Source organism: Streptomyces endophyticus, from assembly GCF_035798155.1.
Lineage (GTDB): Bacteria > Actinomycetota > Actinomycetes > Streptomycetales > Streptomycetaceae > Streptomyces > Streptomyces endophyticus.
Map to the genome: position 1 here is coordinate 1 of NZ_JAOZYC010000168.1, position 55,828 is coordinate 55,828.

46 protein-coding genes and 1 pseudogene are annotated in these 55,828 nt (G+C 70.5%); 15 read left to right on the forward strand and 32 right to left on the reverse strand.

Features of this window, described 5'->3' with window-relative positions:
• Positions 1-815: pseudogene (locus OKJ99_RS34385) on the reverse strand (hypothetical protein); the annotation flags it as partial.
• Positions 816-1,028: 213 nt separating this feature from the next.
• On the opposite strand from OKJ99_RS34385, the gene OKJ99_RS34390 reads away from it, so the two are divergent.
• From OKJ99_RS34390 to OKJ99_RS34400, 3 genes are all read left to right on the forward strand, one after another.
• Entirely contained in the window at positions 1,029-1,769 is a 741-nt protein-coding gene (locus OKJ99_RS34390) for a GOLPH3/VPS74 family protein (RefSeq protein WP_326022145.1), read from the forward strand.
• 299 nt (positions 1,770-2,068) lie between these two features.
• Positions 2,069-2,926 carry a helix-turn-helix domain-containing protein gene (locus tag OKJ99_RS34395; RefSeq protein ID WP_326022146.1) on the forward strand — a complete coding sequence of 286 codons (858 nt, stop codon included), beginning with the start codon at positions 2,069-2,071 and terminating at the stop codon, positions 2,924-2,926.
• Positions 2,927-3,185: 259 nt separating this feature from the next.
• Positions 3,186-3,386 (forward strand): DUF397 domain-containing protein, encoded by a 201-nt coding sequence (locus tag OKJ99_RS34400; RefSeq protein ID WP_326022147.1) that lies wholly within the window; start codon positions 3,186-3,188, stop codon positions 3,384-3,386.
• A 152-nt stretch (positions 3,387-3,538) separates the two neighbouring features.
• On the opposite strand, the gene OKJ99_RS34405 is transcribed toward OKJ99_RS34400, so the two are convergent.
• On the reverse strand, positions 3,539-4,387 hold the full coding sequence (locus OKJ99_RS34405) for a hypothetical protein (protein WP_326022149.1): 849 nt from the start codon (positions 4,385-4,387) through the stop codon (positions 3,539-3,541).
• A 102-nt stretch (positions 4,388-4,489) separates the two neighbouring features.
• On the opposite strand from OKJ99_RS34405, the gene OKJ99_RS34410 reads away from it, so the two are divergent.
• The gene (locus OKJ99_RS34410; protein WP_326022150.1) at positions 4,490-5,284 is read left to right on the forward strand and encodes an SDR family oxidoreductase; all 795 of its coding nucleotides are present in this window, start codon (positions 4,490-4,492) and stop codon (positions 5,282-5,284) included.
• Positions 5,285-5,495: 211 nt separating this feature from the next.
• Positions 5,496-7,049 (forward strand): sodium:solute symporter family protein, encoded by a 1,554-nt coding sequence (locus tag OKJ99_RS34415; RefSeq protein ID WP_326022151.1) that lies wholly within the window; start codon positions 5,496-5,498, stop codon positions 7,047-7,049.
• Positions 7,050-7,095: 46 nt separating this feature from the next.
• Here OKJ99_RS34415 and OKJ99_RS34420 read toward each other — a convergent pair whose 3' ends face one another.
• The 5 genes from OKJ99_RS34420 to OKJ99_RS34440 form a co-directional block, all read right to left on the reverse strand.
• The gene (locus OKJ99_RS34420) at positions 7,096-8,217 is read right to left on the reverse strand and encodes an ADP-ribosylglycohydrolase family protein (RefSeq protein ID WP_326022152.1); all 1,122 of its coding nucleotides are present in this window, start codon (positions 8,215-8,217) and stop codon (positions 7,096-7,098) included.
• 107 nt (positions 8,218-8,324) lie between these two features.
• Complete coding sequence (locus OKJ99_RS34425) at positions 8,325-8,546, reverse strand: hypothetical protein (RefSeq protein WP_326022153.1); 222 nt, start codon at positions 8,544-8,546, stop codon at positions 8,325-8,327.
• A gap of 262 nt (positions 8,547-8,808) precedes the next feature.
• A complete protein-coding gene (locus OKJ99_RS34430; RefSeq protein ID WP_326022154.1) occupies positions 8,809-9,156 on the reverse strand; it encodes a hypothetical protein in 348 nt (115 codons plus the stop codon).
• 91 nt (positions 9,157-9,247) lie between these two features.
• On the reverse strand, positions 9,248-10,039 hold the full coding sequence (locus OKJ99_RS34435; RefSeq protein WP_326022155.1) for a helix-turn-helix domain-containing protein: 792 nt from the start codon (positions 10,037-10,039) through the stop codon (positions 9,248-9,250).
• Positions 10,040-10,367: 328 nt separating this feature from the next.
• On the reverse strand, positions 10,368-10,784 hold the full coding sequence (locus OKJ99_RS34440) for an ATP-binding protein (protein WP_326022156.1): 417 nt from the start codon (positions 10,782-10,784) through the stop codon (positions 10,368-10,370).
• An 82-nt stretch (positions 10,785-10,866) separates the two neighbouring features.
• Between OKJ99_RS34440 and OKJ99_RS34445 the strand changes: the two genes are divergently transcribed.
• Both OKJ99_RS34445 and OKJ99_RS34450 read left to right on the forward strand, forming a co-directional pair.
• A complete protein-coding gene (locus OKJ99_RS34445; RefSeq protein ID WP_326022157.1) occupies positions 10,867-11,580 on the forward strand; it encodes a helix-turn-helix domain-containing protein in 714 nt (237 codons plus the stop codon).
• Positions 11,577-11,762: a DUF397 domain-containing protein gene (locus tag OKJ99_RS34450; protein ID WP_326022158.1), complete on the forward strand. Its 186-nt coding sequence runs from the start codon at positions 11,577-11,579 to the stop codon at positions 11,760-11,762. The genes OKJ99_RS34445 and OKJ99_RS34450 overlap by 4 nt, the downstream gene beginning before the upstream one ends.
• On the opposite strand, the gene OKJ99_RS34455 is transcribed toward OKJ99_RS34450, so the two are convergent.
• Positions 11,719-15,435 (reverse strand): tetratricopeptide repeat protein, encoded by a 3,717-nt coding sequence (locus tag OKJ99_RS34455; protein ID WP_326022160.1) that lies wholly within the window; start codon positions 15,433-15,435, stop codon positions 11,719-11,721. The genes OKJ99_RS34450 and OKJ99_RS34455 overlap by 44 nt on opposite strands.
• A 201-nt stretch (positions 15,436-15,636) precedes the next feature.
• Here OKJ99_RS34455 and OKJ99_RS34460 point away from each other — a divergent pair, with 201 nt between their 5' ends.
• Positions 15,637-16,647 (forward strand): AraC family transcriptional regulator, encoded by a 1,011-nt coding sequence (locus OKJ99_RS34460; RefSeq protein WP_326022161.1) that lies wholly within the window; start codon positions 15,637-15,639, stop codon positions 16,645-16,647.
• 257 nt (positions 16,648-16,904) lie between these two features.
• Here the strand turns inward: OKJ99_RS34460 and OKJ99_RS34465 are convergent, their stop codons facing one another.
• A complete protein-coding gene (locus OKJ99_RS34465; protein WP_326022163.1) occupies positions 16,905-19,508 on the reverse strand; it encodes a bifunctional FO biosynthesis protein CofGH in 2,604 nt (867 codons plus the stop codon).
• Positions 19,509-19,635: 127 nt separating this feature from the next.
• Here OKJ99_RS34465 and OKJ99_RS34470 point away from each other — a divergent pair, with 127 nt between their 5' ends.
• Both OKJ99_RS34470 and OKJ99_RS34475 read left to right on the forward strand, forming a co-directional pair.
• Entirely contained in the window at positions 19,636-21,168 is a 1,533-nt protein-coding gene (locus OKJ99_RS34470; protein ID WP_326022164.1) for a CehA/McbA family metallohydrolase, read from the forward strand.
• Positions 21,165-21,578 (forward strand): hypothetical protein, encoded by a 414-nt coding sequence (locus OKJ99_RS34475; protein WP_326022165.1) that lies wholly within the window; start codon positions 21,165-21,167, stop codon positions 21,576-21,578. Before OKJ99_RS34470 ends, OKJ99_RS34475 begins: the two co-directional genes overlap by 4 nt.
• On the opposite strand, the gene OKJ99_RS34480 is transcribed toward OKJ99_RS34475, so the two are convergent.
• From OKJ99_RS34480 to OKJ99_RS34515, 8 genes are all read right to left on the reverse strand, one after another.
• The gene (locus OKJ99_RS34480; protein WP_326022166.1) at positions 21,575-23,134 is read right to left on the reverse strand and encodes an APC family permease; all 1,560 of its coding nucleotides are present in this window, start codon (positions 23,132-23,134) and stop codon (positions 21,575-21,577) included. The two genes, OKJ99_RS34475 and OKJ99_RS34480, sit on opposite strands and share 4 nt — an antisense overlap.
• Positions 23,135-23,402: 268 nt before the next feature.
• On the reverse strand, positions 23,403-25,040 hold the full coding sequence (locus tag OKJ99_RS34485) for a serine/threonine-protein kinase (RefSeq protein ID WP_326022167.1): 1,638 nt from the start codon (positions 25,038-25,040) through the stop codon (positions 23,403-23,405).
• A 117-nt stretch (positions 25,041-25,157) separates the two neighbouring features.
• Positions 25,158-26,618: an aldehyde dehydrogenase family protein gene (locus OKJ99_RS34490; RefSeq protein WP_326022169.1), complete on the reverse strand. Its 1,461-nt coding sequence runs from the start codon at positions 26,616-26,618 to the stop codon at positions 25,158-25,160.
• Positions 26,615-28,354 (reverse strand): N-acyl-D-amino-acid deacylase family protein, encoded by a 1,740-nt coding sequence (locus tag OKJ99_RS34495; RefSeq protein WP_326022170.1) that lies wholly within the window; start codon positions 28,352-28,354, stop codon positions 26,615-26,617. Before OKJ99_RS34495 ends, OKJ99_RS34490 begins: the two co-directional genes overlap by 4 nt.
• Positions 28,355-28,529: 175 nt before the next feature.
• Positions 28,530-29,648 (reverse strand): LLM class flavin-dependent oxidoreductase, encoded by a 1,119-nt coding sequence (locus OKJ99_RS34500; protein ID WP_326022171.1) that lies wholly within the window; start codon positions 29,646-29,648, stop codon positions 28,530-28,532.
• Positions 29,649-29,775: 127 nt separating this feature from the next.
• The gene (locus tag OKJ99_RS34505) at positions 29,776-30,564 is read right to left on the reverse strand and encodes an SDR family NAD(P)-dependent oxidoreductase (RefSeq protein WP_326022172.1); all 789 of its coding nucleotides are present in this window, start codon (positions 30,562-30,564) and stop codon (positions 29,776-29,778) included.
• A 24-nt stretch (positions 30,565-30,588) separates the two neighbouring features.
• Positions 30,589-31,524: an LLM class F420-dependent oxidoreductase gene (locus OKJ99_RS34510; protein WP_326022174.1), complete on the reverse strand. Its 936-nt coding sequence runs from the start codon at positions 31,522-31,524 to the stop codon at positions 30,589-30,591.
• Between the two features lie 348 nt (positions 31,525-31,872).
• Entirely contained in the window at positions 31,873-33,141 is a 1,269-nt protein-coding gene (locus OKJ99_RS34515) for an amidohydrolase family protein (RefSeq protein ID WP_326022175.1), read from the reverse strand.
• 227 nt (positions 33,142-33,368) lie between these two features.
• On the opposite strand from OKJ99_RS34515, the gene OKJ99_RS34520 reads away from it, so the two are divergent.
• A complete protein-coding gene (locus OKJ99_RS34520; protein WP_326022177.1) occupies positions 33,369-36,356 on the forward strand; it encodes an AfsR/SARP family transcriptional regulator in 2,988 nt (995 codons plus the stop codon).
• A 271-nt stretch (positions 36,357-36,627) separates the two neighbouring features.
• Positions 36,628-36,804 (forward strand): hypothetical protein, encoded by a 177-nt coding sequence (locus OKJ99_RS34525; RefSeq protein WP_326022178.1) that lies wholly within the window; start codon positions 36,628-36,630, stop codon positions 36,802-36,804.
• Between the two features lie 87 nt (positions 36,805-36,891).
• On the opposite strand, the gene OKJ99_RS34530 is transcribed toward OKJ99_RS34525, so the two are convergent.
• The 7 genes from OKJ99_RS34530 to OKJ99_RS34560 form a co-directional block, all read right to left on the reverse strand.
• Complete coding sequence (locus OKJ99_RS34530; protein WP_326022179.1) at positions 36,892-38,064, reverse strand: winged helix DNA-binding domain-containing protein; 1,173 nt, start codon at positions 38,062-38,064, stop codon at positions 36,892-36,894.
• 55 nt (positions 38,065-38,119) lie between these two features.
• On the reverse strand, positions 38,120-39,112 hold the full coding sequence (hemB, locus tag OKJ99_RS34535; protein ID WP_326022180.1) for a porphobilinogen synthase: 993 nt from the start codon (positions 39,110-39,112) through the stop codon (positions 38,120-38,122).
• A gap of 99 nt (positions 39,113-39,211) precedes the next feature.
• Complete coding sequence (locus OKJ99_RS34540) at positions 39,212-40,891, reverse strand: bifunctional uroporphyrinogen-III C-methyltransferase/uroporphyrinogen-III synthase (RefSeq protein WP_326022181.1); 1,680 nt, start codon at positions 40,889-40,891, stop codon at positions 39,212-39,214.
• Complete coding sequence (gene hemC / locus OKJ99_RS34545; RefSeq protein WP_326022182.1) at positions 40,888-41,850, reverse strand: hydroxymethylbilane synthase; 963 nt, start codon at positions 41,848-41,850, stop codon at positions 40,888-40,890. The genes OKJ99_RS34540 and hemC overlap by 4 nt, the downstream gene beginning before the upstream one ends.
• Positions 41,847-43,484, reverse strand: a complete 1,638-nt coding sequence (locus OKJ99_RS34550; protein WP_326022183.1) for a glutamyl-tRNA reductase — start codon at positions 43,482-43,484, stop codon at positions 41,847-41,849. The genes hemC and OKJ99_RS34550 overlap by 4 nt, the downstream gene beginning before the upstream one ends.
• The gene (locus OKJ99_RS34555; protein ID WP_326022184.1) at positions 43,481-44,278 is read right to left on the reverse strand and encodes a redox-sensing transcriptional repressor Rex; all 798 of its coding nucleotides are present in this window, start codon (positions 44,276-44,278) and stop codon (positions 43,481-43,483) included. Before OKJ99_RS34555 ends, OKJ99_RS34550 begins: the two co-directional genes overlap by 4 nt.
• A 352-nt stretch (positions 44,279-44,630) precedes the next feature.
• Positions 44,631-44,918: a glutaredoxin family protein gene (locus tag OKJ99_RS34560; protein WP_403853926.1), complete on the reverse strand. Its 288-nt coding sequence runs from the start codon at positions 44,916-44,918 to the stop codon at positions 44,631-44,633.
• Between the two features lie 106 nt (positions 44,919-45,024).
• Here OKJ99_RS34560 and OKJ99_RS34565 point away from each other — a divergent pair, with 106 nt between their 5' ends.
• The 3 genes from OKJ99_RS34565 (at position 45,025) to OKJ99_RS34575 (ending at position 48,621) form a co-directional block, all read left to right on the forward strand.
• Positions 45,025-45,963 carry an HAD family hydrolase gene (locus tag OKJ99_RS34565; protein WP_326022186.1) on the forward strand — a complete coding sequence of 313 codons (939 nt, stop codon included), beginning with the start codon at positions 45,025-45,027 and terminating at the stop codon, positions 45,961-45,963.
• A 338-nt stretch (positions 45,964-46,301) separates the two neighbouring features.
• Positions 46,302-47,126 carry an ECF subfamily RNA polymerase sigma factor, BldN family gene (locus OKJ99_RS34570; protein ID WP_326022187.1) on the forward strand — a complete coding sequence of 275 codons (825 nt, stop codon included), beginning with the start codon at positions 46,302-46,304 and terminating at the stop codon, positions 47,124-47,126.
• Positions 47,127-47,388: 262 nt separating this feature from the next.
• The gene (locus OKJ99_RS34575; RefSeq protein WP_326022189.1) at positions 47,389-48,621 is read left to right on the forward strand and encodes a DUF5667 domain-containing protein; all 1,233 of its coding nucleotides are present in this window, start codon (positions 47,389-47,391) and stop codon (positions 48,619-48,621) included.
• 68 nt (positions 48,622-48,689) lie between these two features.
• Here OKJ99_RS34575 and OKJ99_RS34580 read toward each other — a convergent pair whose 3' ends face one another.
• The 8 genes from OKJ99_RS34580 to OKJ99_RS34615 form a co-directional block, all read right to left on the reverse strand.
• Positions 48,690-49,739, reverse strand: coding sequence for a lysophospholipid acyltransferase family protein (locus OKJ99_RS34580; protein ID WP_326022190.1), 1,050 nt, complete (start codon positions 49,737-49,739; stop codon positions 48,690-48,692).
• A 14-nt stretch (positions 49,740-49,753) separates the two neighbouring features.
• Positions 49,754-50,830 (reverse strand): NAD-dependent epimerase/dehydratase family protein, encoded by a 1,077-nt coding sequence (locus OKJ99_RS34585; RefSeq protein ID WP_326022191.1) that lies wholly within the window; start codon positions 50,828-50,830, stop codon positions 49,754-49,756.
• A 270-nt stretch (positions 50,831-51,100) separates the two neighbouring features.
• Entirely contained in the window at positions 51,101-51,199 is a 99-nt protein-coding gene (locus OKJ99_RS34590) for a 30S ribosomal protein bS22 (RefSeq protein WP_003948845.1), read from the reverse strand.
• Positions 51,200-51,349: 150 nt separating this feature from the next.
• A complete protein-coding gene (locus tag OKJ99_RS34595) occupies positions 51,350-51,559 on the reverse strand; it encodes a helix-turn-helix domain-containing protein (RefSeq protein WP_266711274.1) in 210 nt (69 codons plus the stop codon).
• A 129-nt stretch (positions 51,560-51,688) separates the two neighbouring features.
• Positions 51,689-52,504, reverse strand: a complete 816-nt coding sequence (locus OKJ99_RS34600) for a phosphatase (RefSeq protein WP_326022193.1) — start codon at positions 52,502-52,504, stop codon at positions 51,689-51,691.
• A 110-nt stretch (positions 52,505-52,614) separates the two neighbouring features.
• Positions 52,615-53,790, reverse strand: coding sequence for an acetoin utilization protein AcuC (locus OKJ99_RS34605; protein WP_326022195.1), 1,176 nt, complete (start codon positions 53,788-53,790; stop codon positions 52,615-52,617).
• The gene (locus OKJ99_RS34610) at positions 53,741-54,997 is read right to left on the reverse strand and encodes an MFS transporter (RefSeq protein ID WP_326022197.1); all 1,257 of its coding nucleotides are present in this window, start codon (positions 54,995-54,997) and stop codon (positions 53,741-53,743) included. Before OKJ99_RS34610 ends, OKJ99_RS34605 begins: the two co-directional genes overlap by 50 nt.
• Positions 54,998-55,088: 91 nt before the next feature.
• Positions 55,089-55,733, reverse strand: coding sequence for an HAD family hydrolase (locus OKJ99_RS34615; protein WP_326022198.1), 645 nt, complete (start codon positions 55,731-55,733; stop codon positions 55,089-55,091).
• Positions 55,734-55,828: the final 95 nt, after the last annotated feature.

Here is a 55,828-nt window from a genome sequence, read left to right on the forward strand (position 1 = left end):
TTGGCGGCCGGCTGCGCGCCGGACTTGGCGTCGCCCTTCGCGACCGGCTCGGCCTTCCCGGCCGACTTACCGTCACCGTTGGTGCCAGCCGTGCCGCCGGACTCGGCGTCCGACTGAGCGTCAGGGTTGGCGGCCGGCTGCGCGCCGGCCTTCCCGGCCGACTTACCGTCGCCCTTGGCGCCCGCCGTACCGTCGGACTCGGGGCCCGACTTAGCGCCAGGGTTGGCGGCCGGCTGCGCGCCGGACTTGGCGTCGGGCTTGGCGGCTGGCTGCGCGTTGCCATCGGCGTCGGACTCACCGTCGCCGTAGGCGTCGGCCTTGACGTCGGCCGTGGCGCTGGACTTGGTGCCCTTGGCGCCCGTCCGGACGTCGTCCTTGGCATCCGCCTTGCCGTCGCCCTCAGCGGCCGACGTGGCATCCGCCTCGGCATCGGACTCGCTGGCGGCCTGAGCGGCCGGCTCGGTCTCGGCCTTGGCGTTGTTGCTGCCGTCGCCCTGGGCGTCGCCCTCGGCGGCCACCTTCGCGGTCGGCTCGGCGTCGCTGGGGGGTGCGGCGGGCGGCGTGGTGTCCGCCGCTTCCTCGTCGGCCGGCTTCCGCTCAGCGGAGTCGCCGTTTGAATTTGCAACTGCAGACGCATCGGCGGAGCCGTCGTCGCCTGCCACCCAGGCCGCCACGGCCGCCCGCAGACGGTCGTCGCCGCCGTCCTGCGATCCCGTATCCGGGTCCGCGCCCCGCGACACCGCGAGACGCGGATCCTCCGGAGCCGGACCTCCCGACGCCTTGTGCTCTCCCGACCTGTCGGGGGTCCCCGCCACCGATGCCTCCTCGACCGAATGAACCACTCAACCACTTGCCGCCGGACAGAACAGCCCTGTCCGAACCATGTACCAGTGTCCTGTGTGGGGGCTTAACCCACGTGGTAGACGAGAACGACATACCTAGAGGTTCCCGTCCAAACCCCCCACGCACTCTCGACAGACCAATGTGAGAGGGGTCACCCTGTCATTCATCCACGCGGGGAGGCATGGATGGGCAGGAGCCGCAGAACACTTCCGGAGGAGCTTCTGCTGCTCGCTCTGGACCCGGCCACGGGTACCACAGCGCAGCCGCAGTCGCTCGACCTAGGTCTGGCCGGAGCACAGCTAGTAGAGCTGGCGCTGGCCGGACGGATAGCCCCAGACGGGGATCGTATCGCCGTGGTGGCACCACGGCCGACCGGAGATCCGACTCTGGACTGCGCGTTGGAGTTGCTGCGAAGGCGTGGCGCTCCCGTACGGGCGGTCCACTGGATAGGCGGGCCACGTCTTGGCCTGCGACAGACCTACCTCTCGCACCTGGAGCGGTGCGGCATGGTTCATGCCGTGGCCGGACAGATGTGCGGGGTACTGCCGACGACTCGCTACCAAGCGACGGAGTCGGCAGTCAGCCGGGAGATTAGGGCCCGGCTGGACAGCGCGATCCGCACCGGGGTCCCACCGGACCCACGGACCGCGGCGCTCGCCGCACTGGCCCATGCGGTCGGACTCGGCAAGCACCTGTATCCGGGCAACGAGGGCAGGTCCTCACGCTCCCGGCTGCGGGACCTGATCAGGCACGACCCGATGGGCGGCCTCGTGGCGCACGCCGTGATGGACGTCCAGAACGGTGTGGCGGTACAGCCACGCCGCTCACCGGCCCCTTCGGCCGGCGGTCGGGGTGCACCGGAGCCCGCTCGCGGCGTTCCGATGCAGCCACGCCGCGGTTCCATGGCTCGCGCCGTGGCCCACTAGGCAAACCGCACCACCAGCACCACCCGTAGCACCACAGCGCCGCACCGTAGTCCCCAAGAACCGGTCCGGGAGCCGCTGTACCGCGCGGGGTGATGCGCCGGGCGTGAGGACGACGCCCCGGCACGTCGCCCCGCGCGGTCGCGTTTTCGCTGCGTAGGAGGCACGTGCAACCCGCATGTGCGCCCCGCGCACATCCGCCGTTTCCCAGCGCAGGGCCGCCTCGGGGTGGCAATCTGCTGAGCAGTAGACACGCAACGTATGCAGATCAGAGAATTGCACGTAGCCGGAGGTGCACGTCCGTGGCGTCCAACGTCAATCCCACCGTCAGGCGACGCCGGTTGGGCCAGGAGCTGCGCCGGCTCCGCGAACTCAAGGGCATGACCGCCGAAGAGGTCGCCGAGCGCCTGCTGGTGTCCCAGTCGAAAATCAGCCGCTTGGAGAACGGGCGGCGCAGCATCAGTCAGCGCGACGTACGCGATCTGTGCGGGGTGTACGAGGTCGAGGATCACCGCGTCATCGACTCGCTGATGCAAATGGCCAAGGATTCGCGCCAGCAAGGCTGGTGGCACTCCTTCGGCGACATTCCGTACAGCGTCTACATCGGCCTGGAGACCGACGCGGCGTCGTTGCGCGTGTACGAGTCGCAGTGCATCCCCGGCCTGCTGCAGACCCGCGGCTACGCGGAGGCGCTGATCCAGGGCGCGATGCCCGAGGCTTCGCCCACGGACGTAGAGAAGCGTGTGCAGGTCCGCATCCGCCGCCAGGAGCGGATCAACGACGAGGCCAACCAGCTGCGCCTGTGGGTGGTCCTGGACGAGGCGGCGCTGCGCCGCGCCGTCGGCGGGTCCGTGGTGATGCGCGAGCAGCTGGAGCACCTCGCGGAGGTGTCCGGGCTCCCCCATGTCACCGTGCAGGTACTGCCCTTCGAGATGGGCGCGCACCCGGGGATCACGGGGCAGTACGCGATTCTCGAGTTCCCCGACGCGGCGGACTCCAGCGTCGTCTACATCGAGGGCGTCACCAGCGACCTCTACCTGGAGAAGACGCAGGACGTGCAGAAGTACAGCGTCATGTACGAGCACCTGCGCGCCCAGGCGCTGAACGTGGAGCAGTCCCGGCAGTTCATCCTGGAAGCCGCGAAACGGCACACGCGCTGAGGGCCAACTCGCGTAACGGACCGCAGAGTTCAGGCCTCTGATCCAGGCCCCGCCCGTGGGAAAGCGCCGCACAGTACACCTTTCCCACGGGCCCATGGAAGACCCACCTGGAATATGCCATCCGGTCGAGTGAATGGCCCCACCGCTGCCCTCGGTCGGCGAGTAGCGTCGATCACGCCAACAACAGACAAGGTGTTGGCGCAAAGCCGCGGCAAGTCCGCGGCCCAGCAAGGGATCACTGGCCAGACCGGAGCAGATCATGGCAATCACCAAGGGCTCACAGCCCACCTGGATCAAGTCCTCTTACTCGGCGGGGAACGGCGCGTGCGTGGAGATCAAGTCTCCCGCGGCCCACGCCGTGGACGTGCGCGACTCCAAGGACCCGCAGGGTCCGAACCTGGCGTTCGCGCCGGCTTCCTGGAGCGCCTTCGTCACGGAGATGAGCAGGGTCGACAGCTGACCCCCCAGCCAACTCCGTGAGACAACCGAACACGCAACACAGCACGATGCAACACAGCACTGCGCAAGACAGCACCATGCAAGATCGCACCACTGATAGAGCCCTCTCGACTGGTCCGCCGTCCTGGCCGAGGGGGCTCGGCGCTGTCCGGGTCAGCGCAGCTGGTCCACGTACTGGTTCGTACCCGGCACGGTCGGGACGAACGGGGCCACCAGTTCCACCCGGCCGAGGCCCGACGCCGCCACCGCATCCCCCAGGCCCACGAAGTGGTCCTGCCAGCATTCGCGCGGGTCGGACTGCAGGAACCAGAGCAGGGTGAGCCGGGTGTCGACGCCCTCGACCTGCTTCACGTACGTCATCTTGTCCCCCGGCAGCGGTGTCGGGCGGAAGACCGTGACCATCGCGGCGGGCGAGCCGGCGAGCCGCCGTGGCAGCTGCTCGGTGCGCAGCCAGTCCAGCAACTCGGCACGCTGCTCCGGGCCTTCGGAGTCGATCACCTCGACGACCAGCCCCTGGTACGGGTGGTCGAGCGCGTGGAAGTCACGCGGCCCCTCGTCCCCGTCGCGGTACACCGTCGCCTCGTGGTCCTGGAACGACGTGAAGACGTGCGTGCGGTCCTGGTGGACGCGGTCGTCCCGGTTGAGCCGCTTGTTGATGCCGACGGTCCACTTCATGTGGTCGTCGTAGCGGCCCTCGGTGATCCAGTACGTGGATATGTAGCAGCCCGCCGTGACCGGCTCGGCGACCGCCGACTTCTCCGGGTAGCGCAGGAGCTGGAGGTCGCGGGTGGCGACCCAGCGGCGCCCCGCGTACATCCACGGCATGGCCATGGCGCCCGCGTAGTAGTGGTCGTCCTCGTACCAGCGGTTGTAGGCGTGCTCATGGCCCGGATGCGGTTCGACCATGGTGATCAGGGCGTGCCCCGGACGCACCCCGTACGGCCCGACGGCCGCCAGTTCCGCGTACGTCTCGCTGTGCGTGTCCTCGTGCGTGTCCTCCATGCCGCTCCCCTTCCACCCTCTCGCGCAGGCCTTCCATCTCCCGTTCGACGCCCATACTCTGACGCCCCGTCAGACAGAACGCCAGAGCCGGGAGGCGAACCGATGGTGAATGCGGAACTGCTTGCGGGGAAGACCGTGATCATCTCCGGAGTGGGCGCGGGGCTCGGCCGCCAGGTGGCGGAGGCCGTGCTGCGCGACGGCGGAAACGCGGTGCTCGGGGCCCGCACCGAGGCCCATCTCGCGGCCTGCGCGAAGGAGTTGGACCCGGAGGGCGAGCGGACCGCGTTCCGCTCCACCGACATCGGCGACGAGGCGCAGTGCGAGGCGCTCGCGGACCTTGCGCGCGAGCGGTTCGGGGGCGTGGACGCGGTCGTCCATGTCGCGGCCTGGGACAGCTACTTCGGCGGCCTGGAGGACGCTGACTTCGAGACCTGGAGCAAGGTCGTCGACGTGAATCTGTTCGGCACGCTGCGGATGACCCGCGCCTGCCTGCCCGCCCTCAAGGAGCGCGGCGGCTCGGTCGTCTTCATCGGGACGCAGTCGGCGATCGCGGCGCCCTCACAGGTGCGGCAGGCGGCGTACGCGGCGTCGAAGGGCGCCCTGACGAGCGCGATGTACTCGCTGGCGCGGGAGGTCGGTCCGCACCGGGTCCGGGTGAACACCGTGCTGCCCGGCTGGATGTGGGGGCCGCCCGTGCAGGCCTACGTCCAGATCACCGCGCAGACCGAGGGCGTACCCGAGGACGAGGTGCTCGGGCGGCTCACCGAGCGGATGGCCCTGCCGGACCTCGCGACGGACGGGGACGTGGCGGACGCGGCGGTCTTCCTCGCCTCCGACCGGGCGCGTGCGATCACCGGCCAGCAGCTCCTGGTGAACGCCGGAGAACTCATGCGGTAGCCGCCCCGCTCGGGCCGCCTGTCGATTTCGCAGGTCAGTGAGGGGGAACCGGCCCCTCCCCGGGTTTCGCCACGTTCTGAATTCTGTCCGGGGTTCATATCCATGACTACAGAACCCTTGACCGGCCCCAAGCACGGAGGTTCAATCCCCCACGTCCCCAACACCCTTACCGGGGGCAACCGTTGTGCAGCGGAACCCCTGGAGGGGGCACATGAACAGTCTCGACTGGGTCGTCCTCATCGCCTACTTCGGCGTGATGGTCGCGATCGGCGTCTGGTCCCACAAGCGCGTCGACAACGTCTCCGACTTCTTCACCGCGGGCGGCAAGATGCCGTGGTGGCTGTCCGGCATCTCGCACCACATGTCCGGCTACAGCGCGGTGATGTTCACCGGGTACGCCGGTATCGCGTACACCTACGGCGTGACGTCCTTCGTCACCTGGTCCTTCCCGATCGCGCTCGGCATCGCCATCGGCGCCCGGCTGTTCGCGCCGCGCATCAACCGGCTGCGCTCCAAGCTCCATGTGGCCTCCCCGCTGGAGTACTTGAAGAACCGCTACAACCTGGGCACCCAGCAGGCGCTCGCCTGGTCCGGGATGCTGCTGAAGATCGTCGATGTGGCGGCCAAGTGGGCGGCCATCGCGACCCTGCTGTCCGTGTTCACGGGTGTGTCCCTGAACCAGGGCATCCTCATCACGGGCGTCATCACCGCGGTCTACTGCACCATCGGCGGGCTGTGGGCGGACGCGCTCACCGAACTCGGCCAGTTCATCATCCAGTTGCTGGCCGGGATCTCGATGTTCGTCGCGGTCGTGCTCGAGCTCGGCGACAAGCACATCGGCTTCTTCGACGCCTGGAGCAGGCCCGAGCTGCAGGGCCACGGCAAGCCGCTGGTCGGCGAGTACGGCGCGGTCTTCCTGCTCGCGTTCCTCTTCATCAAGCTCTTCGAGTACAACGGCGGCATGCTCAACCAGGCCCAGCGCTACATGGCGACGAGCAGCGGGCGCGAGGCCAAGCGGTCCGCCTATCTGTCCGCCGCGCTCTGGCTGGTCTGGCCGGTCGTCCTCTTCTTCCCGATGTGGATGTCGCCGCTGCTCGTGCAGGCGCAGAAGCCTGACGGCTCCGACTCCTACGGCCTGATGACCGAACAGCTGCTGCCGCACGGCCTGTTGGGCCTGGTCATCGTCGGCTTCTTCTCGCACACGATGGCCATGTGCTCCTCCGACGCCAACGCGATCGCGGCCGTCTTCACGCGGGACGTGGCGCCCGCGCTCTCCTCGAAGGCACGGCAGTGGGGGCCGCGCACGGGCCTGGTCGCGGCCCGCCTGACGACGGTGATCTTCCTGGCCCTGTCCATGGCGGTCGCCACGCAGGTCAACTCGCCCACGTTCAAGGACATCATCACGGTCGTCATCAAGTGGGTGGCCGGTCTGATGGGCCCGATCGCGATCCCGATGATGCTGGGTCTGCTGCGCCAGTTCCGCAGGTCGGGGCCGACCGCCGCGCTCACCAGTTGGGGCATGGGCCTGCTCGCGTTCTGGCTGGTGAACTACCCGATCAGCTGGAACGTCGAGGGCGGCGTGCCGCTCCAGTACCAGGTGTCGATCCCGCTCGCCGTCTCGCTGGTGCTCTACATCCTCATCGGCTACATCAAGCCCGAGGACACCCCGGAGCGCGACGCGATCATCGCGCGCATCAACTCCGACGACGACGGAGCGGCAGCCGCCGCGGTGCCGACACCCATTTCAAGCCCCGCCGGCGATTGAGGCGCGGGGGCCGGGGCAGAGCCCCGATCTTTTTCCCCGGGGGGGCCTACGCCCGCGGATACCGCGCCAGCCACCCCGCCGACGCGCCGGCAGGCCCATGCAGGGCGGCGCCCTGCGTCATCTCCATCGCGAAGTCGTCCGCGAGCTCCAGGATCGTGGGCCGCCCCTCCACCTCCGCCACCCACGCGGGCGGCAGCGCCGTCTCCCCGTGCAGCGCCCCGAGCAGGCTCCCGCACAACGCGCCGACCTGGGCGGAGGGCCCGTCGTGGTGCACGGCGAGGCCGAGGCCGTGCCGGATGTCGTCGCTGACGAGCGCGCAGTACACGGCGGCCGCGAGCACGCCGGGCGCGTCCCCGTCCCCGACGAGCTCGCCGACCCGCGCCGCGGTCGGCATGCCCTGCCGTACGGCGCCGAGCGCGTGCTTGAGCGCGTCCGCGACGGGCGGGTGCCCGGGGCGCGCGGCGAGCAGGGCCAGCGCGCGCTGCACGGCGGCGTCGAGGGAGTCGCCGCGCGCGAGTGCGTGCACGAGGACCGCGTACGCGCCCGCCGCCAGGTAGGCCTCCGCGGCGCCGTGCGTGTGCACGGCGCACTCGACGGAGAGCTGGAACACGAGCTGCGGCTCCCAGCCCACGAGGAGCCCGAACGGCGCGGAGCGGGTCGCGGCCTCCGCGCCGTCCGCGTCCAGGTTCTTGGGCCGGTCGAGCGTGCCCATGACGTCGTTGCCGAGCCCCAGCAGACACGCCTGGCCTGCTCCCCGCCGCGAGTACAGCCACTCCTCGCGGGCCAGCCAGCCGTCCTCCTTGCGGCGCAGGTCCGGTCCCCAGTCCCGCTGGGTCGCCGCCCACCGCAGGTAGGCCCGGTGCACATCGGTCGGCGGGTGCCAGGCGCCCGTGTCGCGGCGCACCTGGGCGCGGATGAGCCCGTCCACGGTGAACAGGGTCAGCTGGGTGGCGGCGGTGATCGCCCCGGTCCGCCCGTACACGGGCACCAGCTGCTTGAGCCCCTCGTCCCCGTGCTCGGCGTGGATCCCGTCGAGCGTGAGGCCGTCGAGCGGGGCGCCGAGGGTGTCACCGAGTGCGCCACCGAGCAGGGTCCCGCGCACTCTGCTGCGGAAGTCCTGCTGTTCGGTGCGGCCCCAGACGGCCGCCGCGTTGGGCGCTGCGCCCATGGGGGACTCCTCCTGTCACGACCCTCGACCCTTCGGCTTGGAGCACTGTAATCGACCGACGTCGACCAGGAATGTTCACGAAGTGATGGGACTGTGGACGCCTGTGCTCACGCCGAGTGCGGGCTGTTGCTCATGGGAGCGGCCTCGCCCAGATCGATGGTCTGCTCATCGGCGATGAAGGGCCCGTCCCAGACACGGCCGGCCATCGCGATGCGATGGATCCCCTCTCTGATCAGCACGTCCTCGGACACGCCCAGGCGTCCGGACGCTTCTTTGATCAGGGCGATGTCCGCCTCATCCGCGTGGACACGTACAAGTTTCAGCGCCATGACAGCTCAGCCGTACCAGGTCACATTGCAGACGTAGACACAGGCGTGCCGGGGAATCGCGAGGAAGCAGATGAACCCTCTCCCGCTCAAGATGTCGAACTCCCGCAGACCCCCCTCCTTGGCGATGGGGCGCCCTACGCGCACCGCAGATTCTCCGAGCGCTGCGAGCTCAGTGGCGAGTCGTTCGACTTCCGCCACCACTCCCGGCGGAAGCCCTTCCGTGACGTATTCAGCACTCGGGTTGTAGTCCAGGTCCAGTCGGTCACAAGCCGGCCTCTGCCTCAGCCGTCTCCCGGATGGTCCGGATCTCGGCCATGAGGGCACGCAGGTCTCCCTCTCCCGCATCGACCAGCCCCTCCAGCTCCCGCAGTCGGGCTGCTCGCGCGGGGTGCCGCTCGATCGCCACGAACACGGCCCAGGAGTGCACGAACGCACGCAGGGGCGCCAGGCTCTGCGTCTCCTGTGCGTTCGTCGTCGCCTCGAAGAGGTGTTGCGTGAGCGCGGGCACACGACTCGGCGCGATCCTGGTGACGGCTGCCCGCAGAGCGCTCGGCGTGAGTAGGGGCATGGGGATCAGCGGTCCGTACGGGCCGTCAGCCTGGACACTCACGATGACCTCCGGTGCGGATGGTTCGGTCCTCGTACGGTACCGGCGGGCGCGCACTGGGGCAGGGCTTGTCACTTGTTGTGCTGCCCTTCCCCTACGCGGCTACGGCCGTGGCCGCGCACCCCAGGCAGCTGCCCGGCCCCTCCGCCCGGAACGCCCGGTCGCAGCCTTCGCAGTTCTGGAGTGGCAGGCGGCGTGGGGCGGGTGGCCCCGACAGAGGCTCGGGCCTCGGTGGGAGTTCGGGCGGGAGGAACGCGGTCAGGCGGTGGGCCATGAGGGCTGCCGGGTGGCGGATGGGATCGGTCGGCAGACCGGCCGTCAGGGCCCGTTTCACGTCGCCGGGCGCCATGCCCCGCGCCAGCCATTCGGCAGCGGCCGGGGCAAGGCGACGGATGTCCCGCTCGGAGAGGAACAGGCGGGGGTCGTAGGTGCGCAGGCCGATGAGGAGGTCGACGGCTGCGGTGCGGGCCGGGCCTGGGTCGGGCTCCTGGGGATCAGGCTGCGGCGCCCGGAGCGGCCGGCGCTGCGGGCGCGGTGCCCGGGGCTTCGCCTCGATGCGGGGCACCTCCGGCGGCAGGTCCACGGCAGACGGCTCCGGCGGCGCCTGACCTCGCAGATGCGGCGGCTTGTCGTACGAGATCGTGCGCGTGACGATCCGACCGGACGGCAGCCGTTCCTTGATCCGCTCCAGGTAGCCGTGCGCCTCCAGCTCCCGCAGCGCGGCGGCGACCCTGACCTCCCCTTCGGGGAACTTCGCGGCGAGGTCCTTGATGCCGACCTTCGACCCGTCGGGCAGCGACTGGATGTGCGTGGCCAGGCCGATCGCGGTGAGGGAGAGGTTCTCGTGCTGCGCCAGGTGATGCCCGACGACGGTGAACTCGGACATGTGGCGCTCCCGGGAGCGGTGAAGACCGCGTGACGGTGTGGCCGAACGGCCGGAATGGGCGCGCGAAGGCGCGCTAGTCTGATGCCCAGACATCGGGAAGCCTCTTTCTTCCTTGGTGGTCAGGCCCTCGTCCGGGATGCCAGTCCCGGCGGGGGCCGCTTTGCATATGCGGCAGAGAGTGCACCACGAACTCGCGTGTTCGCCAGTCGAGTTGGCGATCGTCACTCTCGCGGGTGACGCCCCTCCGGCGGCTTACGTCCGGAGGTCGGGTGGGTGGGTTTGGTTTTCCCAACCCTTTCTTTGGGGGTTGGCGTACCGGATCACCGGATCACGCCAACTCGAGTTCCGGGGCGTCGAGTTCGGCCCATACGACCTTGTGCGGCACGCCCGCGTCACCGCTGGTCACACCCCACCGGTCGGCGTACGCCGCGACGATCATCAGCCCCCGGCCGCCCTCTCCGTCCGCGACGCGGACTCGCGGGACCCGGTCCGGCCGCGCGTCGGCCACCTCGATACGGAGCGTGTACGCGGGGTCGAGCGTGAGCGTCAGCCGGAAGTCACGGCCGGGGACTCTGCCGTGGCGGACGGCGTTGGCGGCGAGTTCGGCCACTACGTGTTCGGCTTCCGCCGACTCTCTTTTCCACTCCGCGAGTTGGCGTTCGGTGAGGAGTCTGGCGAGGCGGGCGCCGCGAGTGGTCGCGGAGAGGAGGAGCGTGAAGCGCTTCGGTTCCCTTGAGCCGTTCATGCTGCACAGCGTTCCGGACCGTCACATACTGTGACAGGGTTACGCACCGTCCGTGCAGGGCTGTGCACTTGGGGAGGCCGTTGTGCACTTCGGGGAACGTGGGTCCAAGGCATTCGGCGCGCTGCTGCGGTTCCACCGGGAGCGGGCCGGGCTGACGATGGAGGCCCTCGGCAAACACGTGGGGTATTCCAAGTCGCAGGTGGCGATGGTGGAGCGCGGCGAGCGACCACCGAAGGGCCGCCTGGTCGAGCTGGCGGAGGAGCGGAAGACGCACGCGCTGCACGTGTACCAGAACCACTTGGTGCCCGGTTCGCTCCAGACGGAGGCGTATGCGCGGGCTGTGTACCTGAGCGAATGCTGTCCGACGCTGGAGGACAGTGAGATCGACCAGCGGCTGGCCGAGCGACTGGCGCGACAGGAACTCTTCACACGCAAGCCACAGCCGACCGTCAGCTACGTGCTCGAAGAGTCGACGCTGACGAGGCCTTTGGGCGGTCGGGACGCCCTGCGGGAGCAACTGCACCACCTTCTCGCCGTGGGTCGCATGCGCAACATCGACATCCAGGTGATGCCGCACGACCGAGAGATCCATGCCGGGCTGAACGGACCCATGATCCTTCTGGAGACGGCCAAGCGCGCCCACCTCGCCTACGTCGAAGGACCGAGCGGCGGCTACTTCATCAGCGAACAGCCGGACCTGGGAGACCTGTTCGGGCGGTATGGCATTCTTCGGGCGCAGGCCCTCACCCCTGAGGAGTCCGCAACACTGATCGAGAAGGTGGCGCGGGAAGTATGAGCACGGACCTCGACTGGTTCAAGTCCAGCTACAGCGGCGGCCAGGGCGAATGCCTGGAAGTAGCCCCCGGCCCCACCACCATCCACATCCGCGACTCCAAGCAGCCCCACACCCCCGACCCCGGCCCCGCCGTCACCGTCACGGCCCCCGCCTGGGCCGCGTTTCTGTCGGCGCTGCGGTGAACCGCGCCTGAAGCGCGTCCCGTGCCTGCTCGACCTGGGCGATGCGCGGGGCGAAGCGGGCGCGGTCGGCGCCCGGGGCGGCGGCGACAAAACCCAGGTAGAGGGCGAACTCCGCGAGGTCGTCCCAGGCCGCGGTGGGGGTCAGGACCTCGGACAGATGGCCGTCCAGCCAGGCCCACTCCCCGAGCCCGGCCGCGACGAGCGCCAACTCCTCGGGTTCGCTGCCCCGCAGCCTCCTCCACAGTGGCCGCGCCGCGCTCACGCCCTCCTTGCACGCCACCGTCACCGCATACTCGAACTCCCCTTCCGCACCTTTGAGTTCGCGCAGTTGCCGGCACACGGCCGACGACTCGTCCAGCCGCCCCGCCATGCGCAGCACGGCTGCCCACAGCCGCAGCATCTCGCTGTCCGGCTCCCTGCCCGCGGCCCTGCTCGCCCGCAACACGTCGAATGCCGCCCCGGTCTGTCCCCGGTACACGTGGATCAGGGCCCGCTTCCACTCGGCCCAGCCCTGGTCGCCGCCCACCTCCTCGTATCGCGCCAGACCGGTCAGGGCGCGGTCCAGGCGGCCCATCGAGAGCGCGACGGTCACCTGCCTGCCGGCTGCCCAGGTGGAGGAGCTGTCGATCTCGGCCGCCTGGTCCGCGTCGGACACGGCCTGCTCGAACCGGCCGAGGTACCGGTGCACTTCCGCGCGGTACGCCCATGCCCAGGAGTACTCCCGATCGAGTTTCAGAGCCCGGTCGAAGGCGGCCACCGCCTCCTCGTCCCGGTCGAGGCGGTACAGCGCGGCGCCGCGGGATCCGTGCGTGGTGGGGTCCTTGTCGTCCAGCTCCAGCGCGTGGTCGAGGTCGTACAGCGCATCCTCGAAGTCGCCGGCCATGCGGTGGGCTTCTCCGCGCTGAGTCAGGGCCCAGGCGTCGGTCGGCGCGCATTCCACCGCACGGTCCAGTTCGGCCATGGCACGTTCGTGCTCGTCCATGCGGCGCAGGACCCAGGAACGCCTCACCCTTGCCCAGACGTTCGCATGCATCAGCTCGACCGCGCGCCCGAACGCCGCCAACGCCTCCTCGTCCCGCTCCAGTTCATAGAGGCAGAGGCCGCGCCTCCCATGGGCCTCGTGCTGCTCCTCGTCGGTGCCCAGTGCCTGCTCGTAGGCCGCGAGTGCCTCGTCGAAGCGTCGCTCCCGGCGCAGGATGTCGCCCTTGGAGACGGCGAACCAGAACGGGTCCTGCCGGCCCGCGATGGCGCTGTCGAGTTCCGCGAGCGCCCGTTCCAGCTCCCTCTGGTCGGCCCACAGCTCGGCACGGTCGATCAGCGCGGGCCCGTAGTCCGGCTGGAGTTCGAGGGCCCGGGTGAAGTCCCGCTCTGCCTCGTCGGGGCGGCCCAGATCGCGCTGCGCGGCGCCCCTGTTCCAGTACGCGTGCGGGGACGGCCCGCCGAGCCGGAGTGTCCGGTCGCACTCGATCACCGCCTCTTGGCAGCGGCCGTCGCGGCGCATCCGGAACGCTCGTCCCCGGGCGAGCAGCACGGTATTCGGCGCCAGGTTCACGCGCTCGTCACGGTCGGACCAGGTGTCCGTGTCACCGCCCAGCTGGCGGTGCACCTGCGCCTGGTTCTTCACGGCATGCGCCCGATCGCCGTCCCCTGCCCCCGACCGGCCGAGGGCGTCCAAGGCCTCCTCGTGCCGCCCCAGTTCGTACAGCAGCACCCCTTTGAGCGCGAGGGCCTCAAGGTCGGACGGCGCGACGTGCAGGGCGCGCTCGATCTCCTCCAGGGCCTCGGGGGTCTCGTCGAGGAACCAGTGCGCCTCGGCCCGCCGGATGAAGGTGTCGCCGTCGTCCGGGTCGTGTTCCAGGGCGCGGTCGAGGTCCGCCAGTGCCTCCCGCTCCCGCCCTTGGAAGAGCCTTGTGTACCCGCGCCCGTAATAGGCCCGCGCCAGCTCCGCGTCCAGCTCGATGGCCCGGTCGTACTCGGCCACCGCCTTCTCGTACTCACCGGCCCAGCGCAGCTCCCGTCCCTTGAGCATCTGCACCAGGCCGCGGGTGGGCGCGTCGAAGCCGGCCCGGTCGAGCAACAGGTCGAGCGCGGGGGCCACCCCGCCCTTGTCCAGGGCCGACAGCAGCTCGCGGCCCCACTCGCCGACGAGCGGCGCCTCCGTGTCCTCGCCCGCCTCCACCAGCATCCGCGCCCAGCCCCGGACGTCCGCCTCCGTCCCGTCGTCGATGGCGTCGACGGTCAGCCGCAGCACCTCTGCCAGAGCCGCCTTCGGCTCGGCGCACAACCGGTGGTACGACTCGGCCGTGCGCAGCTCGCGCCAGCGCTGGTCGAGCCAGCACTCCCACTGCTCCAACGAATCCCCGGCCTCGGCCCGCCACTGCGCGAACGCCTCCGCGAGCCGGACGTGCCGCCGCGACCAGTCGCGTGGTGAGCGCTGGCGTTGCAGGCACAGCATCTGTCGGCGGACCACCTCGTGGTACTGCGCCCGGCCCGACCGGTCGCTGACGAAGGCGAGTCCGCGCAGCCAGCCGTAGAGCCCGTCGGCCTCGTCGTCCGCGCAGTCCACTGCGGCCCGGAAGACATCCGCGTCCAGTCGGCGCGGCAGCGCGCAGGCGAGGGCCACGTCACGGCGGTCCTCCCGCTCCCACCTGAGGAACAGCGTGGCCGCCGCGGTGCTGGGGTCGCCGATGTCCTCCAGGCTGGTGGGTCGGCCGTTGGCCAGCATGGACACCAGGACGGGAAGCCCGCCCGTCACGTTCAGGATCTTCGCCACGAGCGGCTCGTCGGTGACGCCTTTGGCCGCGAGCAGCGCCCGCGCCTCGTCGTCGGTGAACGGGTCGAGCGGCATCGTCTCCAGCACCGCGGCGTCCGCGCCCCACCGCGCCAGGTCCAGGGGCCGCTGGCCCGCCGTGACGACCACGACGTTGCTGGGCAGCACGCCGTGGCGGCTCGTCGTCATCAGGTCGTGCAGCCACTCGTCGAGGAAGGAGCCCGTGCGCTCGTACGTGTCGAAGAAGAGCACGATCCACGGCACGTTCGCCGCGACGGCGGTCAGCTCGCGCAGCAGGATCGGTGTGAGCACCTTCTCCGGCGACATGACCAGCTGTACGTCGTCCTGGTTGCCGAGCCGTGCGCTGAGCGTCGCCCTCACCTTGTCGACACCCAGGGCGAGTTGGTTGGGTTCGGCGGCTCCGGCGAAGGGGCCGAGGCCGGGGACGAGACCGAGTCCGGCGAGCCCGGCCCTGACGGCCGTGGAGCTGCCCACCGAAGGTGTCGGAGGCCCCGCGGGGTCCTGCACCGCGACCGCGGCCTCCGCCTCGTACCGCCGCTCCCGGTGCGCGGCGAGCCGGCGTTCGAGGTCCTTGAGGCGGTGCCCGCTCGCGGCGAACTGGACGCACAGTTCGGACAGGGCCTCCGGCACGCTGCCGACCGCCTCGTCGACGACGGCCGTCACCACGCGGAACTCGCGTGCCACGTCGGCCAGTTCCTTGAGCAGAGACGTCTTGCCGACGCCCGCGAGGCCATGGACGTGGAACAGGAACCGGTGCCGTTCGTCGCCCGGCGGGACCTCGAAATTCGCTCGAAACGAGGCGAGTTCGGACCGCCTGGCGATGAAGCCGACCCTGCGGCGCCTGCGTATCAGCTCCTGCATCGACGGTTCCGGCTCAGCCATCACGTCCCCCATCGGCCGCCCGAGGCCTTCGAGCCAGTCTTCCAGCGTCCTGGGTCATGTGCACCTGTCCGGCACCGGCGAGAGGGCCGCACTCCGATCCGGTGGTCGTTCCCCGGAAAGGGTCCCGTCGTCTTGATCGGCGGAGCATCCTGAGGTGATACGTCTTCCGGCGCTGAGGGGCGCCTGAAAGGGCGGGACATCATGGACGCGGGCAAGGGACAGGGCCTTGCGGGCGCGGCCAACCGTTTCTCCACGCGTTCGGTGGACGAGGCGCGCGCCGTGCTGTCGCAGCAGTTCTACGACATGAAACTGGACACCCCCACAGCAGAGGACTTCGAGCTCGACGCCGATGTCGTGCTGCTGGGCGGCGTGACGCTCGGACGCATGTCGTTCGGCGCCTCCATCCGGGCTTTCATCCCTGAGCTGGAGGGCTACCACGTCGTGGCGCCGGCGACGGGCTCCTTCGACATCGGCCAGGGCCCGGCGGCCGACACCCAGGTGACGGCCTTCACGGGCGGCGTGCTGAATCCCACAGCCGGTTTCCGGGTCGGCGACTTCTCCCCGGACTGCGACACCCTCACGATCAAGATAGACAAAGCGGCGATGCACCGGCAGCTGGAGATCATGCTGGGCAGGCCCGTGCACCGGCACGCCGACTTCAGGCCCGCCTTCGACATCTCCCGGGGAGCGGGCCGCAGTTGGGCGGACCTGGCCCGCTGGGTCGCACTCGACGCGAGCAGCCCCGACGGACTGCTGCAGAGCCCCATGATCTGCGGCCGGCTCGAACAGACCCTGCTGGAGGGCCTGTTGCTGGCGACCGACCACCGCTACCGCGAGGCGCTGGACGCGCCCCCGCCCAGCATGCCCGCCATCGCCGTCAAACGCGTCATGGACGTGGTGCGCGACAACCCGGCCGAGCCCTGGGACGCGAACCGGCTCGCCGCCGTCGCCCACGTCAGCCTGCGCACGCTGCAAGAGGCCTTTCGCTCGCAGGTGCGCATGACGCCCATGGGGTACGTGCACGAGGTGCGGTTGCAGCGCGTACGGATGCTGCTGCGCACCGCCGAGCCCGGCGAGATCACCGTCAGCGAGGTCGCCTACCGGTGGGGCTTCGTCCACCTGGGCCGGTTCGCCCAGCGCTATCGGGTCCGGTTCGGCGAACCGCCCTCCCGTACGCTCGCCGCCGGGTGGCGCACCGCGCGAACCGGATAGCGGCTCCGCGCGAACCGGCGAGACCGGCGCACCACGCAGGCCGTACGTTCCTCGTACCGCCCCGTTCACGAGATGTCGCGGACGATGGACGACGTCGGCGTCGCCCACCCGCCGCTCCCCTCCATCCCCTGTCCGGTGGCGGACCTGGCGCAGGCAATGCGGGAGCGCCTGCACGCCCTCGGGCCCGGCTGCCCACCCTGTCAGCGGCGCCGGGCCCGGGACCTCGCCGCTTCGGCGACGCCCCGCTCCCGTCGGCCCTACGGCTCCAGCACCGGCAGCAACTCCGGCAGATGCCCGTCCGAAGCGCGGGCGGAGTGCACGCGCTCCTCGGGGACCTCTCCGTAGAGCGTCGTGCGCGGCTTGGCCGGGCGGCCCGCCGTGTCGGCGACGGCGATGAGGTCCTTGACCGACTTGTACGAGCCGTAGGAGGAGCCCGCCATCCGGGAGATGGTCTCCTCCATGAGCGTGCCGCCCAGGTCGTTGGCGCCCGAACGCAGCATCTCGGCCGCGCCTTCCGTGCCGAGCTTCACCCAGCTCGTCTGGATGTTGGGGATGTGCGGGTGGAGGAGGACGCGCGCCATGGCCGTCACCGCGCGGTTGTCGCGGGTCGTCGGTCCCGGCCGCGCGATGCCGGCGAGATAGACCGGCGCGTTGGTGTGGATGAACGGGAGCGTCACGAACTCCGTGAAGCCGCCGGTCTCCTGCTGGATCGAGGCCAGGGTCCTGAGGTGGCCGAGCCAGTGGCGGGGCTGGTCCACATGCCCGTACATCATCGTCGAGGAGGACCTGAGACCCAGCTCGTGGGCGGTCTTGACGACCTCGATCCAGGTCGCCGCCGGCAGCTTGCCCTTCGTGAGAATCCAGCGGACCTCGTCGTCGAGGATCTCGGCCGCCGTGCCGGGGATCGAGTCGAGACCCGCCTCCTTGGCCGCCGTGAGCCACTCGCGGATGGACATGCCGGTGCGCGAAGCGCCGTTGACGACCTCCATCGGGGAGAAGGCGTGGACGTGCATGCCGGGCACGCGCTCCTTGACCGCCTTCGCAATGTCGAAGTACGCCGTGCCGGGCAGGTCCGGGTGGATGCCGCCCTGCATGCAGACCTCGACCGCGCCGACGTCCCAGGCCTGCTGGGCCCGGTCGGCGACCTGGTCGAGCGAGAGCGTGTACGCGTCGGCGTCCGTGCGGCGCTGGGCGAAGGCGCAGAAGCGGCAGCCGGTGTAGCAGACGTTGGTGAAGTTGATGTTCCGCGTGACGATGTACGTGACGTCGTCGCCGACCACCGACTTGCGGATGTCGTCGGCGATGCCGCAGAGCGCGTCGAGGGCGGGTCCTTCCGCGTGCAGGAGGGTGAGGGCCTCGTCGTCCGTGAGCTTCGTCGGGTCGTCGGCCGCCTGCTTCAGGGCCGCGCGTACGTCGCCGTCGATGCGTGACGGCTCCATGCCGGGGACCGCCTGCTCGCGCAGCGCCTCCCAGTCGCCGTAGACCACGTCGAAGTCGTCGCGGCGATCGGACGTACGGCCCTCGGTGTCGATGGTGCGGTGCAGGTCGGTGCGGCCCGACGACGCGACGTACCCCTCGTCCGGCTCCTGCCAGGGGCGGCCCACGACGGGTGCGTCGGCCACGGCCAGGCCGTCGGCGTCGGCGAGGGCGTTGACGTGCGGGAGCAGCCGCGGGTCCAGCCACGGCTCGCCGCGCGTCACGAACTCCGGGTAGACGCACAGCCGTTCACGCAGCTCGAAGCCGACCTCCGCCGACTGCCGCGCCAGCTCCTCCAGCTTCGGCCACGGCTTCTCGGGGTTCACATGGTCGATGGTCACCGGGGAGACGCCGCCCCAGTCGTCGATGCCCGCGCCGATGAGGCGTGCGTACTCGCCGTCGACGAGGTTCGGCGGGGCCTGGATGTTCCCCGACGGGCCCATGATGTGCCGGGCGACGGCGACCGTCGCGACGAGGTCGTCGAGCTCGGCGTCCGGCATGCCGCGCATCGCCGTGTCCGGCTTGGCGCGGAAGTTCTGGATGATGAGTTCCTGGATGGCGTGGTACGAGCGGGCGGTGCGGCGCAGCGCGAACAGCGAGTCGGCGCGCTCCTCGTACGTCTCGCCGATCCCGATGAGGAGACCGGAGGTGAACGGCACGGACGAGCGGCCCGCGTCCTCCAACACCCGCAGCCGTACGGCCGGTTCCTTGTCGGGCGAGCCGTAGTGCGGCATCCCCGGCTCGGACCACAGCCGCTCGGCGGTCGTCTCCAGCATCATGCCCATGGAGGGCGCGACGGGCTTGAGCCGCTGGAAGTCGGTCCAGGACAGCACCCCCGGGTTGAGGTGCGGCAGCAGCCCCGTCTCCTCCAGGATCCGGATCGATATGGCGCGCACGTACGCGATGGTGTCGTCGTACCCGTGCGCGTCGAGCCACTCGCGGGCCTCGGGCCAGCGGTCCTCCGGCTTGTCGCCGAGGGTGATCAGGGCTTCCTTGCAGCCCAGTTCGGCCCCCTTGCGCGCGATGTCGAGGACCTCGTCGGGAGACATGAACATCCCGTGACCCTCGCGGCGCAGCTTGCCGGGGACGGTCACGAACGTGCAGTAGTGGCACTTGTCACGGCACAGCCGGGTGAGCGGGATGAACACGCTCTTGCTGTACGTGATGACACCCGGCCGGCCCGCCGCCTCCAGGCCCGCGTCGCGCACGCGGGCGGCGGACGTGGTGAGGTCGGCCAGGTCGTCGCCGCGCGCCTGCAGCAGCACGGCGGCCTCCGTGACATCGAGCGCGACACCGTCTCTGGCCCGTTTCAGTGCGCGGCGCATGGCGTTGGCGGTGGGACGGTCGGCCTCGGGGGGCTGCGGTACGGCGTCCTGATCACTCATGAACCGAGCATACGAGCGCCATCCGGACACTTCGAGGGCGCCCGTCGGTGCCCTTCCCTTGCGGCGGAGTTCACGGCTGAATACAAGGGTTGCGCACGTCACATCGGACACTCTGGGGAGCCGCGAAATGTGCACGGACGACATACACGAGGATGCGGGGCAGGACGGCGAACACGGCATCGGCAGACGCGCCTTGCTCGTGACCGGGGCCGCGGGCGCGCTTACGCTCACGACCATGAGCTTCGCCAGCGCCGCCGACGGCTCGCGGTCCACCAAGACACTGAAGGGCACGCTGCCGCCGGGCGCGCCGGACTACGTCTACCTCCCGGTCGATGTCCCCTCGGGCGTACGCGAGATCAAGGTCTCCTACACGTACGAGAAGGCCACCGGGCTTCCGGCCGGCACCCAGAACAACGCCCTGGACATCGGCGTCTTCGACGAGCGCGGCACGGCGCTCGGCGGCGAGGGCTTCCGCGGCTGGTCGGGCGGCGCCCGCACGGAGTTCTTCGTCCGCGCCGACGACGCGACGCCCGGCTACATCCCGGGCCCGGTCCGGCCCGGCCGGTGGAACATCGCGCTGGGCCCGTACACGGTGGCGCCGGAGGGCCTGCCGTACGAGGTGACGGTGACGCTCACGCACGGCAAGGCGGATCCGACGCCCCGCCCGACGTACCCGCCGCAGCGGGCCCGTGGCCGGGGCCGTGCCTGGTACCGGGGCGACTGTCACCTGCACTCCTGGTACTCGGACGGCCGCCGCACACCGGCCGAGATCGGCGCGCTGGCCCGCGCGGCCGGGCTGGACTTCATCAACACGTCCGACCACAACACGCACTCCGCCCATGCTCATTGGTCGGACGTGGCGGGCGACGACCTCCTCGTGATGATCGGCGAGGAGATCACCACCCGTAACGGCCATGTGGTCGCGCTCGGCACCGAGCCCGGCACGTTCGTCGACTGGCGCTACCGGGCGCGCGACAACCGCTGGGCGAAGTACGCGCAGCAGATCCGCCGCGCGGGCGGCCTGGTCGTCCCCGCGCACCCGCACGCGACGTGCATCGGCTGCGGCTGGAAGTTCGGCTTCGGCGAGGCGGACGCGGTCGAGGTGTGGAACGGCCCGTACACGCCGGACGACGAGGTGTCCCTGGCGGACTGGGACAACACCCTGGTCGCGTACGCCCGTTCAAGGGGCCGCACGGGCTGGATCCCGGCGATGGGCAACAGCGACGCGCACCGCGACCCGGACCGCGTCGGCGGCCCGCAGACCGTGGTCCTGGCGGACGACCTGAGCCGCGAGGCCATCCAGGCGGGCATCAAGGCGGGCCACTCGTACGTGGCGGAGTCCTCGTCGGTCGAGCTCACCTTCACGGCGACCGGCGGCAAGGGCGGGTCGGCGGGCATCGGCGAGCGCCTCACGGTGTCCCCCGACGCTCCGGTCACGATCACCCTGAAGGCCAAGGCCTCCCCCGACTGCACCCTCCACATCGTCACGGACCAGGGCACCCTGTTCACGTCGGCGCCCGGCGTGGCCTCGGCGACCTGGAGGACCACCGCGTCCTACGCGGCGTACGCACGCGCGGAGATCCGCCACACCCCCACGACCCAGGGCCTCCCAGGGCCCCTGGCGGCCTTCACGAACCCGATCTTCCTGGGCGCGGCATGACACCCCAGGGCTACGTGCGCTTCCAGTCGCCGCACCGCAACCGGCGGGGCCACTTCACCGGCCTGTTCGGACTCGTCAACAACCTGGCCCGGGACGGTCGGTTGACCGCCGAGCAGGAGTCCTTCCGGCGCGTCAACAACGACTGGTACGACGCCGCGTACCCGGACCCCTCCGCCGTCGACCCCACGGTCTACGACCAGGAGGTCAACCCGGGCGCCGCGGCCTGGTTCAAGCCGTCGGCCACCCACCTCCTCGACCGGGTCCCCGGCTACCTGGAGATCCTGGCCGCCCACGGCGTCGACTGCCACCTGGTGCGCTCGGCCGACCCGGGCCGGGTGCTCTACGAGGACGAGGTGCAGATCGTGGTGGTGCCGCACACCCGTGACAGTGCCTGGGGACCGTCGGCCTAGGGCTCCTCCACCACCAGCACCGGCGTCTTTCGGTTCAGGACCTCGCCGCGGAAGAACGCCGGGCTGCGGCGGCCCATCACCAGCATGATGACCACGCCGACGAGCAGCAGGCCGACGCCGATCACGAAGACCGAGCCGATGCCGAGGACCGAGGAGCCGCTGCCGTACGCCGGGTTCCACATGTCGACGAGGGTCTTGATGAAGACGGCGGACAGGAGGACGCCGCCGAGCAGCGGGAAGAGGCCCTTGAAGGTGAGGTCGCGGACCGAGCGGCGCAGTTCCGCCTTGAAGTACCAGGCGCAGGCGAAGGCCGTCAGCGCGTAGTAGAAGCAGATCATGAGGCCGAGCGCGTAGATCGTGTCGACGAGGACGTGCTCGGAGACCAGCGTCATGACCGTGTAGAAGACGGCCGTGGCGACGCCCGCGGTGACCGTCGCGCGGCCCGGCGTGCGGAACTTCGGGTGCACGCGCGCGTACGACGCGGGCAGCGCCTCGTACGTCGACATGGCGAGGACCGTGCGGGCGACCGGGATGAACGTCGTCTGGAGGCTGGCCGCGGCCGAGGCGAGGACGGCGACGAAGAGGAGGATGCCGAGGGTCGGGCCCATCACCGGGCCCGCGAGCGCGGCGAAGACGTTGTCGGAGGTCTCCGGGTTGGCGAGGCCGAGGCCCTTGCCGCCGGAGCCGACGATCATCTGCGCGGCCACGCCCGTCGCCAGGTACGAGCCGACCAGGACGACCATCGCGATGAGCGCGGCGCGGCCCGGCGTCTTGTCGCTGCCGATCGTCTCCTCGTTCGCGGTGAGGCAGGTGTCCCAGCCCCAGTACATGAAGATCGACAGGGACAGGCCCGCCGTGAACGCTCCGAAGGACCGCACCGAGAACGGGTTCAGCCACGACCACGAGAAGTCCACCGAGGTCCCGGCGAAGTCCGCGGAGCCCGCCTTGGCCACCGCCATCACGACGAAGACGGCGAGCACCACCAGCTGGAGTCCGACGAGCGTGTACTGGACGCCCTTGGTCGCGGTCATGCCCCGGTAGCTGATCGCCGTGGCGGCCGCGATGAGGACGAGGCACGTGAGGATGTGAACGGCCTTGTTGTCGTCGAGCGCCGCCACGGTGTCGTTCCCCGTGATCTCGCCGGCCAGCAGCCAGAAGTACGAGGTCGCGACCCCGGCCAGGTTCGACAGGACGATGATCGTCGCGATCACCAGGCCCCAGCCGCACATCCACCCCACGCGCGGACCGAACGCCTTCACGGTCCAGGTGAAGGACGTGCCGCAGTCCGGCATGACCTTGTTGAGCTCCCGGTACGCGAAGGCCACGAGCAGCATCGGCAGGAATCCCGCGAGGAAGACCGCGGGCATCTGGAGGCCGACCTCGCCGGCCGTGGAGCCGAGCGTGGAGGTCAGGCAGTAGACCGGTGCGACCGTGGAGACGCCGATGACGGCGCTGCCGAGCAGCCCGACGGAGTTCCCGCCGAGGCCCTTGCCCCCGCCGCCGGCGGTGGTGTCTGCGGCCCGCCCCGTCGAGGGCCCTGCGTCCAACTGAGTCATGAACAGGACGTTAAGTCCTGCGGTTTCCACATCTGGCTGGATCTGGCAGGGATTGTCACGACCGCGACGGCTGGCGATCCATGGGCAATTCGGGCATGCGCCCCGCCGATCCCAGGGATTTCATTCAGCCTACCGGTAGATCACAAGGCAAGGCGCCCGGCGTTCGATATTCGGTAATCGAAGCCGGGTCCGTTTTCGCCCGATTCAAAATTTTCCCGTGCCGATTGCGTCACGCGCCGCGCCACTCGCCGTACGTCACTCGCCTACGTCACTTCCGAAAGCGGAGGAAGGCCGCGGGCACGATATAGATCAGGGAGAGCGAGCCGAGGGCGAGGACGATCTCGAAGGGGCCGCTGACCGCGTCCACGAGGTGCTGGTAGCCGGACGGCTGCCACCCCTGCTCGCGCAGGTGCTGCACCTCTAGGCCGGTCAAGGTGTACGAGCCCACGCCCCACCAGGAGTGCAGGACCAGGCCCGAGAGCCCGAGCCAGTACAGCATGAAGCCCTGTCTGGGGCCGCCGCGTCTGGCCAGCGAGAACGCCAGGCCGATCAGGCACGCCGCACCGGTCACCCGCGTGAACCCCATGAGGGTGGCGTCGGCCATGAGGACGAGCAGCGAGCCGAGGCCCGCGGGCACCAGCCACATCAGCCCGAGCGTCGGCCGGCCCAGCAGCCCGCCACCACCGTTCCCGTTCCCGGCCCCGGCGGCCGGCCCGGACCGCGCTCCCCAGGCCCCCGCTCCCCAGGCTCCGGCGGGAGGGGGAGTACCGGGCCCGCCGCCGTACGCGTACGGGGGCGGCGGAGCGGCCTGCGTGGCCGCCCCGTGGAATCCGTTGGAGGGGCCCGGCGGGGGCGAGGGCGGCGGCGGGGTCGAGGGCCCCGACGAGGCCCCGGCCGGCTGCGTCGCGGCGCCGTGGAAGCCCGGCCCCGCCCCGCCGTCGTACGCGGTGTGGCCGGGCCCGAAGCCCGGCTCCTGCCCCTGCTGCGGGACCTGGTGGGCCTGCTGGGCCTGCCCCTGCCCCTGAAGTTCGGTGTCGGCCCGCGCCTCCAGATTCAGAAGCTGCCCCGACGTACGGGCAATCAGCGAGGCGACCTGCGCGGGCAGCCACGTATCGCTCGTCACGTCGTGCGTACGCGCCCGGACCACGAGCTGCCCCGCGTCCGGCCGCCGCTCCGGCTCCGGGTCGAGGCAGTGCCGGATGACGTTCCGCAGCTCCTCGGCCACACCCGGGAGCTGCGGGTCGAGGCTGCCCCGGTGCGGCTGGACGCCGGTGGCGGCGAAGGCGAGCGTGAGCCCGAAGCTGTAGACGTCGGTCGCGGCGGTCACCTTCTCGCCGTACGCCTGCTCCGGCGACATGTAGGCCGGGGTGCCGATCCGCGCCCCGGTCGAGGTCAGCGCGGCCGAGGTCAGCCCCGCGTCGAGCGCCGCGTGCACGATCCCGAAGTCGATGAGGCGCGGCCCGTCGGCGGACAGCAGCACGTTGGACGGCTTGAGGTCGCGGTGCACGAGCCGGTCGCGGTGCACATGCTCCAGGGTCTGCGCGAGATCCGCCGCAAGCCGCCACAGCGATTCGGCGGGCAGCGGCCCGAACCGGTCGACCGAATCCTGGAGGGAGGGCCCCGACACGTACTCCGACGCGTACCAGGGGTGCCGCTCCTCCAGGCCGGTGTCGACGACCGGCACCGTCCCCGGCGCCCCGACCCGCCGTACGACGTCCGCCTCGCGCCGGAAGCGCTCACGGAAGCCCGGCTGAGCCGCCATGTCGGCGTGGATGAACTTCAGCGCGACGGAGCGGCCTCCCGCGTTGCGGGCCAGATAGACCCGCCCCATGCCGCCCTCACCGATCCGCCCGAGCACCCGGTATGTACCGACCGTGCGCGGATCCTGCGCCTCCAGCGCCTCCATGGAACCCCCGGTTCCGCCGTAGTGACCATCTACAATTGCGCATTTTCACATGCCCAGTTGTAGACACGCAGCGGAGTGGCCCGTGGGTTCCGTGGGGCTGGTGGTGCTTCAGTGGAGTTATCCCGGCCAGACGATCGACTGCCACTCGCTGTACGCGTGCAGGGCGTACGAGCCGACGTCCCGGCCCACCCCGCTCTTCTTGAAGCCGCCGAACGGGGCCTCCATGTTCCGGCCGATGGTGTTCACGCCGACCCCGCCGGCCCGCAGCCGCCGCGCGACCCGGAAGGCGCGCGCGACATCGCCGGACCACACGTAGTCGATGAGGCCGTAGTCGGAGTCGTTGGCGAGGGCGACCGCCTCGTCCTCGTCGCCGTCGAAGGGCACCACGGCGACGACGGGCCCGAAGATCTCCTCGCGCACCACCCGCATGTCGTTGGTGCAGTCGGCGAGCAGGGTGGGAGCGACGTAGAACCCCTCCTCAAGAGCGGGCCGCTCGCCGCCTGCGACGACCGTCGCGCCCTCCTTGCGCCCCAACTCGACGTACGACTCGACCCGTTCACGATGCGCCGCCGAGATGACGGGCCCGAGGACGGTCCCCTTCGTGCGCGGGTCGCCGACCTTCATGTAGCCGATGTACGCGGTGAGTTTGGCGACGAACTCGTCGTACACGGACCGGTGCACGATCGCCCGTGTCGGGGCGGTGCAGATCTGCCCGCTGTAGAAGGCGTACGTGGTGCCGATGCCGGCCACCGCCGAGTCCAGGTCGGCGTCGTCGAGGACGATCGCGGCGCCCTTGCCGCCCAGCTCCATCAGCTGCCGCTTCATGGACCGGCCGCAGACCTCGCCGATGCGCTGACCGACGGCGGTGGAGCCGGTGAAGCTGACCATGTCGACGTCGGGCGCATCGACCGCGGCCTCGCCGACGGCGACCTCGGTCCCGCTCACGACATTCACGACACCGGCCGGAACTCCCGCCTCCTCCAGCGCGGCCGCCATCCGGAACACCGACAGCGGGTCCTGCGGCGCGGGCTTCACGAGCACGGTGTTGCCCATGGCGAGCGCGGGGGCGATCTTGCCGGCCGGGTTGGCCCACGGGTTGTTGTAGGACGTGATGCAGGTGACGACGCCGACCGGCTGGCGCACGGCGAGCGCGCCCGTCACACCCGCCTTCCCCATCGGTCCGGCCTCGTTGATCTGCGGCGTCATCGCCTCCTCGACCGGTTCCAGGGCGCCCTTCGCGTACCGCCGGAACCGCGAGACGCCCACGGCGACCTGCATGCCGCGCGCGGTCCCGGTCGTCGCCCCGCTCTCCGCCTGCGCCAGCTCGGCGTTTCCGGCGAAGTCCCGCTGCATGAGGTCGGCGGCCCGGTCGAGGATCGCGGCCCGCTCCTCCGGCTTCGTACGCGACCAGGGCTCGAAGGCGTCGCGGGCCGCGCGGGCGGCGTCGTACACCTGCTGCCGCGAGGCTTCGGGGGCGTGCCCGACGACGGTCTCGCGCGCCGGGTCGACGACGTCGTAGTGCCCGGCGCCGGGCTCGACCCACTCGCCTCCGATGAACAGCCGCTGGGACTCGGTCACTTGGTACCCACCGTCCGGGTGTCGGCGCCCGACCGCAGCACCTTGCCGGGCACCGCGCCGCTCACGACGTCGCCGCGCATGGCCTCGACTCCGTTGACCCACACGGCCGTTATGCCGATGGCCTTCGAGTCGAGCCGGGGGCTGTCGCCGGGCAGATCGTGCACGAGCGTCGCCTTCCCGGCATCGATGGTCTCGGGGTCGAACAGCACCAGGTCGGCGTGGAAGCCCTCCTGGATCCGCCCGCGCTCCCGCAGCCCGAAGAGCTGCGCGGGATCGTCGGTGAGCATCTTGACGGCCTCCTCCAGGCCGAGCAGCTTCCGCCCCCGCAGGCAGTCCCCGATGAACCGGGTCGTGTACGGCGCACCGCACATCCGGTCCAGGTGCGCGCCCGCGTCGGACCCGCCGAGCATGACGTCCTCGTGGTTCCAGGTCTCGGCCCGCAGTGCCCAGGAGTCGGTGTCGTTGTCGGTCGGCATCGGCCACAGCACGGTGCTCAGCCGGTCATTGGCACAGATCTCGACGAGACACTCGAAGGGCTCCTGCCCCCGCTCGGCGGCGATGTCGTTGACGACCCGCCCGGTCAGGCCCTCGTTGGCCTCGGAGTACGTGTCCCCGATGACGTAGCGCCCGAAGTTCGCGAGCCGCCTAAAGACGCCGGCCTCCTTGCTGTCGGCGCGGCGCAGCATCTCGCCCCGCACCTCGGGGTCCCGCAGTTTGGCGATCCGCTCGTCGACGGGCAGCGCGAGAACCTCGCCCCACCCGGGTATCAGATTGAGCGCGCAGAACGTCCCGAGGCTCATGTTCATCGGGGTCAGGATCGGCATCGTCAGGGCGACGATCCGGCCGCCGGACTTCCGGGCCCGCTCGCTCGCCTCCAGCTGCCGCGGCACCCGCTCGGGCACGGCGGCGTCGATGGTCAGCACGTTCCAGTTGAGCGGCCGCCCGGCGGCGGCGGTCATGTCGACGAACAGCTCGATCTCGTCATCGCTGAACTGGTCGAGACACCCGGCCACGATGGCCTCGATCTGCGTCCCCTCGTGCTCGCCGACCGCCTTGCTGAGCGCGATCAGCTCGGCGGGCTTCGCGTGCCGGGAGGCGACGGGCTCGCCGTCCCCGTCGGAGTGCGAGGACGACTGGGTGGTGGAGAGCCCCCAGGCCCCGGCATCCATGGCGTCCTTCAACAGCTGGACCATCTGCTCCAGTTGTTCAGCACTCGGCTGCCCACCGACGGCATCGGCCCCCATCACATACCGCCGCAGGGCACAGTGCCCCACCATGAACCCGGCGTTGACGGCGATCCGCCCGTCCAGCGCGCCCAGATACTCCCCGAAGGAGTTCCACGTCCACGGAGCGCCCTCTTCGAGGGCGACCAGCGACATTCCCTCCACCCTGGACATCATCCGACGCGTGTAGTCGGCGTCACCGGGCTGCTCCGGGTTCAACGGGGCGAGCGTGAACCCACAGTTGCCACCGGCGACGGTGGTCACGCCGTGATTGAGCGAGGGCGTGGCGTACGGGTCCCAGAACAACTGGGCGTCGTAGTGCGTGTGCGGGTCGACGAAGCCGGGCGCGAGCACGAGCCCCGAGGCGTCCTCGCTGCTGCGGGCGTCCTCGGCAACCTGTCCGGGCTCGGCTATGACGGCGATCCGCCCGTCCCGAATCCCGACATCAGCAGTAAAGGCGGGCGCACCGGTCCCGTCGACAACGGTGGCGCCCTTGATGAGGTGGTCGAACATACGACGACGTCTCCTTTCGGGATTCGCAACATTCCAAGCCCGGCTTCCGGCACTTCAAGCCCCTGCGGCGATTGAGCAGCGGGGTCCGGGGCAGAGCCCCGCGACGTCAACCACGACAAGGCCAAAGGCCCCGGCTCCCGTCCGGGAGGGGAAGCCGGGGCCGGCTCAAGACGGACTACGCGGCCGACCGGAACCTGGTCGTCCGGTGGACCGGATCCGTATCGATCTTCGGAATCACGTGCTCCCCGATCAGCTTGATCGAGTTCAGCGTGTCCTCGTGCGACACCCCGATGGGCAGCCCGAACGACAGCTGGTCCGCCCCCGCCTGCTCCCACCGCTTGCACTGCTGCAGCACCTCGTCCGGGTCACCGCAGATCATCAGCTCCTCGGCGATGAGCAGCTCGATGATCTCCGCGGAGTAGTCCGGAAGCAGCTCCGGCCACTCGGGGATACCCTCGGGCCGCGGGAACGTGTCGTGGTACCGGAACAGCAGCGACTGCAGGTAGTTGAGCCCACCGCCGACCGCGATCTGCACCGCCTTCTCGTGCGTCTCCGCGCAGATCGCCGTGGACGTCACCATGACGTTGTCGTTGACGAAGTCACCGATGGGGTCCGGGTCCTGGATGGCGGTCTTGTACTGCTCCAGGACCCACTCCATGTCGGAGACCTTCTGCACGCTGAAGCCCAGCACGCCGAGCCCCTTCTTGGCCGCCATGGCGTACGACGGCGGCGACCCGGCCGCGTACCACATGCCGGGGTGCGACTTCCCGTACGGCTTGGGAAGGATCTTGCGGGGCGGCAGCTCCCAGTGCTTGCCCTTGAACCCGACGTACTCGTCCTGGAGCCACATCTTCGGGAACTCGCGGATGGTCTCTTCCCAGATCTCCTTGGTGTAGTTCATGTCGGTCACACCCGGCATGAACCCGAGGATCTCGTGGGAGCCGGCGCCGCGTCCGCTGCCGAACTCGAAGCGCCCCTCGCTGAGGTGGTCGAGCATGGCCACCTTCTCGGCGACCTTCACCGGGTGGTTGACCGGCGCGAGCGGGTTGAAGATGCCGGACCCCAGGTGGATCCGGTCCGTCGCGTGCGCCAGATACCCGAGGAACACGTCGTTCGCGGAAAGGTGCGAGTACTCCTCCAGGAAGTGGTGCTCGGACGCCCAGGCGTACTTGAAGCCGGACTTGTCAGCCTGGATGACGTACTCGGTCTCGTTCATGAGCGCGCGGTGCTCGGCCGTCGGGTCGGTCAGCGCCTGCTTGCCCAAGTATCCCTGTACAAAGAGCCCGAATTCCAAGGAGGTTCACCGTCCTCGTCAGTTTCTGACGCATCGTCAGATTGGTTGGATCGACTGTTCCACCGCGTCCGCCGACCGTCAATACCTGACGCATCGTCAGCTACGTTCGTCCGGCCGGGGAACGCGGTCACAAAACGCTGACCCCTGCCAGCCACCCTCCGTCCACCACGAACGGCTGCCCCGTGATGTACGCCGAGTCCTCCTCGGAGCTGAGGAAGAGCGCGAGCCGCGCGACCTCCTCCGGCTTCCCGACCCGGCCGAGCGGCACGAGCTTGCGGTACAGCTCGTCGAGCGCCTGGGCCGCCTCCTCCGTGTTCGCCTCCGGGTCCAGCTGGGAGGGGTTGCTCATGGCGGTGTCGATGGCGCCGGGGCAGACGGCGTTGACGCGGATCTTCTGCGCGGCCAGCTCAAGCGCGGCGACCCGCGTGAGCCCCACGATGGCGTGCTTGGTGGCGGTGTACGCGCCGACGTACGCCATGCCCGTCACCCCCGTGTACGAGGAGGTGTTGACGATCGACCCACCGCCCGCCGCACCGATCTCGGGCGCGACGGTCTTGATCCCCAGGAACGCCCCCACCTGATTGACCTGGATGATCTGCTGGAACTCGTCGAGCGGCGTCGAGACCAGCTCGTTGAACCGCAGGATCCCCGCGTTGTTCACGAGCCCGTCGATCTTCCCGAAGGCGGCCTTCGCCGAGCCGACGGCGGCGACCCAGTCCTCCTCCTTGCTCACGTCCAGGTGCACGTAGACGGCGTTGCCGTTGCCGAGGTCCTTGGCGACGGCCTCGCCCTGATCGTCGAGCACGTCGGCGACAACGATCTTCGCCCCTTCCGAGGCGAAGAGCCGTGCCTCCTGCTCCCCCTGTCCGCGCGCCGCACCGGTGATGAGGACCACGCGTCCGTCGAGCTTGCCCATGCGTCAAACCCCTTGCCTTGTCGGTCAGTTGAGGTCGTTCAGGTGCGGAGCGGTTTCGGCGGCGAAGGCCGCCATCTGGTCGGTGAGTTCCTCGCGGGTGCGGCTGCGGAAGCGGATCTGGATCTGCCGCACGCCCATCGCGGCGTAGGCCCGCAGCGACTCGGCGATCGCCTCGCCCGGCCCGGACAGCGTGCGCCGCCCGACGTCCCACGTCGGCTCGCCCATGTACAGCGGCTCGGTGATGGCGCCCACGGTGAACGGCGTCTCGATCCCGGCCTCGGCGCGCAGCCGCCGCAGCTTCTCGATCTGCTGCGGGAGCCGGCCCCTCGGGTCGCCCTGCGGCAGCCAGCCGTCACCCTTGAGCGCGGCGCGGCGCACGGCGGGGGCGGAGGAGCCGCCGACCCAGATCGGCACCCGCCGCTGGGCGGGCCTGGGCCGCTGCCCGAGCCCCTCGAACTGGAACAACTCCCCCTTGTGCACCGGGAATTCCTCCGGCCCCAGCGCGGCCTTCAGCGCGTCCACGCTCTCGTCGAGCACGGCGCCGCGGCGGGCGAAGTCGACGCCGAGCGCCTCGAACTCCTCCTGTACGTGCCCGGCCCCGACGCCCAGGACGAGCCGCCCGCCGCTGAGGTGGTCGAGGGTCGCGTACTGCTTGGCCGAGACGAGGGGGTGCCTGAGGCCCACGATCGCGACGTGGCTGAGCAGCCGCACGCGTTCGGTGACACCGGCCAGGAAGGCGAGCGTGGCGACGGGGTCGTACCAGGTCGTCGACATGGCGTCGGCGAGCCGGCGCGGGATGGCGACGTGGTCGCAGCTCGCGATGTAGTCGAAGCCGTCGCGGTCGGCGGTGCGGGCGATCTCGGCGAGATCCTCCACACCGGCGCCCGCCTCCCACGGCTCGGCGTAGACGGTGCTCTGGGATTGGACCGGAAGCTGCATTCCGTAGGCGAGCGAAGCCATGAGAGCCCCTGCCGGTAGGTTTCCTGACGGTCCGTCACATTCGGCGGATGCGGAACATCCTCACGTCTGACGGCCCGTCAGGCAAGGGTTGGTGACACCCGGCCTTGCCAACCCGCCGGGCCACCCGCCCCCACGCCACGGGGCTCTGCCCCGGACCCCGCGCCTCAATCGCCGGCGGGGCTTGAGCTATCAAGCCCCTGCGGCGATTGAGCAGCGGGGTCCGGGGCAGAGCCCCGATCTTTCAAGCCGCTGCGGCGATTGAGGACGGATCAAGCCCCACCCTCGGACGAGAGCCCGCGAGGGCCGGGGCAGCGCCCCGAGGCCGCAACCCCGTCGCCGGGCACCCGATCAGGGCCTCCAGCACCCATCCCGGTCCAGACCGAGCAGGTCAATCGCATTGCCACGGACGATCCGCTCCACCACATCCGGCGCCAGATGCCCCATCTGCGCCTCCCCGACCTCCTTCGACTTCGGCCACGTCGAGTCGGAGTGCGGATAGTCGGTCTCGTACAGGACATTGGCCACCCCGATCGAGTCGAGGTTCTTCAGCCCGAACGCGTCGTCGAAGAAGCAGCCGAAGACGTGGTCGGCGAAGTACTCGGACGGCGGCTTGCGGACCTTGTCGGCGACGCCGCCCCAGCCCCGGTTCTCCTCCCACACCACGTCGGCGCGCTCAAGGATGTACGGGATCCACCCGATCTGCCCCTCCGCGTACATGATCTTCAGCTCCGGGAACCGCTCGAACTTGCCGCTCATCAGCCAGTCCACCATCGAGAAACAGCAGTTCGCGAAGGTGATGGTCGACCCGACGGCCGGCGGCGCGTCCGGCGACGTGGAGGGCATCTTGCTGCTGGACCCGATGTGCATCGCGATGACGGTCCCGGTCTCAGCACACGCGGCCAGGAACGGATCCCATTCGTCGCCGTGGATGGACGGCAGACCGAGATGCGGCGGGATCTCGGAGAACGCGACCGCCCGCACCCCGCGCGCGGCATTGCGCCGCACCTCGGCCGCCGCCAGCTCCGGGTCCCACAGCGGCACGAGCGTCAGCGGTATGAGCCGCCCCCGCGCCTCGGGCCCGCACCACTCCTCCACCATCCAGTCGTTGTACGCCCGGACGCCGAGCAGCCCGAGCTCCCGGTCCTTGGCCTCGGTGAAGGTCTGCCCGCAGAAGCGCGGGAACGTGGGGAAGCAGAGGGCGGACTGGACGTGGTTGACGTCCATGTCGGCGAGCCGCTCCGGCACGCTGAACGACCCGGGCCGCATCTGCTCGTACGTGATGACTTCCAGCTTGATCTCGTCCCTGTCGTAGCCCACCGCGGTGTCGAGCCTGGTCAGCGGCCGGTGCAGGTCCTCGTACACCCACCAGTCGCCGATCGGCCCGTCGTCACCGGGGTTGCCCATGACAGGCGCGAACTTCCCGCCCAGGAAGGTCATTTCCTTCAGGGGGGCGCGGACGACGCGGGGCCCGGTGTCGCGGAACTTCTTCGGCAGCCGGTCGGACCAGACGTTCGGCGGCTCCACCGTGTGGTCGTCGACGGAGATGATCTGCGGGAAGTCGGCCGGGTTCAGAGGCGTTTGAGCGTTTCGAGTGCTTTCTGTCTCCGTGGTCTCCATGGGCTCACGGTAGCGCCGATCTGACGACCCGTCAGCTAGTGGGGGCCCAGTGGTTCCCGATGGCTCACGCGTGAGGTCTCTGTGATGGGTGCCCTCCACGGCTGACGTATCCGCCAGGAACAAGGCAAACTGGCGGGAGTTGTCTTTGATGTGTGCGCAACACGGCGCGCCGGTTGGACGGCGCGACAGAATGACGTGTGCGGACGTGGCAGCAGGGAGCAGGGAAGATGGTCGGTGGACCGCGGGTGCCGGAGCAGCGGCGCGTTGCCCTGCCCGAGGAACCCTCGGACGCGGCCCCGGCCGTCGGCGCCGACCTGCGCTTCAGTGTGCTCGGACCGGTCCGGGCCTGGCGCGGCGAAGAGCCCCTGCCCACCGGCTCCCCGCAGCAGCGCGCCCTCCTCGCCGCCCTCCTGCTGCGCCAGGGCCGCACGGCGACGGCGGCCGAACTCATCGACTCCGTATGGGGCGAGGACCCCCCGTCGCAGGCGCTGGCCGCGATCCGCACGTACGCCTCGCGGCTGCGCAAGATCCTCGGCCCCGGCGTCCTGGAGACCGAGGCGGGCGGCTACGCCCTGCGGATGGCGCGGTCCGACGCCCTCGACCTGGCGGCCGCCGAGGATCTCGCGGCGCGGGCCGAGCGGGCGCGGCAGTCCGCCGACCTGTGCCGGGCGCGGACGCTGGCGAACGAGGCGCTCGACCTCTGGGACGGCGAGCCGCTGGCGCACGTACCGGGACCGCACGCCGAGACGGAGCGCGCCCGCCTGGAGGAGTGGCGCCTCCAACTCCTCGAAGCGCGCCTCGACATGGACCTGGAGCAGGGCTGCCACGCCGAGGCCGTCTCGGCGCTCACCGCCCTGACCGCCGACCACCCGCTCCGCGAGCGGCTGCGCGAACTGCTGATGCTCGCGCTCTACCGCTCGGGCCGCCAGGCGGAGGCCCTCGCCGTCTACGCGGACACCCGCCGCCTCCTCGCCGACGAACTGGGCGTGGACCCGCGCCCCGGCCTCTCGGAGCTCCAGCAGCGCATCCTCCAGGCGGACCCGTCCCTGTCGGAGCCCTCGGCACAACCGCCGGAGCCCGCGCAGACGCCGCAGCGCCCGGCCCAACTCCCGGCCACCGTCCCGGACTTCACGGGCCGCGCGTCCTTCGTGACGGAGCTCGGCGAGACCCTCGCCTCCGCGTCCTCCGAGTCGGGCACAGGATCCGTGATGGCGGTCTCGGCGGTGGCGGGCATCGGCGGGGTCGGCAAGACCACCCTCGCCGTGCACGTGGCGCACGCGGCACGCGCCGCCTTCCCCGACGGCCAGCTCTACGTGGACCTCCAGGGCACGAGCCCGCGCCCCGCCGAGCCCGAGACGGTCCTGGGCTCCTTCCTCCGCGCCCTCGGCACCGCGGATTCCGCGATCCCGGACTCCCTGGAGGAACGCTCGGCCCTGTTCCGCTCGGCTCTCGACGGCCGCCGGACCCTGGTCCTCCTCGACAACGCGCGGGACGCCGCGCAGGTCAGACCGCTGCTGCCGGGGACGGCGGGGTGCGCGGCGCTGATCACGGGCCGGGTGCGGATGGTCGACCTGGTCGGCGCGCACCTGGTCGACCTGGACGTCATGTCCCCCGACGAGGCGCTGCTCCTCTTCACCCGCATCGTCGGCGAGGAGCGCATGACATCCGAGCGCAAGGCGGCGCTCGACGTGGTCGCGGCCTGTGGCTTCCTCCCCCTGGCGATCCGCATCGCGGCCTCCCGCCTCGCGGCCCGCCGCACCTGGACGGTGTCGGTCCTCGCCGCGAAGCTCGCGGACGAGCGCCGCCGCCTGGACGAGCTCCAGGCCGGCGACCTGGCGGTCAAGGCCACCTTCGAACTCGGCTACGGACAACTGGAACACCCCCAGTCCCGCGCCTTCCGCCTCCTCGGCCTCGCGGACGGCCCCGACATCTCCCTGGCGGCGGCCGCGGCGGTCCTCGACCTCGACATCGAGTCGACGGAGGACGTCCTGGAGTCCCTGGTCGACACCTCCCTCCTGGAATCCGCGGCCCCGGGCCGCTACCGCTACCACGACCTCGTACGGCTCTACGCGCGTGCGTGCGCGGAACGGGACGAGACGGGAACGGAGCGGGAGGCCGCGCTGTCCCGTCTCCTCGACTTCTATCTGGCGACGGCGGCGGGGGTGTACTCGATCGAGCGTCCCGGGGACCGGCTGGTGGACCACCTGGCGCCGACCATCCATGCGGGGCTCTCCTTCGACGACCGGCAGACGGGCCGTGACTGGCTGTACAGCGAGGCGGTTCCCCTCCTCGCCTGCGCCAGGCAGGCGACCGGGAAGGGGACCCTGCGCCGAGGCATCGACCTCTTGTGGGCGGCCGTCGATCTGGCCGAGTCGGGTGCGAACGCGAAGGAGTACGAGGCGACCGCCGCCCTGCTGCACGAGGCCTCGCAGACGATGTCCGACGTCCGCGGCGAGGGCAGGGCCTGCGTGGTGCTGAGCAACGCACGGCTCTTCTCGGGCTCCTTCGGCCGTTCCGAGCAGGAGGCGCACCAGGCGCTTGCCCTCGCCGAGTCCCACGACGACCCGCTGGCGCGCTGCTGGGCGGCCAACATCCTGGGGAACATCGCCTTCTACCAAAGCCGCCATCAGGAGGCCGAGGTCTACTTCAACCGGGCCATAGAGGAGTTCAGGACGTGCGAGGACCTGGCCGGCTCGGCCAGCCCCCTCTGCAATCTGTCCCGGATCCACCTGGCCACCGGCCGAGCGGACTCCGCGGTCACCCTCGCCCGGCAGGGCACCGAGATCTACGAGCGGCTCGGCCACTCCCTGCGGGTCGCGAACGGCCGCTACGCGCTGGGGCTCGCGCTGGGCAGCACGGGCCAACACGCGGACGCCACAGAACAGTTGGAGCAGGCGCTCGCCATCTTCCGAAACAGCCGCCAGCGGCTCTGGGAGGGCATGGCCCTGTGCCGGCTGGCCGAGGTGGACCTGAACGCCAACCGGCCGACGCGCGCCGCGAGCAACGCCGAATCGGCGCTGACGATGCTGCGCGGCATCGGCGGGGCGTGGCGCCGGGGCAACGTGCTCACCGTTCTGGGCAAGGCACTCAGGGGCCTGGGCCAATCGGGCCGCGCCGAGGTCTGCTGGCGCGAGGCCCTCGACATCTACGAGGAACTGGGCTCGCCGGAGGCCGCTGACGTACGGTCACTCCTGGCGCCGGCCACGGCGTCGTAACGAGTGGCGGCCTCAGCCGCGACGCTTCCTCGAAGCGGTCCCTCGAAGCGGTCCCTCGGAGCGATCCCTCGGGACGTTCATCGTTCGTTTATCGCGAGGGTGCAGTCTCAATGTTGCCGGGCCGTCGCGTCGGGGGGCAGACGGACCGCCGGATGGGCCGCTTCACCTGAAGTCCGGGTGGGTGGCCGTGGTCCAACCGGCCGCCCTCGGGGGAGCGGCCGGTTGGGCTCGTCCCAGTCACGCCCAGCACGCCCACAGGGGAGGCATCACCATGAGCACAGAACCAGACCCGATCGTCGAGCCGAACAACACCCACGTCACGGGTGGCGAGGACGGCGAGGAGATCCAGCCGCTCAACACCCACGTGACCAGCAAGCCGGCCGTTGTCGACGCGGACGACGCCGAGGTGAAGCCGGACAACACGCACGTGACGTCCGAGCCCAGCTAGACCACATTCCCGACGGGGATCGGCCGCGGCGGACCGGAGGGGGAACCGCCGCGGCCGAGGTGTGTCCGGAGCCGGTGCCAACAGGCCTCAAGCGCCCAGCACCCTGCTCTCCACCACCGGCAGCCCCTTGTCCCACCAGTGGTCATAGCGCCGGTACGCCCCCGGATCCCGCTCCGCCAGCAGGCGGGCCACACCCCGCGCCTCCGTGTCGAGGCCGGACCACGTGGCCCTCGGCAGCGGCCGGAACGCGCCCACCTCCACACCGCCGCCGTCCGCGGCGAGACGCCAGACGCCGGCCACGTATCCGTCCACGAGGACCGTCGGCAGCACGTCCCCGTTCACCCGGGTCACGTGCTTGCGATACTCCGGCGGGAGCACCCGGCCCCGGTCCGCGTACGCGAGCAGGATGCTGTCCCACATCGCCATGAGGCGCGGGGGCGCGGGCACATCGGGCCCGGGCAGTGCCCCGCCCGGCACGTCGTACAGCACCTCGCCGCCCGGCCCGGTCAGCCGCTCCAGGTCCTCGTCGAGCGCCGCCCGCACCCGGCCCTTCTGCACGAGGGCGAACTGGGCCATGTCCGCCACGGACGCCGGGCCGAAGCCCGACAAGTAGCGGCGGATCAGGGACCGCAGACCCGCGGCCATCGACTCCGGGTCCCGCAAACGCGGGCGCCTCCCCGCCTCCGCCGCCACGAACAGCTGCCGCTTGTCGGATGCGTACGACCACGGCGAGCCGGCCACCGGCGCGTGCCACAGCGGCGCGTACTGGCGCAGCATGCGGGAGGCCGTCACCAGCTTCTCGCCGTCCGGACCGGCCCGACGCGTGAACCACTCCGTCAACTTAGCCGCCGTACAAGGCTGTTCGGCGACCCGCAGCAGCTCCGGCAGCAACGCGTCCGCGTCCTGCGCCACCAACCCCGATGCCCGGAACCGCGGATCACCAAGGCGCGCGCCCCGCACCGTCGGCTCCACGGCCGCCCGGAAATCCCGGTAGTCGTCGACATGCACCGCGTGCAGCGTGATCCGCATCAGCGTCGACTTCACCGCCCGGAAGCCGCCGAACACCGCGTCCAGGTCCCCCGGTTCGAACCCCGCCACCCGGTTCCACAGCGCCACATACGGCGAAGCGGGCTGCTGCGCCTGAAGCGCGACAACCCGCCGTAGTGCCTCATCGGCCCCGACGGCCGCCCGGTCGAGCAGCAACTGCCTGGCCAGAGTCGACCTGTTGAGGCCCCGCGCGGAGATCGAGTTCGTGGTCATGCCGGAATTCTTCCGGCACGGCCCGCCCCGCGCACCCCGCGCGCGCCGAAAACGTTCAGTCCAGCTTGCGTGCCACTTCCGTGGCCCAGTACGTGAGGATCATGTTCGCGCCGGCCCGCTTGATGCCGAGCAGCGACTCCATGATCGACTTGTCGCGCTCGATCCAGCCGCGCTGTGCCGCCGCCTCGATCATCGCGTACTCGCCGCTGATCTGGTACGCCGCCACCGGCACATCGGACGCGTCGGCCACCCGGGCCAGGATGTCGAGGTAGGGGCCCGCCGGCTTCACCATCACCATGTCGGCGCCCTCTTCGAGGTCGAGCGCCAACTCCCGCAGGGACTCCCGGACGTTGGCCGGGTCCTGCTGGTACGTCTTGCGGTCACCCTGGAGCGAGGAGCCGACGGCCTCGCGGAACGGGCCGTAGAAGGCGGAGGAGTACTTCACCGTGTAGGCGAGCACGGCGACGTCCTCGCGGCCGATCTGGTCCAACGCGTCGCGGACGACCCCGATCTGACCGTCCATCATGCCGCTCGGGCCGACGATGTGGGCGCCCGCGTCCGCCTGGACCTGCGCCATCTCCGCGTACCGCTCCAGCGTCGCGTCGTTGTCGATCCGGCCCTGCTCGTCGAGGACGCCGCAGTGGCCGTGGTCCGTGAACTCGTCCAGGCACAGGTCGGACATGACGAGCAGGTCGTCGCCGACCTCGGAACGCACGTCCCGCAGCGCGAGCTGGAGGATGCCGTCGGAGTCCGTGCCGACCGTGCCCCGGCCGTCCTTCTTCTCGTCCAGCGGCACACCGAACAGCATGATCCCGGAGACGCCCGCCTCGGCGGCCTCGGCCGCCGCCTTCTTCAGCGAGTCACGGGTGTGCTGATACACGCCCGGCATGGAGCCGATCTCCACCGGAGCGTCGATCCCCTCGCGCACGAACGCCGGGAGGATCAGGTCGGACGGATGCAGCCGCGTCTCGGCGACCATGCGCCGCATGGTGGGAGTCGTCCGCAGCCGCCGCGGCCGCGAACCGGGGAAAGAACCGTACCGAGTCACTGAACCTGTCACCTCTACCTACCTACGGGAAACCCGTGAAAACAGAAGGGCGGGCACCCGGACCCGTAAGTCCGGAAAATGCCCGCCCCACACTCTTCCTTACGGCGCCGCGCGCCTGCGCCGCGACCCCGGCCGCCGCTCGCTCGGCCGCGTCACCGGGTCACCGGCCTCGATGGCGGCGACCCTCCGCTTCGCCCCGAAGTCCGCCAGCGCGGCCGCCAACTTCAGCACCGACGGCTCGGGAGCCATCACGTCGACCCGCAGGCCGTGCTCCTCGGCCGTCTTGGCGGTCGCCGGGCCGATGCAGGCGATCACCGTCACGTTGTGCGGCTTGCCCGCGATGCCGACCAGGTTCCGCACCGTCGACGACGAGGTGAAGAGCACCGCGTCGAAGCCGCCGCCCTTGATCGCCTCACGCGTCTCCGCCGGCGGCGGCGACGCGCGCACGGTCCGGTACGCCGTGACGTCGTCGACCTCCCAGCCCAGCTCGATGAGCCCGGCGACGAGGGTCTCGGTCGCGATGTCGGCACGCGGCAGGAAGACGCGGTCGATCGGGTCGAAGACCGGGTCGTAGGGCGGCCAGTCCTCCAGCAGACCGGCGGCCGACTGCTCGCCGCTCGGCACCAGGTCGGGCTTCACGCCGAAGGCGATGAGGGCCTGCGCCGTCTGGTCACCGACCGCCGCGACCTTGATCCCGGCGAAGGCGCGGGCGTCGAGCCCGTACTCCTCGAACTTCTCGCGGACGGCCTTGACCGCGTTCACCGAGGTGAAGGCGATCCACTCGTAGCGGCCCGTCACCAGGCCCTTGACCGCGCGCTCCATCTGCTGCGGCGTGCGCGGCGGCTCGACCGCGATGGTCGGCACCTCGTGCGGCACCGCACCGTAGGAACGAAGCTGGTCGGAGAGCGAGGCCGCCTGCTCCTTCGTACGCGGGACGAGCACGCGCCAGCCGAACAGCGGCTTCGACTCGAACCACGACAGCTGGTCGCGCTGGGCGGCTGCGGAACGCTCGCCGACCACGGCTATCACCGGTCGGTTGCCCTCGGGCGACGGCAGCACCTTGGCCTGCTTCAGGGTCTGCGCGATCGTGCCGAGCGTCGCCGTCCAGGTCTTCTGCCGCGTCGTCGTACCGGCGACCGTGACGGACAGCGGGGTGTCCGGCTTGCGGCCCGCCGCCACCAGTTCACCGGCCGCGGAGCCCACCGAGTCGAGCGTCGTCGACACGACGACCGTGCCGTCGGACGCGCCGACCTCGGTCCAGCAGCGCTCGGAGGCGGTGACCGCGTCCACGAAGCGGACATCGGCGCCCTGCTGGTCACGGAGCGGCACACCGGCGTACGCGGGCACGCCCACGGCCGCCGCGATGCCGGGCACCACCTCGAAGGTGATGCCGGCGCTCGCGCAGGCGAGCATCTCCTCGGCCGCGTACGTGTCGAGGCCGGGGTCACCGGTGACCGCACGCACGACCCGCTTGCCGCCCCGTGCGGCCTGCATGACAAGATTGGCCCAGTCCCTCAGAGCCGGGACCACAACGGCAGTTGACGGGCCGTCAGGGGTCACCGCACGCTCCGGGGCGCCCGTGGCGTCGAGGACGGTCACGCCGGCCTTGGCATGCGTCCGCACGACGTCGAGCACTTCAGGCTCGGCGATCAGCACATCCGCTCGGGACAGGGCCTCCACGGCCCTGAGGGTCAGCAGTCCCGGATCTCCGGGACCCGCACCCAGGAAGGTGACGTGCCCAGGTGTACAGGCGGTCGATACAGCGGTGGTGGGGCTCATCGTGCTCGCTCCCCCATCAGACCGGCCGCACCCTTGGCCAGCATCTCGGCGGCGAGTTCCCGCCCGAGTGCCAGCGCCTCGTCGTCCGACGAGGGCACGGGACCGGTGGTGGACAGCTGCACCAGCTCGGAGCCGTCGGTCGAGCCGACGGCGCCGCGAAGGCGCATTTCCTTGACAATCTGCCCGTCGACCAGCAGGTCGGCCAGTGCACCCACAGGTGCGCTGCAGCCGGCCTCCAGGGCGGCGAGCAGGGATCGCTCGGCGGTCACGGCGACCCGCGTGAACGGGTCGTCCAACTCGGCGAGCATGGCCACGAGTTCGCGCTGTTCGGCGGCGCACTCGACAGCCAGTGCCCCCTGGCCGGGGGCGGGCAGAATCATGTCGGTCGGGAGGAACTCGGTGACTTCCTCACTGCGACCTGTACGGCTGAGCCCCGCGGCCGCGAGGACCACCGCGTCCAGCTCGCCCTTCTCGACGAAACCGATCCGGGTGTCGATGTTCCCACGGATCGGCACCGTCTCGATCCGCATGCCGTGGGAGCGCGCGTACGCGTTCAGCTGCGCCATGCGACGCGGCGAACCGGTACCGATACGGGCGCCTGCGGGCAGATCCGTGAACTTCAGTCCGTCGCGCGCGATCAGCACGTCCCGCGGGTCCTCGCGCACCGGTACGGCGGCGAGGGCCAGCTCCTCGGGCTGCGCGGTCGGCAGGTCCTTGAGGGAGTGCACCGCGAAGTCCACCTCGCCCCTGGCGAGCGCGTCGCGCAGCGCGGTGACGAAGACTCCGGTACCGCCGATCTGCGCGAGGTGCTCGCGGGAGGTGTCACCGTACGTGGTGATCTCCACAAGCTCGACCTCGCGGCCGGTCAACTGACGTACGGCTTCGGCCACATGCCCGGACTGGGCCATGGCCAGCTTGCTGCGCCTGGTGCCCAGCCTCAGGGCTTTCTCGGCGGTCATGCCGGGCCTCGATTCTTGCCTTCTGCTTCGTGGGGGGTGGCCCGGGAGACGGCCGCGACCGTCTCCTGGTCCAGGTCGAACAGGGTCCGCAGGGCGTCCGCGTACCCGGCACCGCCGGGCTCGGCGGCCAACTGCTTGACCCGTACGGTCGGCGCGTGCAGCAGCTTGTCCACCACGCGCCGCACGGTCTGGGTGATCTCCGCGCGCTGCTTCTCGTCGAGGCCCGGGAGCCTGCCGTCGAGCCGCGCGATCTCGCTCGCCACCACGTCCGCGGCCATCGTGCGCAGCGCGACGACGGTCGGCGTGATGTGCGCGGCCCGCTGCGCGGCACCGAACGCGGCGACCTCGTCGGCCACGATGGACCGCACCAGGTCGACGTCGGCGGCCATGGGAGCGTCGGCGGAGGCATCGGCGAGCGACTCGATGTCGACGAGGCGGACCCCGCCGATCCGGTGCGCGGCCGCGTCGACATCGCGCGGCATCGCCAGGTCGAGGAGGGCGAGCGCCACCTGCCGTACGGGCTCGGGGGCGCGCTCGCGGCGCATCTCCGGCACCCGTCCGGCGACGGCGAGGGCGGCGATGGTCGAAGCCTCCGAGGCCTCGACCGGCCGGACCTGCTCGCCAGGGGCGTTGTCGACCCAGGCGCCGTGCTGCTCCAGGGCGGCGGCGTCGAATCCCGCGACCGCGGCCTCGCCCTCCACGGAGAAGCCACCGCGCACCGTCTCGACGGAGCCGCCGTCCGCCGCGGACCGGCCCGGGGCCGCGGCCGGTGCGCTCGGCACCTCGCTGCCCGCGGTCGGCGTGCGGCCCGCGACGGCGGAACGCACCGCGTCGGCGGTCAGCACGAGACCGGTCGCGCCGGTGCAGGAGATGGCGACGTCGGCACGTGTCAGTTCGTCCGCGACGGCGTCCATCGCGACGGCACGGGCGGCGGTACCCGCTTCGCCCAAGATCTCAACGAGCCGGTCGGCGCGCTCCATCGTCCGGTTGGCGACGACGACCTCGGCCACTCCGGCCCGCGCGAGCGTGGCCGCGGCCAGCGAGGACATCGAACCGGCGCCGATCACGAGGGCTCGCTTGCCCTGCGCCCACGCGTCCACCGGCTGCCCGGCGGCGAGCTGCTCGAGGCCGAAGGTGACGAGCGACTGCCCGGCACCGTCGATCCCGGTCTCCGAGTGGGCGCGCTTGCCCACGCGAAGCGCCTGCTGGAAAAGGTCGTTGAGGAGCTTGCCCGCGGAGTGCAGCTCCTGGGCCCGCGCGAGCGTGTCCTTGATCTGGCCGAGGATCTGGCCCTCGCCGACCACCATCGAGTCGAGCCCGCACGCCACCGAGAACAGGTGGTGCACCGCCCGGTCCTCGTAGTGCACATAGAGATAAGGGGTGAGCTCTTCGAGGCCCACACCGCTGTGCTGGGCGAGCAGCGTCGACAGCTCGGCGACACCGGCGTGGAACTTGTCCACGTCCGCGTACAGCTCGATGCGGTTGCAGGTGGCGAGCACGGCGGCCTCGGCGGCCGGTTCGGCGGCGAGCGTGTCCTGCAGCAGCTTGGCCTGGGTGTCCGTGTTCAGCGCGGCGCGCTCCAGGACACTGACGGGGGCGCTGCGGTGGCTCAGACCGACGACGAGGAGGCTCATGCCGGCATCACGGCGGGCACGTCCCCGTCGGGTCCCTTGCGGTCGGCGTTGTTCTTGGCGGCGGCGGGCTTGGTGACCTTGGCGGCCGGGCCCTCGACGCCCACCGCGCCCTCGGCCTCGTCCACCGGGCTCTCGCCGGCCTTGCGCTGCTCGTGGAAGGCGAGGATCTGCAGCTCGATGGAGAGATCGACCTTGCGCACGTCGACGCCGTCGGGAACGGAGAGCACCGTCGGCGCGAAGTTCAGGATGGAGGTGACACCTGCGGCGACGAGCCGGTCGCAGACCTGCTGCGCGGCGCCGGCCGGGGTCGCGATGACGCCGATGGAGACGCCGTTCTCGTCGATGATCTTCTCGAGGTCGTCGGCGTGCTGCACGGCCATGCCCGCGACGGACTTGCCGGTCATCGCCGGATCGGCGTCGATCAGTGCCGCGACGCGGAAGCCGCGCGAGGCGAAACCACCGTAATTGGCAAGCGCCGCACCGAGGTTACCGATACCGACCATCACGATCGGCCAGTCCTGCGTGAGGCCCAGCTCGCGTGAGATCTGGTAGACGAGGTACTCGACGTCGTAGCCCACGCCACGGGTCCCGTACGAACCGAGGTACGAGAAGTCCTTGCGCAGCTTCGCGGAGTTGACCCCCGCGGCGGCCGCGAGCTCCTCGGAGGAGACCGTGGGTACCGAACGCTCCGACAGAGCGGTGAGGGCTCGGAGGTACAGCGGAAGCCTGGCGACGGTGGCCTCGGGAATTCCTCGGCTGCGGGTCGCCGGTCGGTGAGTTCGGCCAGTTGCCACGGTGCTCCTGCGGGTAGAGCGGGGCTGTGGGCGGCACCCTGCTACTCGACCGCCCCGTCGAATGCAGGCTATGTCTTTGTGAACGCGTGCACAAAGATGGTGTCCGATTTGCCCGGCCAACGTGACCGGGCTCACGCGCGCCCCGCGCGCATCCCTGGAACCGGCGCGCAGGTAGCTTCGTTGCTCACCTGTGGGGGCCAAAACGGCACACTCTCCTCAACGTTGCCAAGATCCACGCCCCCGAGACCAAAACCGCCCCCGATCCTAAGCGACTTTTAGGACCAGTTGGACTCGTCGGTCAGTGACCTGTGCGACCGGTCCGCCACCGACCTGGGGCGTTGTGCGCGGTCCGTCACCGAGTGAGCGCGCGCCGCAGCCGCTCCTCCTGAACACGCCAGAAGTCGTGCTGCGCTCCGTCGACGAGAACGACCGGGATCTGTTCCCAGTACTTGCGGTACAGCTCCTCGTCCTCGGTGATGTCCTTCTTCTCCCAGGCCGCTCCGACCTCGGCGCACACCTTCTCGATCACCGACTGTGCGTCGTCGCACAGATGACAGCCGGGCTTCCCGATCAGCGTGACGATCCGCTCACTCGGATCCTTCTTCTCGCGCGTACGAAAAATGGGACTCATACCGGCCATTCTCGCCCCACCCAGGGCCCTCCTGTCGCCGAGAATTCACGTGCGGACAGCCTCCCGAAACCCGCGCGACTCCGGAACCCCCGAACAGACTGGCTATGCTCACGACATGGCCGCTCTCGGATGGCTCACACCCCGTAGGCGCTCCGCCACCGCGCGGAGCGTGCTGGCAGGCGAGGCTTCGGCCGAGGCCGCCCGCAAGTCCTCCCAGGAGCTGGAGGACCAGGCGCCGCCGGTCGACGAGGATGCCCGGGAACCGGAGTTCCCGGTCGCGGGCGACGACAAGGCCGCCGCCTTCTTCGACCTGGACAACACCGTGATGCAGGGCGCGGCGATCTTCCACTTCGGCCGCGGCCTCTACAAGCGGAAGTTCTTCGAGCGCCGCGAGCTGACCCGATTCGCCTGGCAGCAGGCCTGGTTCCGGATCGCCGGCGTCGAGGACCCCGAGCACATGCAGGACGCGCAGAACAGCGCCCTGTCCATCGTGAAGGGCCACCGCGTCGCCGAGCTGATGTCCATCGGCGAGGAGATCTACGACGAGTACCTGGCGGAGCGGATCTGGCCCGGCACCCGCGCCCTCGCCCAGGCCCACCTGGACGCGGGCCAGAAGGTCTGGCTGGTCACCGCGGCGCCCGTGGAGATCGCCACGGTCATCGCCCGCCGCCTCGGCCTGACCGGCGCGCTCGGCACGGTCGCCGAGTCCATCGGCGGCGTCTACACCGGCCGGCTCGTCGGTGAACCCCTGCACGGCCCCGCGAAGGCCGAGGCGGTCCGCGCGCTCGCCTCCGCCGAGGGCCTGGAGCTCGGCCGCTGCGCCGCGTACAGCGACTCGCACAACGACATCCCGATGCTCTCGCTCGTCGGGCACCCGTACGCGATCAACCCGGACGCGAAGCTGCGCAAGTACGCGCGCGAGCGTGACTGGCGGCTGCGGGACTACCGCACGGGCCGCAAGGCCGCGAAGGTCGGCCTCCCCGCCGCGGCGGGCGTCGGCGCGGTCGCGGGCGGTACGGCGGCGGCGATCGCGCTGCACCGGCGCCGTCGCTGACGGTCGGTCGCCGACGGTCACCGGGCGGCCGGGGACGACATTCCGAACGTCTTACCCGTGTCCCGCTCCCGCCAGTCCCGTAGCTACCACTCGGCCACAACACGTCACCACCAGAGCCGGAACTTGAACGTAATCGATCAACAAGTGGTCACTCTCTGGTACTTGAAACGTCGTCGAGCGACTACAGAAGTGACGTAACCGGTGATTTGAGCAACTGGGTGTAGTGCTCCCTGCACGAAGCGTTATTCTCCTCAGACGCAAACCGGTACCCACACGTCAGCACGACGGGTGAACGGTCCCGCACTGCACGTGATGGAAGCTCTGCCTCTGGGAGTCCCGTGTACCCACACGTCGGGGTTGACGCCTCGGGCCTGGCAACGCTGCACGCGACGGTCGTGGACCGCTTGCGCGGTTTCGTCCCCACCGCGTACGCCGTCCCCGCCCTCGCCGCTGCGGCAGCGTCGGCCATGCCCGCCCCTGCCTCGCCATGTTTCGCCATGGCCGATTCGACCGCGGCCACCGTCGGCAGACGGGCCCGCTCCGGGTCCGCCGGTGCCTCGGGCACCGCGGCCCGATCGGCCACACCTACGGCCCGCCGTCCCGCGGCCGACAGCGACAGTGCCCGCATGATGGACCTGGTCGAGCGCGCCCAGGGGGGCGAGGCCGACGCGTTCGGCCGGCTCTACGACCAGTACAGCGACACTGTCTACCGCTACATCTATTACCGCGTCGGCGGAAAGGCGACCGCGGAGGACCTCACCAGCGAGACCTTCCTGCGCGCACTGCGCCGCATCGGCACGTTCACCTGGCAGGGCCGCGACTTCGGCGCCTGGCTGGTCACGATCGCGCGCAACCTGGTCGCGGACCACTTCAAGTCGAGCCGCTTCCGCCTCGAAGTGACCACGGGCGAAATGCTCGATGCGAACGAGGTGGAGCGTTCCCCCGAGGACTCTGTCCTGGAGTCCCTCTCCAACGCGGCCCTGCTCGACGCGGTGCGCCGACTCAACCCACAGCAGCAGGAGTGCGTCACGCTGCGCTTCCTGCAAGGCCTGTCCGTCGCCGAGACCGCTCGCGCGATGGGCAAGAACGAGGGCGCGATCAAGACCCTCCAGTACCGGGCGGTGCGCACCCTGGCACGACTTCTTCCGGACGACGCCCGCTGAGCCCGGCCGCCTCTTCTTCAGCCCTGGGGCCGTTACTGCCCGCAGTCCCCAACTCACCTACGGTGAAAGAGAGATGGGATCGCGCTCGGATCGCCTTTCGCGCGTAACCCAAGTACCGAGCCGCTCGTTGTGCGGGATGCAGGCTCCCTGCGGTCACTCCCGACCGGGATGCACTCACTCGTTGGTGTGTATCCGGGACCGGGGGTGCAACCCCAGGACCCCCTGGGGAGTCGACCGTCATGATTGAGAGGAGGTGCCGCCAGTGATCGCGAACGTATCGGCACACCGGCGGGCGAACGCCTTCGCCCAGGCCCTGGAGGACCAGTCCGACCAGGACCCGGCGGCGCAGCAACCGGAAGAAGAACCGGCCGCCCGGCGCAGCGATGCGGCGGCGGCCGAGGAGGGCGGGCTGCTGTCCCTGAGCTCGGCTCTCGGCGAGCTGCCGAAGCCGGAGTTCGACCCCGAGGTCAAGGTGGTGCAGCGGGCTCAGCTCGTCGCCGCCATGGAGGCCATGGTCCAAGAGGGCGGCGCGGCCGCCTCCGTACCGAAGCAGCGCCAGGGCAAGGGCGCCCACCGGGCGAGTCCGCTGCGGAAGCTGCGGCCCCGCTCCCGCCTGACCAAGGGCATCGCGGCGGGCGGGCTCACGGTCGGTGTGGCCGCGGGCGCCTTCAGCGGTGTGGCCGCGGCGTCGTCCGGCGCACTGCCGGGTGACCACCTCTACGGCCTGAAGCGCGGGATGGAGGACCTCAAGCTGGGCATGGCGCACAGCGACTCCGACAAGGGGCAGGCCTACCTCGACCAGGCGTCGACGCGGCTGAGCGAGGCGCGGCGGCTCATGGAGCGCGGCCGCAGCGGCCAGCTCGACCACGAGTCCGTGGGCGAGGTCAGGCGGGCGCTCTCCGGGGTGCAGTACGACGCCTCCGAGGGCCACAGGCTGCTCAGCGACGCGTACAAGCGTGACGGCGCCCTGGGCCCGATCCAGGCCCTCTCCACCTTCTCCGACGCGCACAGGCAGAGCTGGACGGCCCTGAGCGACCGCCTGCCGGTCCAGCTCGGGGACGTGCGGGACCAGGTGAGTTCGGTCTTCGACGCCATAGACGAAGAAGTCGGCCCGCTGCGCTCCCTGCTGCCGCGGACGCCGGACAAGAAGGGCGGCTCGACGAGCCCGGGCGCCGGCCAGGGCGGTACGTCGCCGGGGACGCCGGACACCGGCAGCTCCACGCCGTCCGGCTCCGGCTCCGCCTCCGAGGACGGCAAGACGTCGACGAAGCCGAAGCCGTCCACGTCCGACACCGGCAAGGACGAGGAGGGCCTGCTCGGCGAGAACACGGGCGGCCTCCTCGACCCACCGAAGGACAAGACGACCCCGACTCCTTCGGACGGCAGCCCGGGCTCCAACACGGGCACGGGTTCCCCGAAGCCGGACGTGACGGTGCCCCCGCTGCTCCCGGGCCTCCTGCCCGGCCTGGGCGTCGACGGCGAGGACGCGAAGTAGTTCCTACGAGGAGGGGGTGCGGGGATCTTTCCCCGCACCCCCTCCTCGTGGTTCCGCTCTGGTTCCGCTCAGAAGAACACCGACCGCCGCTGCACCAGCAACTTGTAGAGCGTGTGCTGGATCTGTTCGCGGACCTGGTCCGTCAGGTTGAACATCAGCATCGGGTCCTCCGCCGCCTCCGGCGGGTAGCCGTCCGTCGGGATCGGCTCACCGAACTGGATGGTCCACTTCGTCGGCAACGGCACCGCACCCAGCGGCCCCAGCCACGGGAACGTGGGCGTGATCGGGAAGTACGGGAAGCCGAGGAGCCGCGCCAAGGTCTTGGCGTTGCCGACCATCGGGTAGATCTCCTCCGCCCCGACGATCGAGCACGGCACGATCGGCGTGCCGGCGCGCAGCGCCGTCGACACGAAGCCGCCCCGCCCGAAGCGCTGCAGCTTGTACCGCTCGCTGAACGGCTTGCCGATGCCCTTGAAGCCCTCCGGCATGACGCCGACCAGCTCACCGTTCTCGAGCAGCCGCTGCGCGTCCTCGGCGCAGGCCAGCGTGTGCCCGGCCTTGCGCGCCAGCTCGTTGACCACCGGCAGCATGAACACCAAGTCGGCCGCGAGCAGCCGCAGATGCCGGTCGGCCGGATGGTTGTCGTGCACGGCGACCTGCAGCATCAGGCCGTCCAGCGGCAGCGTCCCGGAGTGGTTGGAGACGATCAGGGCCCCGCCGTCGGACGGGATGTTCTCGATGCCCTTCACCTCGACCCGGAAGTACTTCTCCGCGATCGGCCGGAGCAGCGACATCAGGACCTGGTCGGTGAGTTCCTCGTCGTAACCGAACTCGTCGACGTCGTAGTCCCCGGTGATCCGCCGCCGCAGGAACGCGAGCCCACCCGCGATCTTCCGCTCCCAGCCGCCGCCCTGCGACGGCTCGGCCGGCTCCTTCGGCCCCGCTTCGGGCGTGGATTCGGGCTGCGGCTGCTGCAACGGCCGCACCTCTCGCACGGCCACGGGTTCGCCCTTGCGCCGCGCGCCACCCCCCGGGCCCCGGCCGCGGCGCGCGGCACCCTTCGCCGCCGCCCCTCGCGACCTGTCGTCGTCGAACGGAATGACCTTGGCGTCCGCCATCGTTGATGCGCTCCTCAGTTGGCGCTCTGCGTCGGGGGGTGGCTGGGACCTGTGCGGGCATCGCCCAGGAAGGGCAGCGCGGCGATCCGGTCGACGGCCCCCGCGAGGGCGTGCGGCGGCAGCAGTCCCGGACCCCGGCCGCGTACGAACTCCGCGAAGGCCTCCGCGGTCGTGTACTTGGGCTCGAAGCCCAGTGTGTCGCGCATCTGGACCGTCGACACCACCCTGCCGTGCGTGAGCAGCCGGATCTGTTCCGGCGAGAAGTCCGTCGCCCCCAGCGTACGCAGCGCGCCGCCCACCCAGGTCACGGCGGGGAGGAGGACCGGGACGGTCGGCCGGCCGAGCCGCCGCGAGCACTGCGACAGCAGCAGCACGCCGTCACCCGCGACATTGAACGTGCCGCTGTTCAACGTGGATCGGGCCGGCTCGTGCGAGGCGATCCGCAGCACCTCGATCACGTCGTCCTCGTGCACGAACTGCAGCCGCGGGTCGTAGCCGAACACGGTCGGCAGGACCGGCAGCGAGAAGTACTCGGCAAGCGGCGAATCCGCCGTCGGACCCAGGATGTTGGCGAAGCGCAGCACGCACACCGCGACATCGGGGCGGCGCCGGGCGAACCCGCGCACATAGCCCTCGACCTCGACGGTGTCCTTGGCGAAGCCGCCGCTCGGCAGCGACTTGGGCGGCGTCGTCTCGGTGAAGACGGCCGGGTCGCGCGGCGCGGAGCCATAGACGTTCGTACTGGACTTCACGACGAGGCGCTTCACGTTCGGCGCCTTCTGGCACGCGCCGAGCAGCTGCATCGTGCCGATGACGTTGGTCTCCTTGACCGTGCCGCGGCCGCCGCTGGCCAGCGGGGTCCCCGTCACGTCCATGTGCACGACCGTGTCCACGGCGTACTCGGCGAGCACCCGCGCGATCGTCGGCTGCCGGATGTCGGCCTGCAGGAAGTCCGCGCCGCCCAGATGGTGCGCCGGCGGCACCGCGTCCACGCCGATGACCCGGTCCACCTCGGGGTCCCGCTGGATCCTGCGTACGAACCGGCCGCCCAGCTGTCGGGCCACCCCTGTCACGAGCACGACCTTGCCCAAGATCAGCGCCTACCTTCCGTCCCAGCCCCGCCGCGCTCCGCAATCACTGCTTGCGGGCCACGTTAGCGGTTCGATGTTGCGCTGTGATGTCTGCTCGATGCAGGAAGTGACGACGGCCACACTCGCGGGTAACGGGAGGTTCCGGAGTGAACATTTGCCTGTTCAAGGGAGCTGTCACCCCGCGTCACCCCACTCGGCCCGCACAACGCAATGTGGCCCTCCCACCGGATGGTGGAAGGGCCACAAGGCGCGCTTTACAGCAGCTGCCGCTTACTTCTTGTTGCGACGCTGCACGCGGGTGCGCTTCAGCAGCTTGCGGTGCTTCTTCTTAGCCATCCGCTTACGCCGCTTCTTAATAACAGAGCCCACGACTACCCTCGCTCACTTCTCGGACAACCCCCGCGGAACGGGGACAATCACTCGGTGCGGGGCTGAATTGGGGCCCACACGACCTACGAGGGGCTAGCCTACCCCGCTCCGAGCGCCGAGCAGAAATCGAGGTCCGCAGGACCCTGTGGATCAGCCGGCGTCCACCCCCACGTAAGAGTCACGGAGGTACTCATGAACCGCGTTCTCCGGGACTCGGAAGGACCTCCCCACCCGGATCGCGGGCAGATGACCGCTGTGCACCAAGCGGTACACGGTCATCTTCGACACACGCATCACCGCGGCGACCTCCGCCACGGTCAGGAACGCCACCTCGGATAGAGGCCTCTGGTCAGCAGCCATGACACACCTGAACCTTCCGCACTCGACGGCCACCGGCTTCCCCTTCCGGTGACTCAACGTCGTTGCGTGCTCACTCCCCAATGTAGAGGCGGGTGATGCGAGTGGGGAAGAGGAGCAGCGATCGGCCGCCTACTGTGACAGACACGCTCGATTGAGTACATAGCGAGTAAGCGGTCGGTAGTAATCAGACCGCACAGCGTCATCAAGTGGAACGACGACGGACACCTGCCCCTCGGCCTCACCGACGAACAGGGCGGGATCGTTCGTATCGGCCAGACCGATGGCGTCGAACCCCAACTGACCTGCACCGCAGACCCATCCGTGGTCCCCGATGACCAACTCGGGCAGCGGTTCGCCGGCCTCTGAGAGCGCACCCAGCACCAGTCGAACCGGGAGCGGTGAATGGGTGTGTGCGCCGGTCTCACTTCGCGCCGGGTACGCGCCCGGTTCGCGCATCAGCGCGACTCCCTGGTCGTAGTCGAGGTTGTACGTGCGTAGGCCGAACCGGGTCGTTATGTCGATACTCCGACCCTGCGCGGGGGTGAGGACGGGGCAGCCCACCGCCGACAGTGCGTCCGCCAACGCGGCGTAGAAACCGAGCAGCCGATGCGGATGCCCCGTCCCGAACAGCACGGGGGAACGGCTGTCGGCGGCCCGGCCGAGGCGCTCCGCAAACGCGTCGAGCGCGGCCAAGGTCCGTTCCGGATCAATGACATCGTGCCCCGTGCGGTGCCCGGGGTCCCCGGAGACCCCGCACTTGTCCGCCATCAGCGCGAGCAGATCCCGGTGCCCCCACGCCCACTCGGGATCGAGCCCGAGCGTCACCCGCGGATCCCGCGCCTCGAACAGGCGGTAGCTCCGCAGACTCTCCTCACGGGAGGTCGCCACGGGCCCGGCAAGCCGAGCCGCCAACAGGTGCGCACGCAGGGCGCCGACGCTCAACACCCTTGTGATGTTGCTGCATTGCCCCCGCCACCGCCCCGAAATCCCCGAAACACCCCACAGTCGGAGTAACCCCGGCAGTACGGTCCCCCCTCACGAGGTGCCCGCGCACATCACGGCAACAGCCCCCGGAGGGGATACGCCGCCTTTCGCGTAGCCAGGACCGCCTGGTCGAGCCGGTCCGCGGGGTCGTACCCCGCCTCCCAGCCCTGATACGACACGGGCCACCGGCCGTCCGTCATCCGCTGCGGGGCCAACTGCCGTGTAAGAGCGAACACTTCCTGCCGCCACCCATCAGGAATCACCGACTCGGGCGCGATCTCCCGCCCGGCCGCGATCCCCACCAAGTGCGTCCACGACCGCGGCACGACATCCACCACGGCGTACCCGCCCCCACCGAGCGCGACCCACCGCCCGTCGGCGTACTCGTGCGCCCACTCATGACACGCGACCTGCACAGCCCGCTGCGCATCCAGGGAAACGGCCAAATGTGCCAGCGGATCCTCGAAGTGCGTATCGGCCCCGTGCTGGGTCACAAGCACCTGCGGCCGGAACTCCGCCAACAACTCCGGCACCACGGCGTGCAGCGCCCGCAGCCACCCGGCATCCCCGGTCCCCGCCGGCAACGCCACGTTCACGGCCGTCCCCTCGCCCGCCCCGTCCGCCCCGGTCTCCTCGGGCCACCCGGTCTGCGGGAACAACGTACGGGGATGCTCGTGCAGCGAGATCGTCAGGACCCGCGGGTCCTCCCAGAACGCGGCCTGCACCCCGTCCCCGTGATGCACGTCCACATCCACGTACACGACCCGCTCGGCGCCCAGCTCCAGCAACCGCGCGATCGCAAGCGCCGCGTCGTTGTACACACAGAACCCGGACGCCGCCCCCGGCATCGCGTGGTGCAGGCCACCCGCGAAGTTCACGGCGTGCAGCGCGTCGCCCCGCCACACGCTCTCCGCGGCCCCCACCGACTGCCCGGCGATCAGCGCGGACACCTCGTGCATCCCGGCGAACGCCGGATCGTCCATGGTCCCGAGCCCGTACGCCGGGTCGGCGGCGTCCGGATCGAGGGACGCGGCCTTGACCGCCTCCACGTAGTCCTCGCGGTGCACGAGCCGCAGCGTCGACTCCCCGGCCGCCTTGGCCGCGACGACATCCAAGTCCCGGTCGAGCCCGAACGCGTCCACCAGTCTCCGGGTCAGATCAAGCCTGACCGGATCCATCGGGTGTCCGGGCCCGAAGTCATACCCCGCTACCGCCGGGTCCCACATCAATTGCGCGCGGCCGCTCATGCCCGCCACCGTATCGGTCCCCCCGCTCCCGGAACGACGGGGCGTACACCAGCGTCATCAGCACCAACACCATCGGCACGAGCATCGCCCCGCGGTAACTCCACGCGTCCCCCAAGGCCCCCACAAGCGGCGAACCGACCAGAAAACCCACGTAGTTGAAGATATTGAGCCGCGCCACCGCCGCATCCGACGCCTTCGGGAACAACCGCCCCGCCGCGGCGAAGGTCTGCGGCACGATCACGCACAACCCAAGACCGAGCAGCGTGAACCCGAGCATCCCCACCCAGGCCCCCGGCGCCACAGCCACCACACCGAACCCACCAGCAGCCACCACGGACCCGAATCGCACCACGGCCACCGCCCCGAACCGCCGCACCCCCACGTCCCCGACGGCCCGCCCCACCAGCGTCATCACCATGTAGACGTTGTACGGAACCGTGGACAGCTGCTCCGAACTCCCCAGCACGTCCTGGAGGTACTTCGCGCTCCAGTTCGAGACGGTCGAGTCCCCGATGTACGCGAAGGACATCACCAGGCAGAGCGGCAGCAGCATCTTGAAGACGACCCCGCCGCCCTGCTCCTGCTCCCGCGCGGCCTCCTCCCCGCCGGCCGCCCGCCCGTCCACGTACCACCGGCTCGCCACGAGACACAGCGGCAACAGCACACACACCACCGGCAGATACGACACGAACAGCGTCAGATCCCAGTGCGCCCCGCCCCACGCGAGCGACGCCCCCACGATCCCACCGAGGCTGTACGCGGCGTGGAAGCCGAGCATGATGCTGCGCCCGTACGCCCGCTGCAGGCTGACCCCGAGCATGTTCATCGAGGCGTCCAGCGCTCCCACGGCCAGCCCGAACGCGGCGAGCGCGACGGCCACTTCGACCAGCGAGTCCCCGGCCCCGACCCCGAGCAGCGCCAGCAGCACGACGGGCTGCGACCACCTCAGCACCCGACTGGGCCGCACCCTCTTCACCAACTGCTCGGTGCCTACGCTCCCGGCCCCGGCGAGGACCGGCACCGCGGCCAGGAAGACGGGCAGCAGTGCGTCGGATATCCCGTACTGATCCTGAATGGCGGGGATCCGGGTCACGAGCAGCGCAAAGGCGGCTCCTTGCGCGAAGAAGCTGAACCCCAGCGTCCCGCGACCCCACCGCAGCCGCCCGCCACCCGTCGTGCCGGCCGTCCCGGCTGTGCCATCGGTCATGGCGGCACAGCGTAGGCGCACGCCTTACCCGTGGGTAGATGGATCACGAAACCATGGGCCGACCGTGACCTGGCCGGCCGAGTCAGCCGAGTCAGCCCAGGAGGCGCGGCAACTCCCGCATGTCGTCGAAGAGTTCCCCGGCCTGGGCGAGCCGCCCGGCCGGCGTCATCGCGGTGTATCCGTAGACATCCATCCCGGCGGCGACGGCGGCCTGCACACCGAGCGGACTGTCCTCGACGACCAGGCACTTCTCGGGCGGCACCCCCATCCGCTCGGCGGCGTACAGAAACAGGTCGGGCGCCGGCTTCCCCCGCCCCACATCCTGCGAGCTGAAGATCCGCTCGTCCGCGAACCACTTGTCGAGCCCCGTCTTCCGGTGCCCGACTCGGATCCGCTCATGGCTCCCGGAGGACGCGACGCAGTACGGCACCCCGTCGGCGGTCAGCCGCTCCAGTACCTCGACGATCCCGTCGACCGGTTCCAGTTCCCGCTCGAACGCCGCGAACACCCGCGCGTGAAAGACCTCGTCGAAGTCCTCGGGAAGCCGCTGCCCGGTCCGCTCCAGGACCACATCGTGCACGCGGTGCATTGCGGCGCCCATGTAGTCCCGCAGGGATTCCTCGTACGAGGTGGGGTGCCCGAGCTCGGTGAGATAGCCGGCCAGGAGCGTATTGGAGATCGGCTCACTGTCGACGAGTACTCCGTCGTTGTCGAAGATGACGAGGTCATAGCGCATGCCCATATCTTCGACCCTAAACGCAGAAAAGCCCGGACCGTATCCCGGCCCGGGCTTTTCCATAAAATTAGTTCGGCGGCGTCCTACTCTCCCAC

What these genes read in the sequence shown, in the direction of transcription:
- OKJ99_RS34475 (WP_326022165.1), top strand. Translation starts at nt 21,165, where the DNA reads ATGACACCCCAGGGCTACGTGCGCTTCCAGTCGCCGCACCGCAACCGG.
- OKJ99_RS34610 (WP_326022197.1), bottom strand. Translation starts at nt 54,997, where the DNA reads ATGACCGATGGCACAGCCGGGACGGCCGGCACGACGGGTGGCGGGCGG.
- OKJ99_RS34595 (WP_266711274.1), bottom strand. Translation starts at nt 51,559, where the DNA reads ATGGCTGCTGACCAGAGGCCTCTATCCGAGGTGGCGTTCCTGACCGTG.
- OKJ99_RS34480 (WP_326022166.1), bottom strand. Translation starts at nt 23,134, where the DNA reads ATGACTCAGTTGGACGCAGGGCCCTCGACGGGGCGGGCCGCAGACACC.
- OKJ99_RS34485 (WP_326022167.1), bottom strand. Translation starts at nt 25,040, where the DNA reads ATGGAGGCGCTGGAGGCGCAGGATCCGCGCACGGTCGGTACATACCGG.
- OKJ99_RS34605 (WP_326022195.1), bottom strand. Translation starts at nt 53,790, where the DNA reads ATGAGCGGCCGCGCGCAATTGATGTGGGACCCGGCGGTAGCGGGGTAT.
- OKJ99_RS34495 (WP_326022170.1), bottom strand. Translation starts at nt 28,354, where the DNA reads ATGTTCGACCACCTCATCAAGGGCGCCACCGTTGTCGACGGGACCGGT.
- OKJ99_RS34550 (WP_326022183.1), bottom strand. Translation starts at nt 43,484, where the DNA reads ATGAGCCTCCTCGTCGTCGGTCTGAGCCACCGCAGCGCCCCCGTCAGT.
- OKJ99_RS34425 (WP_326022153.1), bottom strand. Translation starts at nt 8,546, where the DNA reads ATGGCGCTGAAACTTGTACGTGTCCACGCGGATGAGGCGGACATCGCC.
- OKJ99_RS34520 (WP_326022177.1), top strand. Translation starts at nt 33,369, where the DNA reads ATGGTCGGTGGACCGCGGGTGCCGGAGCAGCGGCGCGTTGCCCTGCCC.
- OKJ99_RS34565 (WP_326022186.1), top strand. Translation starts at nt 45,025, where the DNA reads ATGGCCGCTCTCGGATGGCTCACACCCCGTAGGCGCTCCGCCACCGCG.
- OKJ99_RS34420 (WP_326022152.1), bottom strand. Translation starts at nt 8,217, where the DNA reads ATGGGCGCAGCGCCCAACGCGGCGGCCGTCTGGGGCCGCACCGAACAG.
- OKJ99_RS34615 (WP_326022198.1), bottom strand. Translation starts at nt 55,733, where the DNA reads ATGCGCTATGACCTCGTCATCTTCGACAACGACGGAGTACTCGTCGAC.
- OKJ99_RS34435 (WP_326022155.1), bottom strand. Translation starts at nt 10,039, where the DNA reads ATGTCCGAGTTCACCGTCGTCGGGCATCACCTGGCGCAGCACGAGAAC.
- OKJ99_RS34400 (WP_326022147.1), top strand. Translation starts at nt 3,186, where the DNA reads ATGGCAATCACCAAGGGCTCACAGCCCACCTGGATCAAGTCCTCTTAC.
- OKJ99_RS34405 (WP_326022149.1), bottom strand. Translation starts at nt 4,387, where the DNA reads ATGGAGGACACGCACGAGGACACGCACAGCGAGACGTACGCGGAACTG.
- OKJ99_RS34440 (WP_326022156.1), bottom strand. Translation starts at nt 10,784, where the DNA reads ATGAACGGCTCAAGGGAACCGAAGCGCTTCACGCTCCTCCTCTCCGCG.
- OKJ99_RS34465 (WP_326022163.1), bottom strand. Translation starts at nt 19,508, where the DNA reads ATGAGTGATCAGGACGCCGTACCGCAGCCCCCCGAGGCCGACCGTCCC.
- OKJ99_RS34410 (WP_326022150.1), top strand. Translation starts at nt 4,490, where the DNA reads ATGGTGAATGCGGAACTGCTTGCGGGGAAGACCGTGATCATCTCCGGA.
- OKJ99_RS34580 (WP_326022190.1), bottom strand. Translation starts at nt 49,739, where the DNA reads ATGGCGGACGCCAAGGTCATTCCGTTCGACGACGACAGGTCGCGAGGG.
- OKJ99_RS34510 (WP_326022174.1), bottom strand. Translation starts at nt 31,524, where the DNA reads ATGGCTTCGCTCGCCTACGGAATGCAGCTTCCGGTCCAATCCCAGAGC.
- OKJ99_RS34455 (WP_326022160.1), bottom strand. Translation starts at nt 15,435, where the DNA reads ATGGCTGAGCCGGAACCGTCGATGCAGGAGCTGATACGCAGGCGCCGC.
- OKJ99_RS34505 (WP_326022172.1), bottom strand. Translation starts at nt 30,564, where the DNA reads ATGGGCAAGCTCGACGGACGCGTGGTCCTCATCACCGGTGCGGCGCGC.
- OKJ99_RS34470 (WP_326022164.1), top strand. Translation starts at nt 19,636, where the DNA reads ATGTGCACGGACGACATACACGAGGATGCGGGGCAGGACGGCGAACAC.
- hemC (WP_326022182.1), bottom strand. Translation starts at nt 41,850, where the DNA reads ATGACCGCCGAGAAAGCCCTGAGGCTGGGCACCAGGCGCAGCAAGCTG.
- OKJ99_RS34525 (WP_326022178.1), top strand. Translation starts at nt 36,628, where the DNA reads ATGAGCACAGAACCAGACCCGATCGTCGAGCCGAACAACACCCACGTC.
- OKJ99_RS34560 (WP_403853926.1), bottom strand. Translation starts at nt 44,918, where the DNA reads ATGGCCGGTATGAGTCCCATTTTTCGTACGCGCGAGAAGAAGGATCCG.
- OKJ99_RS34450 (WP_326022158.1), top strand. Translation starts at nt 11,577, where the DNA reads ATGAGCACGGACCTCGACTGGTTCAAGTCCAGCTACAGCGGCGGCCAG.
- OKJ99_RS34390 (WP_326022145.1), top strand. Translation starts at nt 1,029, where the DNA reads ATGGGCAGGAGCCGCAGAACACTTCCGGAGGAGCTTCTGCTGCTCGCT.
- OKJ99_RS34460 (WP_326022161.1), top strand. Translation starts at nt 15,637, where the DNA reads ATGGACGCGGGCAAGGGACAGGGCCTTGCGGGCGCGGCCAACCGTTTC.
- OKJ99_RS34515 (WP_326022175.1), bottom strand. Translation starts at nt 33,141, where the DNA reads ATGGAGACCACGGAGACAGAAAGCACTCGAAACGCTCAAACGCCTCTG.
- OKJ99_RS34540 (WP_326022181.1), bottom strand. Translation starts at nt 40,891, where the DNA reads ATGAGCCCCACCACCGCTGTATCGACCGCCTGTACACCTGGGCACGTC.
- OKJ99_RS34530 (WP_326022179.1), bottom strand. Translation starts at nt 38,064, where the DNA reads ATGACCACGAACTCGATCTCCGCGCGGGGCCTCAACAGGTCGACTCTG.
- OKJ99_RS34415 (WP_326022151.1), top strand. Translation starts at nt 5,496, where the DNA reads ATGAACAGTCTCGACTGGGTCGTCCTCATCGCCTACTTCGGCGTGATG.